Source organism: Parabacteroides chongii (genome assembly GCF_029581355.1).
GTDB lineage: Bacteria > Bacteroidota > Bacteroidia > Bacteroidales > Tannerellaceae > Parabacteroides > Parabacteroides chongii.
The window spans coordinates 4297507-4355177 of the sequence record NZ_CP120849.1 but is presented as its reverse complement, the minus strand read 5'-3'; the positions used below and the strand labels follow the sequence as shown (position 1 = coordinate 4355177).

The 57671-nt window shown below is 47.6% G+C and carries 40 protein-coding genes and 4 pseudogenes (2 of these 44 only partly in view); 16 read left to right on the top strand and 28 right to left on the bottom strand.

The window, feature by feature from the left end; all coding sequences use genetic code 11:
- The 9 genes and pseudogenes from P3L47_RS16300 to P3L47_RS16260 form a co-directional block, all read right to left on the bottom strand.
- Positions 1–2750: the 5' portion of an efflux RND transporter permease subunit gene (locus tag P3L47_RS16300; RefSeq protein WP_005809243.1), read on the bottom strand. The gene continues 364 nt to the left of window position 1, outside the view; 2750 of the gene's 3114 nt are visible here — the first part of the coding sequence; it begins with the start codon at positions 2748–2750; its stop codon lies beyond the left edge, outside the window.
- Positions 2747–3868: an efflux RND transporter periplasmic adaptor subunit gene (locus P3L47_RS16295; RefSeq protein WP_005809248.1), complete on the bottom strand. Its 1122-nt coding sequence runs from the start codon at positions 3866–3868 to the stop codon at positions 2747–2749. Before P3L47_RS16295 ends, P3L47_RS16300 begins: the two co-directional genes overlap by 4 nt.
- Positions 3865–5809, bottom strand: a pseudogene (gene tet(Q) / locus P3L47_RS16290) (tetracycline resistance ribosomal protection protein Tet(Q)). Before tet(Q) ends, P3L47_RS16295 begins: the two are co-directional and overlap by 4 nt.
- Positions 5810–6471: 662 nt before the next feature.
- A pseudogene (locus tag P3L47_RS16285) lies at positions 6472–12285 on the bottom strand (N-6 DNA methylase).
- Positions 12275–12727: a DUF1896 domain-containing protein gene (locus P3L47_RS16280; protein ID WP_095231474.1), complete on the bottom strand. Its 453-nt coding sequence runs from the start codon at positions 12725–12727 to the stop codon at positions 12275–12277. The pseudogene P3L47_RS16285 and the gene P3L47_RS16280 overlap by 11 nt, the downstream one beginning before the upstream one ends.
- Before the next feature lie 164 nt (positions 12728–12891).
- Entirely contained in the window at positions 12892–14982 is a 2091-nt protein-coding gene (locus P3L47_RS16275) for a type IA DNA topoisomerase (RefSeq protein ID WP_004371701.1), read from the bottom strand.
- Between the two features lie 60 nt (positions 14983–15042).
- Complete coding sequence (locus tag P3L47_RS16270) at positions 15043–16602, bottom strand: DUF3945 domain-containing protein (RefSeq protein ID WP_250833513.1); 1560 nt, start codon at positions 16600–16602, stop codon at positions 15043–15045.
- Between the two features lie 20 nt (positions 16603–16622).
- Entirely contained in the window at positions 16623–16973 is a 351-nt protein-coding gene (locus P3L47_RS16265) for a helix-turn-helix domain-containing protein (RefSeq protein ID WP_004291454.1), read from the bottom strand.
- 3 nt (positions 16974–16976) lie between these two features.
- The gene (locus P3L47_RS16260) at positions 16977–17333 is read right to left on the bottom strand and encodes a helix-turn-helix domain-containing protein (protein ID WP_025072716.1); all 357 of its coding nucleotides are present in this window, start codon (positions 17331–17333) and stop codon (positions 16977–16979) included.
- Between the two features lie 202 nt (positions 17334–17535).
- Here P3L47_RS16260 and P3L47_RS16255 point away from each other — a divergent pair, with 202 nt between their 5' ends.
- The 3 genes from P3L47_RS16255 to P3L47_RS16245 are packed head-to-tail and all read left to right on the top strand — an operon-like array spanning position 17536 to position 19240.
- On the top strand, positions 17536–17835 hold the full coding sequence (locus P3L47_RS16255; RefSeq protein ID WP_095231473.1) for a helix-turn-helix domain-containing protein: 300 nt from the start codon (positions 17536–17538) through the stop codon (positions 17833–17835).
- Positions 17836–17865: 30 nt separating this feature from the next.
- Positions 17866–18171, top strand: a complete 306-nt coding sequence (locus P3L47_RS16250; protein ID WP_032538125.1) for a helix-turn-helix domain-containing protein — start codon at positions 17866–17868, stop codon at positions 18169–18171.
- Between the two features lie 55 nt (positions 18172–18226).
- Entirely contained in the window at positions 18227–19240 is a 1014-nt protein-coding gene (locus tag P3L47_RS16245; protein WP_005809274.1) for a DUF2971 domain-containing protein, read from the top strand.
- A gap of 107 nt (positions 19241–19347) precedes the next feature.
- On the opposite strand, the gene P3L47_RS16240 is transcribed toward P3L47_RS16245, so the two are convergent.
- Positions 19348–19710 (bottom strand): hypothetical protein, encoded by a 363-nt coding sequence (locus tag P3L47_RS16240; RefSeq protein ID WP_005809276.1) that lies wholly within the window; start codon positions 19708–19710, stop codon positions 19348–19350.
- 12 nt (positions 19711–19722) lie between these two features.
- Entirely contained in the window at positions 19723–20958 is a 1236-nt protein-coding gene (locus P3L47_RS16235) for a site-specific integrase (protein WP_032542969.1), read from the bottom strand.
- Positions 20959–21314: 356 nt separating this feature from the next.
- Between P3L47_RS16235 and P3L47_RS16230 the strand changes: the two genes are divergently transcribed.
- The 11 genes and pseudogenes from P3L47_RS16230 (at position 21315) to P3L47_RS16180 (ending at position 36658) form a co-directional block, all read left to right on the top strand.
- Entirely contained in the window at positions 21315–22547 is a 1233-nt protein-coding gene (locus P3L47_RS16230; RefSeq protein WP_122359866.1) for a Cof-type HAD-IIB family hydrolase, read from the top strand.
- Positions 22544–23638 (top strand): isochorismate synthase, encoded by a 1095-nt coding sequence (locus tag P3L47_RS16225; RefSeq protein WP_199715336.1) that lies wholly within the window; start codon positions 22544–22546, stop codon positions 23636–23638. The genes P3L47_RS16230 and P3L47_RS16225 overlap by 4 nt, the downstream gene beginning before the upstream one ends.
- Positions 23639–23680: 42 nt before the next feature.
- On the top strand, positions 23681–25348 hold the full coding sequence (gene menD, locus P3L47_RS16220) for a 2-succinyl-5-enolpyruvyl-6-hydroxy-3-cyclohexene-1-carboxylic-acid synthase (protein ID WP_122359865.1): 1668 nt from the start codon (positions 23681–23683) through the stop codon (positions 25346–25348).
- A gap of 1 nt (position 25349) precedes the next feature.
- Positions 25350–26174, top strand: coding sequence for a 1,4-dihydroxy-2-naphthoyl-CoA synthase (menB, locus tag P3L47_RS16215; protein WP_122359864.1), 825 nt, complete (start codon positions 25350–25352; stop codon positions 26172–26174).
- A gap of 86 nt (positions 26175–26260) precedes the next feature.
- Positions 26261–27274: pseudogene (locus tag P3L47_RS16210) on the top strand (o-succinylbenzoate synthase); the annotation flags it as partial.
- Between the two features lie 42 nt (positions 27275–27316).
- Positions 27317–28381, top strand: a complete 1065-nt coding sequence (locus P3L47_RS16205) for an AMP-binding protein (protein ID WP_233576995.1) — start codon at positions 27317–27319, stop codon at positions 28379–28381.
- A 58-nt stretch (positions 28382–28439) separates the two neighbouring features.
- The gene (locus P3L47_RS16200) at positions 28440–29666 is read left to right on the top strand and encodes an AAA family ATPase (RefSeq protein WP_122359862.1); all 1227 of its coding nucleotides are present in this window, start codon (positions 28440–28442) and stop codon (positions 29664–29666) included.
- 9 nt (positions 29667–29675) lie between these two features.
- Positions 29676–30344, top strand: coding sequence for an HNH endonuclease (locus P3L47_RS16195; RefSeq protein ID WP_122359861.1), 669 nt, complete (start codon positions 29676–29678; stop codon positions 30342–30344).
- A complete protein-coding gene (locus tag P3L47_RS16190; protein ID WP_277781478.1) occupies positions 30341–32305 on the top strand; it encodes a DUF3857 domain-containing protein in 1965 nt (654 codons plus the stop codon). Before P3L47_RS16195 ends, P3L47_RS16190 begins: the two co-directional genes overlap by 4 nt.
- Before the next feature lie 6 nt (positions 32306–32311).
- Positions 32312–34021: a DUF3857 domain-containing protein gene (locus tag P3L47_RS16185; RefSeq protein WP_277781477.1), complete on the top strand. Its 1710-nt coding sequence runs from the start codon at positions 32312–32314 to the stop codon at positions 34019–34021.
- A 120-nt stretch (positions 34022–34141) separates the two neighbouring features.
- Positions 34142–36658, top strand: coding sequence for a beta-N-acetylglucosaminidase domain-containing protein (locus P3L47_RS16180; protein WP_122359858.1), 2517 nt, complete (start codon positions 34142–34144; stop codon positions 36656–36658).
- Between the two features lie 54 nt (positions 36659–36712).
- On the opposite strand, the gene P3L47_RS16175 is transcribed toward P3L47_RS16180, so the two are convergent.
- The 8 genes and pseudogenes from P3L47_RS16175 to P3L47_RS16145 form a co-directional block, all read right to left on the bottom strand.
- Positions 36713–37978 carry a 6-bladed beta-propeller gene (locus P3L47_RS16175; RefSeq protein ID WP_277781476.1) on the bottom strand — a complete coding sequence of 422 codons (1266 nt, stop codon included), beginning with the start codon at positions 37976–37978 and terminating at the stop codon, positions 36713–36715.
- Position 37979: 1 nt separating this feature from the next.
- Positions 37980–38222, bottom strand: coding sequence for a TonB-dependent receptor plug domain-containing protein (locus tag P3L47_RS23770; RefSeq protein ID WP_427910573.1), 243 nt, complete (start codon positions 38220–38222; stop codon positions 37980–37982).
- 470 nt (positions 38223–38692) lie between these two features.
- Positions 38693–39086 (bottom strand): annotated as a pseudogene (locus P3L47_RS23765) (M56 family metallopeptidase); the annotation flags it as partial.
- Positions 39022–39558 carry a DUF3226 domain-containing protein gene (locus P3L47_RS16165; protein WP_277781474.1) on the bottom strand — a complete coding sequence of 179 codons (537 nt, stop codon included), beginning with the start codon at positions 39556–39558 and terminating at the stop codon, positions 39022–39024. The pseudogene P3L47_RS23765 and the gene P3L47_RS16165, both read right to left, overlap by 65 nt.
- The gene (locus P3L47_RS16160) at positions 39555–40631 is read right to left on the bottom strand and encodes an AAA family ATPase (protein ID WP_277781473.1); all 1077 of its coding nucleotides are present in this window, start codon (positions 40629–40631) and stop codon (positions 39555–39557) included. The genes P3L47_RS16165 and P3L47_RS16160 overlap by 4 nt, the downstream gene beginning before the upstream one ends.
- Before the next feature lie 145 nt (positions 40632–40776).
- Positions 40777–41436: a PAQR family membrane homeostasis protein TrhA gene (gene trhA, locus P3L47_RS16155; protein ID WP_277781472.1), complete on the bottom strand. Its 660-nt coding sequence runs from the start codon at positions 41434–41436 to the stop codon at positions 40777–40779.
- Positions 41437–41446: 10 nt separating this feature from the next.
- A complete protein-coding gene (locus P3L47_RS16150; RefSeq protein ID WP_277781471.1) occupies positions 41447–41653 on the bottom strand; it encodes a heavy-metal-associated domain-containing protein in 207 nt (68 codons plus the stop codon).
- Positions 41654–41673: 20 nt separating this feature from the next.
- Positions 41674–43884, bottom strand: coding sequence for a heavy metal translocating P-type ATPase (locus P3L47_RS16145; protein ID WP_277781470.1), 2211 nt, complete (start codon positions 43882–43884; stop codon positions 41674–41676).
- Positions 43885–44092: 208 nt separating this feature from the next.
- Here P3L47_RS16145 and P3L47_RS16140 point away from each other — a divergent pair, with 208 nt between their 5' ends.
- On the top strand, positions 44093–44545 hold the full coding sequence (locus tag P3L47_RS16140; RefSeq protein WP_122359848.1) for a NanQ anomerase/TabA/YiaL family protein: 453 nt from the start codon (positions 44093–44095) through the stop codon (positions 44543–44545).
- 77 nt (positions 44546–44622) lie between these two features.
- Here P3L47_RS16140 and P3L47_RS16135 read toward each other — a convergent pair whose 3' ends face one another.
- Together P3L47_RS16135 and hypD are read right to left on the bottom strand one after the other, a co-directional pair.
- Positions 44623–45531: a glycyl-radical enzyme activating protein gene (locus P3L47_RS16135; RefSeq protein WP_277781469.1), complete on the bottom strand. Its 909-nt coding sequence runs from the start codon at positions 45529–45531 to the stop codon at positions 44623–44625.
- A gap of 1 nt (position 45532) precedes the next feature.
- Positions 45533–47971 carry a trans-4-hydroxy-L-proline dehydratase gene (gene hypD, locus P3L47_RS16130; protein WP_277781468.1) on the bottom strand — a complete coding sequence of 813 codons (2439 nt, stop codon included), beginning with the start codon at positions 47969–47971 and terminating at the stop codon, positions 45533–45535.
- 265 nt (positions 47972–48236) lie between these two features.
- Here hypD and P3L47_RS16125 point away from each other — a divergent pair, with 265 nt between their 5' ends.
- Complete coding sequence (locus P3L47_RS16125; RefSeq protein ID WP_277781467.1) at positions 48237–49901, top strand: AMP-binding protein; 1665 nt, start codon at positions 48237–48239, stop codon at positions 49899–49901.
- Positions 49902–49980: 79 nt separating this feature from the next.
- Here P3L47_RS16125 and dapA read toward each other — a convergent pair whose 3' ends face one another.
- The 7 genes from dapA to cysD all read right to left on the bottom strand — a co-directional run.
- Complete coding sequence (gene dapA / locus P3L47_RS16120; RefSeq protein WP_277781466.1) at positions 49981–50874, bottom strand: 4-hydroxy-tetrahydrodipicolinate synthase; 894 nt, start codon at positions 50872–50874, stop codon at positions 49981–49983.
- Between the two features lie 124 nt (positions 50875–50998).
- Positions 50999–51520 carry a DUF6913 domain-containing protein gene (locus tag P3L47_RS16115; RefSeq protein WP_122359841.1) on the bottom strand — a complete coding sequence of 174 codons (522 nt, stop codon included), beginning with the start codon at positions 51518–51520 and terminating at the stop codon, positions 50999–51001.
- Positions 51517–53514, bottom strand: a complete 1998-nt coding sequence (gene ligA, locus P3L47_RS16110) for an NAD-dependent DNA ligase LigA (protein WP_277781465.1) — start codon at positions 53512–53514, stop codon at positions 51517–51519. The genes P3L47_RS16115 and ligA overlap by 4 nt, the downstream gene beginning before the upstream one ends.
- Before the next feature lie 84 nt (positions 53515–53598).
- Positions 53599–54558 (bottom strand): PCMD domain-containing protein, encoded by a 960-nt coding sequence (locus P3L47_RS16105; protein WP_427910518.1) that lies wholly within the window; start codon positions 54556–54558, stop codon positions 53599–53601.
- A 47-nt stretch (positions 54559–54605) separates the two neighbouring features.
- Positions 54606–55709: a cholesterol-responsive sulfotransferase gene (locus P3L47_RS16100; RefSeq protein ID WP_122359838.1), complete on the bottom strand. Its 1104-nt coding sequence runs from the start codon at positions 55707–55709 to the stop codon at positions 54606–54608.
- A 3-nt stretch (positions 55710–55712) separates the two neighbouring features.
- The gene (gene cysN / locus P3L47_RS16095) at positions 55713–57176 is read right to left on the bottom strand and encodes a sulfate adenylyltransferase subunit CysN (RefSeq protein ID WP_122359837.1); all 1464 of its coding nucleotides are present in this window, start codon (positions 57174–57176) and stop codon (positions 55713–55715) included.
- Between the two features lie 9 nt (positions 57177–57185).
- Positions 57186–57671 carry the 3' portion of a sulfate adenylyltransferase subunit CysD gene (cysD, locus tag P3L47_RS16090; protein WP_199715384.1) on the bottom strand. Its footprint extends 426 nt past the window's final position, so only the last 486 of its 912 coding nucleotides appear in the window; its start codon lies beyond the right edge, outside the window; the stop codon is at positions 57186–57188.

Genomic DNA, 57671 nt, shown 5'->3' with positions numbered 1-57671 from the left:
AGCCACGCAAACAGGAAACTGCCCATTAGTCCGCAAGGCACCGACAACAGAACCGCGAAGGGTATGAACACGCTCTCATACAAGGCGCACAGAATCAGATAGACCAGAACCATGCAGAGCAGGAATATAAGCGTGGCATTGTTGGTCGTCTTGCTTTCCTCACGCGAAATGCCGCCAAACTCGTATGTGTAATTTGACGGAAGCACTTCACGTGCCGTCTCGCCGATGGCTTCGAGCACCTGCCCTGAACTGTAACCCTGCGCCGGCGACCCGCTAATCGAGATGGCGTTGAACAGGTTGAAACGGGTGAGGTCTGACGGGCCGTTGGTCTTGGTCAGGCGCACGAACCGGCTCAAAGGCGACATGCCGCCATCGGAGGCGCGCACATACATGTGGTGCAGGGATTCCGCATTCACACGATATTCCGCCGGAGCCTGCATGGTCACATGGTAGAGCTTGGAGAACCGGTTAAAGTCGGAAACATATTGTCCGGTATAATAGCCCGACAATGTGGAAAGCACATCTGCGGGCGACACACCCGACTGCTCACATTTGGCGGCATCGATATCCACCCAGTATTGCGGATAGTCCGTGGCAAAGGAGGAATAGACTTCGCCGATTTCGGGTCGTTGCGACAAGGCTTCGACAAACTTGTCCGCCTCTTCCTTGAAAGCGGCGATGTTTCCGCCCGCCTTGTCCTGCAAATAAAGCTCGAAACCGTTTCCCATGCCGTACCCGGCAATCATCGGAGGCGACATGGCGAACACCGTGGCATCGGGAATATCTGAAGTGGCGGCATAAATCTTTCCGATGACATCATTCACCGACTGCCCCTCTCCCTTACGATCCTCCCAGTCTTTGAGTGTCACGAAATACATCGCCTGCGAGGGACCGGAACCGCTGAAAGAGAAACCGGCTACCGCACCGCTGTATTCAATCTCGCCGATGCTGTCGAGACGGCTGTTGATACGCTCCATCACCTTACTTGTCTGAGCCATGGATGTGCCGGGCTTCGTGTTCATGCTCACCATGACCGTCCCGGTGTCCTCTTCGGGAATAAGTCCCGTCTTTGTGACATTGACCAGCAGCACCAGCAACCCGAAAGAAATGCCTATGATGCTCCACAACAGCCATCGGCGATGGATAATGAACATCACTCCACGTACATAGCGTCGGCTCAGACTGTCGAAGACGGCATTGAACGCTTTACGGAAACGGGCTGCAAAATTGTTCTTAGTGTTGCCCTGCTCATCGATATAGGGTTTCAGCAGCAGCGCGCAAAGTGCCGGTGAGAGTGTGAAGGCATTGACTGCCGAGATTCCCACGGCAACAGCCATCGTGATACCGAACTGCGTGTAGAACGCTCCCGAAGTCCCGCCCATCATGGCTACGGGGAAAAACACTGCCATAAAGATTATGGTAGAGGTCAGGATAGCCGACGAAACGCCTTTCATGGCATCATCAGCCGCGAGAACTGCTGATTGATAGCCCTCATCGAACTTCGCCTGCACCGCTTCCACCACCACAATGGCATCATCGACCACGGTTCCGATGGCAAGCACAAGCGCGAACAGGGTGAGCAGGTTGATGGAGAATCCAATCATGGACATCACGGCAAATGTGCCGATGATGGAAACGAAGATGGATATGGTAGGGATAAGCGTTGACTTGATGTCCTGCAAGAACACATACACCACCACGATGACCAGAAGTATCGCTTCCAATAAGGTGCGGAGGACAGAGTGGATGGAGGCATACAGGAACTTGTTGGTATCGGTAAGCACCACGAATTCCGTCCCTTCGGGCAAGTCCCGGCTAAGGTCGTCAAGCACTTCGTGAATCTCCTTGATGGTGCTTGATGCATTGGACCCGGCTTTCTGGTTGATGAGCATCATAGCTGCCGGATGCCCGTTCACCTCGGAGGAATAGTTGTAGTATTCATCGCCCAGTTCCACATCGGCAACCTCTTTCAACCGAAGCACATTGCCGCCCGGCAGTGACTTGACGACCAGCTCACCGAACTCTTCCGCTCCGGACAAGCGTCCGCGGTATTTCATCGTGTATTCATTGGCGGTAGGATGATTGGCACCGAAGGAGCCGGTGGCGGCCTCGATGTTCTGTCGTGCAAGTACGGCAGAGATGTCATCGGGGATAAGCCCGTATTGCGCCATCTTGTCGGGACGCAGCCAAAGTCGCATGCTGTAGTTGGAACCGAACAACTGTGCCTTTCCCACGCCGCTGATACGTTTCAGCCTCGGCTCGACATTGATTTTCACGTAATTGCTCAGGAAGGTCTGGTCGAAGCGGTCATCGGGCGAATAGAGCGCGAAAGTCATCAGTTCGGCATTCTGCTGCTTTTCAGTGGTGACACCGGTCTTGGTGGCTTCCGCCGGAAGTTGGCTCAGTGCGCCGTTCACGCGGTTCTGCACGTTTACCGCCGCCATGTCCGCGTTGGTTCCCTGTTTGAAATAGATGTTGATGGAAGCATCTCCCGTATTCGATGCCGTGGAAGTCATATAGGTCATGTCTTCCACTCCGTTGATGGCTTCTTCCAGAGGGGTTATCACTGCCTTCTGCACGGTTTCAGCGTTTGCTCCCGGATAAGTTGCGAATACGTTGATGGTCGGAGGTGCGATGTCGGGGTATTGTTCCACCGGCAAGGAAAACATGGAAATCATGCCCAACAGTACAATCACCACCGAGATAACGCCCGAAAACACCGGGCGGTCTATAAAAAATCGCAGGTTCATTTCGTTTCGTTTTTAGGGGTTATGCTCATGCCTTCTCTCACCAGTCCCACGCCTTCGGCGACAATGGTGTCACCGACCGAAAGACCTTCTTTTACGATAAACCGGTTGCCGTCGTTCAGGCGGTCCACCGTGAGATAGGCGGCTTCCGCCTGTCCGTTTTTCAGACGGTAAGCGATAATCTTGTCCTGCAGTTCCACGGTGGCGGTCATGGGAATGGTTACGGCCTCCGTTTTCGGGTTTTGAAGGATGACATTGCCGATGCTGCCACTCAACAGTTCGCGGTCGGGATTGGGAAACAGGGCTTTGATTTGTACCGTTCCGGTAACAGGATCCACCACGCCGCTTACGGTTTCAATACGTCCTTTCGCCTTGTACAGGCTGCCGTCGTTGAGTTGCAGGCCCACTTCCGGCGTCCCGGCTATCATGCTGTCAATCGAGCCATAGCGAGCCGAATATCGCCGTAGCATATTCTCCGAAATGGAGAAATAGGCATACATCTCCGCATTGTCGGACACGACCGTGAAAGGCTGTGCCATATTGGGACCGACAAGCGCACCGATGCGATAGGGCAATGTGCCTACTACTCCGTTGCTCGGGCTTTTGATTTCCGTATAGGAGAGATTGTTGCGTGCATCCGATTCTTGTGCCTTTGCCTGTTCGAGTTCAGCACACGCCACTGCCAGTTGGTTCCGGGCGAGAGAAAGCTCGTAGTCGGATATGACCTTCTCGTCAAACAATGCCTGCTTGCCCCGCAGCTCGATTCTTGCCGTTTCCACTTTTGCCTGTGCCGCGCTGACATTGGCCTGCGCCGTGCGTAATGCCGCCCGATAGGGCACTTGGTCAATTACAGCCAATACTTGACCGGTCTTCACCCGTTCACCCTCTTTCACTTTCAGACGGATAATGCGCCCGGATATTTGCGGCAGGATGTCCACATCCTGCCGTCCGCGTATGGCGGCGGAATAGGACTCGGAGATTTCCACCGGACTTGCCGCGACCTTTATGACCCGATAACTCTGCACCGCATCCTGCTTGCCGTCCGCCTGCCTGCATCCGGTCGGCAGGAACAGCATGAGAGCAAATGCGGCGAAATTCGTGATAATGAATTGCTTGTTCATATTTTCTTCTTGTTTTGTATTAATTCATAAATTGATTTTTGGAACATGAATAAAAGTTTATCTTTTTCGTTCATGCGGATATTATCAGAATAACCGTCTTTTGTTATTTGATACCCACATGGCTTAACCATAAAAATGCCTAAGCCCTTAGTGTACGAACTTACTTCTGAGGCATAGTCTTTACTTGTATTTAATGGAACTTTCCCTTTAATATGACACCACTCATTATTACAACTGATGTCTTCAATCTCAGACATCAGTTTTTGCAAATCTGTAATAGCTTTGGAACTCGCTACTTGGGGTATCTGCAACTCAAAACAGAGCATCGGTTCGAGAATGTCCACACCTGACTGTTGCAAAGCCAGCCTGAAGACATAAGGGGTCAGCTGTCTGAAATCAGCAGGTGTACTTACCGGGCTATAATACTCGGCTTGAGTAAAAGTTACTTTCAGATCTGTCACTTCCCATCCATGTAAACCCAGTTGGCAAGACATACGAATCCCTTCAAAACGGCATTTTGAAAAGAATGGTTCAGATAACCATAGGAGATGTCACTTTCGATTTGCAACCCTGCCCCTAACGTAAGGGTTCAAGAGTCAGCCCTATTGTGGCCCAGTAAGGGTTGGGTGGTACTTCGATCTGAATAATCTTATTGACCTTTTTTATAGGTCGTTCTTTGTAGATAGTCTTGATCTCATCAAAATGGACCTTTACGGAAAATCGTTCTTCCAGCAATGTCTGTATGATTTCCTTTTGGGTCAAACCATATAACGAGATTTCCAATTCATCACTATATGAGTTTATGGAAAAGGACAAAGACGGGTCTTCAATCCACAATGTATTCAGAGCGGATATCACCTTGCTTCTCTCTTCGGGCTTATTTGGCCGGACGGAGGATTTGAGAGCGGGATGCTGATGAGATAATCCTTGAATCAAACAAGGTTTAGCACCTAAATAATCTCCGATTCGAAAATCTTCTATATCTTCTACAATCGCGATATCATTGGCACCCACTTCATCAACATTTATCTCTCTGCCCTGATAAATAGTCTTTAGATTTTTAATCTTGATGAATTTTTCCGAATCGTTGATTCTTACAATGTCTCGAAGTCTCAGACTTCCGTCAATTATTTTTAGAAAACTTCTTTTATGTCCTTTGGGGTCATGCTCTATCTTATAGAGATAAGCTGAAAGTCTGTTTGAGACTGATTCTGGAGGAAGTATAAAAGAAGAGATGGCGTCCAACAACTCATTGATACCGATATTGAACATTGCTGATCCATGTAGTACCGGATAGACTTTGGCTTTTGCCACAAGATCGATTATCGTATTCCAATAATCAGCCGGTGAAATTTCGCTATCCGCCAAATATCGTTCTAATATATTGTCGTCATGGTTGCATACAAATTCTTTGTATTCTTCCTTTATATATGTTTGGGAGCAAATCGGATAAACCAATCCATCGACAACAGTTTGCATAAACAGGACATCTTGAGACAGATTTGTTTTTATATCCAGATACAAACGCTCTAAATTCACACCGTCACGGTCAATTTTATTGATAAATATAATTGTCGGGATTTGCAGTTTTTGTAAAGTATTGAACAGCAACTTTGTTTGCGCTTGTATGCCTTCCTTTGCGGATAAGATGAGGACTGCTCCATCAAGCATTTTGAATGTCCGCTCCACTTCCGCAATAAAATCCATGTGTCCCGGAGTGTCAATGATATTGCATTTCACTCCATTCCAGATAATAGATGTCGTAGAAGCCCGAACAGTAATTCCTCTACGTTTCTCTATATCCATAGAGTCTGTTATGGTGTCACCATTATCCACACGGCCGCACTTTTCCGTTGCTCCACTGGCAAACAGCAGATTCTCGGTTACGGAAGTTTTTCCTGCATCAATGTGAGCAAGAATTCCTAAATTTATAATATTCATTTGGATTAAGCAATAATATACTACAATAGATGCATTGTCGAAACGCACCTTTTAATACCTCCTCGTAGCATGTGAGAACTACAGGATTACTAACTCGTATTAATATGTATATTATTACTGCCGCATAACGATTGCAAAATTACACAAAAAAAATATATCTAACAAAAGTGGGAGGATTTTTTAACTTTTTTTACCATAGACATTTTATTAGGGAAGCGTAGGTTCAACTGGTAAGTACAAATAAGTAGAAATGTTTGAACAACAACGTTTTAGGAAGTTGAAAAAAATCAAGTTTCTCTCTCGGTATAACGTTTATTTTGGCCAATATCTTCTTTAGTTTGGCATTTGAGTATTTCCCATTCGTGTTCTATTTAGCTCCTTATTATGAGTATGTAGCAAGTTGCTTATCAAATTCAGCCTCTTTGAGGGTCAAATATGGTTTTGCAAATGGTGACTGACAAGACATAAACAAGGTCAGCAGGATTTTTTACATAAATGGACATGAATGTATATAACCTAAAATAAGAATAAATTTTAATAAGGGCTGCCCAAAAAGAAAAAAAATGCAGTTGCCATCCTACAGATACTTGCAGAAAGGATAAAATTTACTTTTAGACCTTTTGGGATAGCCCTTATTAATACTTCAGATAAAATTCCTTAGGTTATATTTTCAATCCTTTGGACCGGGTTTCCTCCTTGGCATACAGTCCCGGACGCCCGATTATGACATGGTTGGCAACGATACTATCCGCCGGACTGCGTATCTGCGGCGGTGCATTTTCGGGATATTGCGCCTGCCTGTTCCTCACATCTTCCGCTTCCGGCTTGAGCTGTTGCCCTTCATTCTCCTTTTCTGCGACTTCGGGCGTGGGTGGCGCAAGCTCCAGCTGAATTTTTCGGTCAAGGGCGGCAAGTTCGGACTTCAACTGCTTCAGCTCGTCCTCCTTCTTCCACACCTTACCCGCTATCTCCTGTAACTGCGGTATCTCCATCTCCAGCACCTCGTTCTTCGCCTTGTACTGGTCGATGATGGAGGGTATCCTCTCCATCGCGTTGAGGAAGTTGCGGGCGGCGGCCAACGGGTCAGCCATCGCCAGATGCCCGTTGTTGTAGGTGTACTTGTAGTTCCCCTCGACCACGAAGCGGTTGTCGGTGAACTCCAATCCCTCTTTGAGTATCCTTTCGCTCACCACCTTTATCGGAAAACCGTAAAGTTCACCGACCTGCGTGTACAACCCTCCGGTCGTGGCATTCTTGGCTATCTCCTGCAAACGCTTTCCGATGACCTTCTCATCGGCGGAATCCACTCCGTCCACCTTTATTATATTAAGGCGGTTGCCCTCCTTGTCGGTCTGCACCACCGACAGGAAGCGGTTCCAGTCCTCCGTCATGGCATCTATGAAAGCCGTGTTGTTGCGCAACTCGCCGGTCTTTGACTCCAGCTTGAACTCCGAATCACGCTTGCCCTTGTTGAACGACTTGCGTTCCCCTTCGAGCGATGCGATCCGCTTTTCCAGTTTCGCCTTGTCCAACAGGTCGGTATTGCCGGAGAGCAACGCCATGTATTCCGAGAAATTCATGCCCGATTTTTCGTCCATTGCCCCCTCGTCGATGGTACGCGCACCCATCGCACCGCTTTTGAGCTGGCTTATGAAAGTCTGCTTGCAGTGCAGGAGGTTGAACTTGTAGCTGTCCAGTGACTTCTCCACCGCGTAGATGATTACATCCACGTTGTTCCCGGCGAAATGTTTGGCAATCTCATTACCTGCCCTAACTCCGCGTCCGTCACGCTGTTGCAAGTCGGACGGTCGCCACGGCGTATCGAGATGATGAATTGCCACACACCGTTTCTGTGCGTTCACACCCGTTCCGAGCATGGAGGTGGAGCCGAACAGCACACGCACCGTCCCGGCGTTCATGGCATCTATCACCGCCTTCCGAGCCTTGTCGGTCTTGCACTCCTGAATGAAGCGCACCTCGCTTGGCGGTATGCCGTAGTCCTCCGTCAGTTTGCGCTTGATTTCCGAATAGACGTTCCACCCATCGCCCGGCTGGTAAGTCCCCAAGTCAGAGAAAACGAACTGCGTGCCTTTCTGCGCGTCGTATTTTTGATAATACTCCGCGATTATTTTGGCACAGTGGCTCGCCTTGTTGTCGGGGTGGTCTTCGTAATGCGGGTCTATCATGCGCATGTCGAGTGCCATCTTCCGGGCATAGTCCGTGGCGATAAGCATCTTCGCCTTTTCCTCCGTTTCCGAAAGCGGCAGTCTGCCCAACAGGGTGGCGTCGCCCGTCTTGGCGAATTGCATCAGCTTCTGTATGAAGTCCTCCTGCTCCGGCGTGGGCGGTATGTGGTGCAGTATCTCGTTTTTGTTGGGACGGTCCACGCCCACATCCTCCGCCGTGCGGTAGTCCGTGATTTCATTATAGAAGGCGGCAAGCTCCGGCACTTTGATGAAGTAGCGGAAACGCTCCTTCTGCACCACGTTGTTCGTCACGTTGAACTCAAAATCCGTTGTCTTCTTGGCAAATATCGCCGACCACGCATCAAAACATCGAATGTCCTGCCGTTCCAGCTCCTTCGGGCGCAGGTACTTGAACAGCAGGTACAGCTCAGTCAGCGAGTTGCTGATAGTCGTGCCGGAGAGGAAGGTCGCCCCCAAGTCCTTGCCCGTGCGCTCCTGTATGGTGCGGATAGCAAAGAGCATGTTCAGTGCCTTCTGGCTTCCCTCGCTGTTCCCCAATCCCGCCACACGGTCGTGGCGCGTGTTGAAAGTCAGATTCTTGAACTGGTGCGATTCATCAATGAAAATGTGGTCGATGCCCATCTGCTTGAAGTCCACCACGTCGTCCGTGCGTGACTTTATGGCGTGTTCCACCTTCTCCAATTTCGCTTCAAGGTTATGCTTGCGCTTCTCCAGACCTTTCAGCATCGCCCGCGATACGTTCTTTCCCTGCTGGCGCAGCACTTCGAGGTTTTCCTCCACCGTGTCAAGCTCCGCTTGCAGGATGCGCTGCTGCAACTCCGGCGACTGCGGTATCTTGCCGAACTGGTCGTGCGACATAATGACACAATCGTAGTCGTTGTTCTTGATGTTGTTGAAGAAACGCACGCGGTTGGCGGTCGAAAAGTCTTTCTCCGAAGCGTACAGAATCCTCGCGTTGGGATATGCCGCTTGATAGGTGGCGGCAATCTCCGCAACATTGGCTTTCAGCCCGATAATCATCGGCTTGTGCGCCAAGTTCAGACGCTTCATTTCATGCGCGGCGATGCACATTATCAGCGTCTTGCCGGTTCCAACCTCGTGGTCACAAATTCCGCCGCCGTTCTGTTTCAGCATCCAGACGCAATCCATCTGCGAGGGATAGACGCTCCTGATGCCCCGGCTTGCCAGCCCTTTCAGATTGAGGTCGGGAAAAGTCTGATGCGAGCCGTCATACTTCGGGCGCACGAAACAGTTGAACTTGCGGTTATACATCGTCGTCAGCCGCTCCTTGAACTGTGGCGACTGCTCTTCGAGCCATTCGGAGAAGCCGTTTCGTATCTCGTCAATCTTGGCGTTGGCGAGTTGTATTCCCTCGCTGTCGCGCATCTTGATGTCGTTGCCATGCTCGTCCTTGCCGATGGACTTCATCATGTCAGGGCAGGTGTTGTGCAGGGCGTGTTTTAGGAGGTGCATACCGTCATAGTTCCGGTAATACCCCTTCACCAGAAACTCGTCCGTGATTTTCATGGTGCGGTAGCCGCACACCACCGAAAACTCGTCCATGCTTGCGGAATAGGCGATTTTCACCTCCGTGTCGAACAGCCGGCTCATGTAGGCGGCATAGACACCCGTCGGAATCCAGCGTTCCCCGAAATTGAAGTCCAGATCCTCGAAGGCGATGCGCTGCGGCTCGGCATCTTTCAGAGCCTCCAACGCCTGCTTCACCTCCGGCATACGCTCATTTTCGGGATTGTCACCCATCCATGCCTCTATGCGTTCCGCTTTCTCTATGACATTTCCGGCGATGAAACGGTCTTTGATTTCGTAACCGGTCACGAGCGGATTGTAGTAGATGCGCCCTTGCAGGGCAGTGAGCAAATCCTCCGCCGTGCTGTCGGTTATCTCCCGCATATAGTCGAGATTGACCGTACCATATTTGTTGAGCGACGCAGACAGGGCTTCTTCGGGAGAGCCTACGTTGGCATGGCTCTCCACCGCGAAGGAAACAGGATGCTCGAAGATGTCCGCCTTGACGAACTTTCCGTTTTCCATCCGTTCCAGCGAAAGGATGTCGCGCCCGCCCGCATCCATCATCACTAACTTCACGTTCTGCTTGGCGTTGAGGTTGCCGTAGCGCATGACAAACTCATCGTAACAGGTATTCAGATGCTCTCGCCACGGAACATTTGCCTCGCGCCGGAGCGATTCATAACGGTACAGACGCTCGTAGGCGTCACGCAGCGACACATACAACAACGCCTTTTCCTTCGGTATCCTTTCAGGTCGAGCGGCTGGAATGTCGCCCCGTATGGCGTGATGTCTTTCAGGTAGCCGATGTTATGACGCCCCCGGTCAGCCACCAGCGACCCTTCGCGCAGGTGCATCTCCGGCGTGCGGTGGTAGGCACGCGGAGAAAGGTCCACGACTTCCTCCTTCGGCTTTTCCGCTTCGATGTCGGGGAAAAGGAAAGTCCCCACCGCTTCCGATGGGGTATCTGTAACGGCAGGTGCGGCGACTGCCTCCGGCTGTGTTTCCTCCTGTCGTGGCTGCTCACGGGAAGTTTCCGGCACGGCTTTCACTTCCGTCTTTTCCGCCACTTGTTTCTCGTTATGCTGCCTTGCCAGTTCCCGAAGTTCTTTCCTACGCTCCGGCGTCAAACCCATCATCATTTCATAGAAACCGTTGATGGGAGGATTGGTATCCCAGTCCAGTGTGGCATAGATGTCGTCCGGGTCGGCAGGCTTGGCGGTGTTCTCCGCTTTCACCTCCTTATTCTCCATTGCGGGTTTTGCAGTTGGAGCTGTCGGTGTAACCGTGACTTTCGGTTTGGGCGGAGTGGACTTTGCCGTAACTGCCTTTTCACCGTCTTTTTTCTTTTGGAGGTTTTCGGTTGGCTGACCTCTTCCGTCATCCCCGAGAGGTCAAGCAGGGTGAGCTGCACGCCTGCGGAATATTGCGGGCGCGGTTCTATCTCCGGCTTTTCATCTGCGGGTTGCGGCTTTTCTGTCGGAGTTTCCACCGTCTGCGCCGAGGATACTGTTTCCAATTTTATGGCAGGACGCTCTACTTTATTTTGAACGGCAACTTTTTCTTCCGTTCCTGCCTGCCGGATTGAACCCGAATACAAGCGCATGGCAAGCCTGTAATGGAAATCCTCGTCGAGCATACGGCGCAAATCCCCGGCGATGCCTGCTGCCTTGCCCTCGTGCAGATAAACCATAGCGGGCTTCCCGTAGGGGTCTGTGTCAAGTTTCGCCATCGTATGCACGATGCGTTCCGGGTGGTGGATGAAATAGGCGTTGTCGGTCAGGGCGGTTTTCGTGTCCGTCTGTATCACGGTCATCAGCCGCTCGTCCTGCGACATTTCCTTCTTGCTGAGGTTCTTTTGCAGGACAATCAGGTCACTGCCCACCTCCGTGCCCGCGTTGTCCGTGAACAGGTTGTTGGGCAGGCGTATCGCGGATACCAGATTGGCCTGACTGAACAGCTCGTTACGCACGGAGGTCTTGGTGCTATTCAATACCCCTTGCGAGGTGATGAACGCCACGATACCGCCGTCACGCACGGCATCCAGTCCTTTGAGAAAGAAATAGTTGTGGATGGTTTTCTGGGCGGAGCGTCTGCCGAAAGAGTCGCTCCGCTGAAACTCCGCGCCGAACACGGCAATGTCACCGAACGGAATGTTGGACACCGCCAAGTCGAAATAATTGTTGAACGGTCTTTCGATTTTCTCAAAACCGCAGGTGCGCATTTTCCGTCGGGATAGAGATGCCTCAAGATTGTACCCGTGAGCAGATCCTTCTCGAAAGCCATCACATCCGCATTGGGGCTGTGCCGCAGCATGGAATCCACGAACACGCCGACACCTGCCGACGGTTCGAGCATACGGGCGGGGCGGACGCTGTAATCTGCCAGCACGTCCGCGATGGTGTCGGTTATCTCTTTGGGGGTGTAGAAAGCGGTCAGCACGGACGCTTTCAGCGAATCCACAAACCGCTTGTACTCTGTTTCGTCCTTGCTGTTCTCACGGATAAGCCTGTGCAGCTCCACCGTCGGGGCGAACAGTTCGAGGTCGGATTTCGCCCACCGGACGGCATCCGTCAGTTCCTTTGCAGGGTTGAGGATACATTTCAGACCGCCGAAACCGCAGTACCTTTGAAGTATGGCACGCTCTTCGGTTGTCGCTGTCCTATTTTCCCTGTCAAGGATGAATGCCGTCCGTATCGCCTCGATGTTGTCCCGCAGTTTCTGTTTGCGGTTAAACGCCATATTCGTCTAAGTAAAGGACGGTTGCTCCCGTCAGCTCCGTGTAGAGCAGGTCGTAATCGGAAGACAGGGCGAAGTTGTCGTCCGAAAGGTCATAGACGGAGAACACGTTGCCGACAAGCGGCAGGAGTTTATGGATAAAGGCTTCTTGTTTCTCTTCCGGCACTTCGTTGGCAAACTCGTTCTCCACGACTTCGTGGAGCATGGCGTACCGGGAATAGTGCAACCCGCGCAGCAGTGTTTCCATCGCCAGTTCCTGCGCACCGTCGGTGGGATAGCCTTCAATCCGCGCCTTTTCATACGTTTCGGCGGCACGATCGGCGCGTTCCCGTATGAAAGCGGTGTCGGTAGCCTGTTCAAACTTGTTCGTGCGGAGGTAGTCCATCAGGTACAGACCGTAATAGGAAAAGTCGGACTGCCCTTCGTTGTTCTTCTTGTTGTTCATTACTTTGGAGTTTAGTGGATTGATATTTAACGGGATAATCGGTTGGAAAAAAGGAAGAAAAAGGCACTCGGTATCCCTCCGAGTGCCGCCACTAAATCCAAAGTATGAGTGTAATCCGGTATCGAAGAACAATTCATTACTCTGAACAAGTGGCAAAGTTAATACTATTTCTTCCGTCCTGAAAATTTCTTGCCCTTTTTAGCCTCCGGGAACACGAACGTCGTGTTATATTCCCCGTCAAAGGCGACGACGGCATCGAAGCTCTTGCCCTGTTTGCTCTTGAAGCCTTTGAGCAGCTGGGTATGCCCTTCGGTGAGCAGGTCTTTGATTTCATCGTCGGACAGGGTGCGTCCCGCTTTCAGCCGGAACACGGGAAGCCCGCACTCCGTGTTGTCGCAGCGTACCACCTTGCCGTAGAACCGCATCCTGCCCGTGCCGCACTTGGGACACGCGCAACCGGAATCGCGGCTGCCGAAGAGTTTGTCGCATGAGAGCAGTTCGGAGGTAATCTCCCGCGTGTACGCCTCTATCTTTTTGCGGAAGGTATCGGCGGACAGCTCCCCACGCTCGATGCGTGCCAGTTCCTTCTCCCATTCGCCTGTCATGGCGACATCGGCGATGCGCATCGTCTTCACCACGGAATTGAGTGCAAGCCCCTTTTCGGTGGGGACAAGCAATTTCTTGCAGCGTTCCATGTAACCGCGCTTGAAGAGCGTTTCGATGATGGAGGCGCGTGTGGCGGGAGTACCGATGCCGCAGTCCTTCATCGCCTGCCGCAGTGCGTCATCCTCGATTTCCTTGCCCGCCGTTTCCATTGCGGACAGCAGGGTGGCTTCGGTATGTAGCGGCTTGGGCTTAGTCTTCCCTTCTGTGATGGAAGAGGCTTTCAGTGTCAGCGTGTCGCCTTCCTGCCAGCCGGGAATGGTGGTTTCCTCCTTGTTTTCCTCGCCATAGACAGCACGCCATCCGGCTTGCCTGATGACGCTGCCTTTCACGGTAAACTCCACTCCGGCACATTCCGCCATGACAGCGGTCACGTCCTTGACGCATTTTTCAGAGAATGCCTCGACCATGCGCCCGGCAATCATCTGATAGATGGTATTGTCCTCTTTGGAGAGGAAGAGCGGTTTCTCACCCGTGACGAGTAGGGCATGGTGGTCTGTCACCTTGCCGCCGTCTACGCTGCGGCGTGTCGGGATGGCTTTTGCCCGCACCTTGTCTTTCCATTCGTGCTGTGTGCCGATGAAAGCGAGCAGTTTGGGAATTTCGGCAAACACGTCTTCGGGGATGTAGCGGCTACCCGTTCTCGGATAGGTTATCAGCTTCTTCTCGTAGAGCTTCTGCGCGATTTCAAGCGTCTGCTCCGCCGTGAAGCCGTGCTTGGCGTTGGCTTCTTTCTGAAGCGTGGTCAGGTCGTACAGCAACGGGGTATCCTCCGTTTTCTCCTTGCGCTCGGCTTTCGTTACCGTTGCGAAGCCTGCCGCCTTTACCTTATTATATAGCTCCGTTGCCGGTTCTTTCGACTTCCATTTTTCAGAGGATGAGAATTTCACGACCTTGCCGTCGCAACCGTCCGTTGCGATATGGAGTTGCCAGAAGGCTTCGGGCGTGAAGCGGCGGTTCTCCCAGTAGCGTTCACATACCATAGCCAACGTTGGTGTCTGCACCCGCCCCACGGAGTATGTGCCGTGTCCGGCGGCGATGGAGAGAGCCTGCGTGCCGTTGATGCCCACGAGCCAGTCGGATTCGCTTCGCGCTTTGGCGGCGAGGTATAGGTTGTCATACTTGCCGCCGTCTTCGAGGTTGCGCAATCCCTCGCGGATAGCCTTGTCGGTGAGCGAGCTTATCCACAGGCGCACGAAAGGAGTGGTACTGCCCGTGTAGTGGTAGAGGTAGCGGAAGATAAGTTCACCCTCGCGTCCGGCATCGGTTGCCACGATGATTTGGTCGCTGGTGCCGAACAGCCTTTTGATTGTTTTTATCTGCGACACCACGCCGCTATCGGGCTTGTAGCCTTTCTCCGTCCTGACCTGACGGGGGACGAGCGTGAAGGTGTCGGGGATAATCGGGAGGTTGTCACGGACGAAACCGCGCACGCCGTAGCCATCGGGCATGGCGAGCTGGACAAGGTGTCCGAATGCCCATGTCACGGCATAGCCGCCTCCCTCGAAATATCCTTCCTCTCTCTTTGTCGCGCCCACGATGCGGGCGATTTCACGTGCCACGGAGGGCTTTTCTGCAATGATTGTCTTCATGTCTTCTTCTTTTTTGTTGATACTTTGGATTTTATTTTGGATTCAGTGGCGGACATCGGTCTATACTTTCATGCCCTTGCCCGTTTTCTTCTGCGGCTTGTCCTGCTGCTGTTGCTGGCGGGCGTCCTTCGGAGTGGTCTGACCTTTCTGCAAAGGCTCTTTCAGGTTCTTTGTCGCCTCGTTGGTCTTGCCCTCGTTGTTCACCGCCACCTGCGTGCGGCTCTCGTTGGACGGGGCGACCTGCTGCCCGATGTCGGGATTTGTTTCGTAGCGGTACGGGCGACCCTTCTCCGGGTTGAACTTGATATACATCGTGGCATGGAAGCCCTGCTTGTCGGTCACGTTCTCCAGTTTCACGGCTTTGCCCGCCACATAGTCGGCTTTCTGCTTGTCGGTGAAGTTCACGTCGCTCCATTTGCTGATGGGGCGGATGCTGCCGTCCTCGTTCGTCCACGTGTTGCGGCGTTGCTCCTTCTTGGTCTGTGTGGCATTTTCCCCGCCTTGCGCCTGACTTTTCGACGTGTCGCCTTTGGTTTCCTGCGTCTGTACGGTACGGGGCGACCTTCCGGTTCCCGGCACGAACTCCACGCCGCGCTGCTCCACGTTCACTTGCAGAGTGGTGACGAACTTCCTGCCGTCGTTGCGCTCGATGAGCTTGTCGCGCACGGGCAGTCCGGCGCGGAGCATATCCTGCTCCTGCTTGGTGATTTCCGTCTTGCCGATGCGCTCCGGGATGCGTACCTTGCTCGCCGGAATGTCCGTGATCTCATTCGTCTTGCGGTCGATGCTGATGTAGGAGGGGATAATCTCGCCCGTTTCCTTCTCCACGATGTCCACGACCCTGCCGAGGTTGCCCGTCTCGCGCAGGTTCTTCCGGTCGTCGTCGGAGAATTTGTGTTCCTTGTATTCATCCAGTTTCTGCTCCTTGCGGATGAAGTGCGGCACGAGGCTGATGTTTCCCTCGCCGTCCTTCTTGAAGGAAAGGCGGGCGTCCAGCTCGAATGCTTCGCCGCCGAAGGTGGGCTTGACCTTCACCAAGTCGGACTTGCCGTAGTGGAGCATCTTCGTAAGGTCGCCGGACTTTTCAAGGTCGTCACGCTTCACGCCCCATCTGTCCTCCAGCTCCTGCCAGTTGATTTTGCTCTCGTCGATGGGCTGGTAGCCCCGTTTGCCCTGCGTCTGTTCGGGATCTTCCTGTTGTTCTTTTTGTTGCTCCATGTTTTCCTGTTTTTGAGGTTCTTGTTTTTCGGTTGCCAGTTCTTCCTGCACCTTTTTCTCGTAGTCGGAGGTGTCCACCTTGTGAGGGGCAAGCAGCTCCTTGTTCGCTTCGGGGTCTTTCAGCAGTTGCTTCATCACCTCCAAGAGATTTTCGGCTTGGTCTGCCGCGATGCGGTAAAAACCGAAGCGGCTGGGTTCCTTGCACTGCCGGAAGAAGTTCTTGAAGAAGTTGTCCAGCACGTCGCCGTGTCGGTCGAATTGCAGGAAACTCTGCGCGTTTTCCGCTTTCGCGGGGGTGCGCTTGGGTGTGCCGTCCGCGTTCAGCCCGGCAACCACGCTGATCTCGCCCGTCTTCTCGTCACGGACCACCAGCACGTCCTTTTCGTCTTTTTTCTTTGCCATCTGAAAAATGTTTTAATGGGTTATTTATGAAAGAAATTATGGATACGAGCCTTGTAGAAGGCTATATCTTCCTTTTTGAAGTCCTTGATATGGTTGGAAAGGAATGTCAGCACGTCCTCCTCGCTGTAATAGGTTTTCTTGCCCAGTGTCTTGTAGGGCAATGCGCCGACACTGCGGTAGCGTTGCAGGGTGCGCTTGCTTATCTGAAGCAGCATGCACAAGTCCTGATTGTCGAAAAGGCGGATGCTTTCCGTGATAGTAGGCTGTTTCCCCTCAGCCTTCATCGCCAGCAGCAGTTCGTCCTGACGGTCGAGCCGTTCCATCAACTTCTGCATCCAGCCTTCGAAGTTGTTTCGTGTGAGCAGTTCCATGACCTATGTCCTCCTTCCTTTGGGGTTGCCGCCCGTGCGCAACGTGTGGTTGCGTTTCAGTTCCTGCGGTGTCGCCGCGTCCTCGTTGACGGTACTCTCATCAAGCAGGCGGTCGATTTCCGACTGCCGGTAGCGGCATTTGCCGCGAAGCACGACATAGCCGATGCGTTGCTCGCTGCGCATACGCTGGAGGGTGCGGGTACTCACGTTAAGCAGGTGCGCCGCCTCGCGTGTGGTGAGCAACCTGTCGGGCGATGCCGCTCTCTTGTCACCGGAGACGGCACGGACGTGTGCCGCAATCTCCGCTATCTGTTCCGTCAATGACCGGAAGACGGAACTTTCCATTGTTATCACTTTCATATTCAGTCCTTTCTTTTTGTATCTGCGGCAAAATTCGGCAATAAACAAAAGGGGCTTTAACAACTCACTACGTGACTCACGTAAGATTTTTACGGAAGATGGCTCCGTAACCCGGTCAAACGGCGCAACAGGCAGCCTTTCAGTGGAAAACGGCACGTGTCCGGGAGTGTATCGTTACCTTTGCGGGCAAACCGATAATTGCATGAATATGGAAATAGTATCAATTGAGAAAAAGACTTTCGAGATGATGGTGGCGACATTCGGCGCACTCTCGGAGAAGGTCGCCGCACTGAGGCGCAAAAGCGACACGGGGCGCATGGAAAGATGGCTCACGGGCGAGGAGGTCTGCGGGCAGTTGAGAATAAGCCCGCGCACGTTGCAGACGTTGCGCGACAAGCGGCTTATCGGCTACTCGCAGATAAACCGCAGGTTCTATTACAAGCCGGAAGAAGTTAGGAGGCTGATTCCGCTTATCGGTACGCTCTATCCCGGCGGCAGGTAATCTTATTATTCACCCACTGAATCCAAAGTTATGATGAACGAGAACAACGATGTTTTTACACTGGAGGACGAGCCGCTTGCCACCGTGGTGCAGAATATGCGCAAAGGCTCTAAATGGCTCTCTGCATTTTTGGAAAACTACCGTCCACCGCTGGACGGGGAACGTTACCTGACGGACAGGGAGGTGGCGGAGTTGCTCCGTGTGAGCCGCCGTACCTTGCAGGAATACCGTAACAACAGAGTGTTGCCCTTTATCCTTTTAGGCGGGAAGGTGCTTTACCCCGAATCGGGATTGCGTGAACTGCTGGAGGCGAATTACCGCAAACCGATGGAGTAATGTCCTGACATTCCGGAATAAAATGCGTACCTTTGTGGTTAAAACGAATACCATTATGCTTCGGAGTGAATTTGCAAAATTGTTAGAATCCACAATAATTCCTGAAGGAATTGAGCAAGAGGACATAAAATCCCGAATCTATCCTATAAGTGCAGCATTGATGTCAATGTTGCCACAAAAACTGTATAGATATAGGAGTTGTTCAACATTAAACCTTGATGCTTTTGACAAGGATCTGGTTTATGCTGTTACTGCTGATAAGTTTAATGACCCCTATGACACTCTTGTTTATTATAGTTTGGATAATATTCAAGAGCAAATGAGAGCTTGTTGTACAGAAGAATTTCTTGAACAATTCAAACAGATACTTGAAACTAAAGATTTCGAATTTCCTCCAAGTGTAATCCAATTTTTCGGAAGAAACAATTTGACAGGTTTAAAAAAACAGGTAATATCGTGTAACGGCATAAATCCATTGACATTAGCTCTTTTTAGTGTTGTAATGGAAAACATATTGAAAGAAATCCTATTAAAAATGGGGGATACATTAAAGGTCGTATCTACAATAGCATGTTTAAGTGAAAGCATAGATTCTGTTATAATGTGGAGTCACTATGCCCAAAATCATGAAGGGTTTGCATTGGAATATGATTTAAGGTTCTTATTAGAACAAGGAGAAATGAATTGTTGTATCTTGCCTGTTATATATGATAATAACCGCTTTGATGCAAATAGTTTTATTCAATGGTATATAGCAAAGAGCTTGGGGCTGGATGTTAAAAATATAGATTCACTATCGCATTTGAAAATGGCTATTCACAAATCCACACAGTGGGAATATGAAAATGAATGGCGTATTATTCATTCAGAGAAACAACCTGCCGCACATTCTCGTGCAACAAGCCTGAAAATTGTTCCTAAAGCAATCTATTATGGAGAGAGAATTTCAAACATCCACAAGAAAACTTTGCATTATATAGCACAAGAAAAAGGAATTGCGGAATATGATATGTACATTGATTGTGGCTCGTTAAAGTATGAGATGTTATATAAGCCATCTCAATTTTGATACCTCATATTCTTTAGCACATAATTTGTATATTCAAAATTGACTATTTTAAAGTTAAAACGGACAGCTTGATGGTTGTCCGTTTTTAATTGATTTTCATCGTCTTTTCAGCAGTAACCGCCTTTTCCGCTATGTACGAATAACATGTAGGCGGTATGCTTGTCTTTTGCAAGTGCCTTGTCCATCAGCCAGCGGCGGAAAAGATGGGCATGGTATGTGCTCAGCCGAAAGGTGACGGGGATGATTATCTCAAGCGAGTAAACATCCGCATACAGACCGTTTTCAAGTTGGATGTAGCGGCATGCCTCGTAGTCGTTCAGCACGTCCGTTTTGAGGATGGCTTTGATGGCGGCGTTCACTGCCGGGACACCCGTGTGGAACAGTCTGGCGATTTCTCCGGCGGTCATCCATACATCGTTACCGGTTACGCTGACCGCCTTGTCCTCAATGATGATTATGTCACGTTTCATGGCTTCTCTGTTTTAGATGGTACGACCTGCAAATTCTTCGATTTGGTTCAATCTCGCGGCAAGGTTCTCCATGTCTTGATTGAGCTTCTCTTTGGTTATTTTCGCGTATATCTGCGTTGTCTTTATGCTTTTGTGTCCCAGCATGGAACTGACCGTTTCGATGGGTACGCCGTTGGAGAGGAACACCGTCGTGGCGGCCGTGTGGCGGCTTTGATGCCATGTAATATGCTTGGTGATACCGCAACGCTTGGCGACGGCACGGATTCCGGCAAGGCACGTGTTATAGTGGGGTACGGGGAATATCCTGCCGTCCCCACACAGCCCACGGTATTTGTCGATGATGCGCTTCGCTATGTCGAGCATACGGATGTTGGACACCACACCCGTCTTCTGGCGGTTGATGTTTATCCACTCGTGTTCGTCAAAGTAGGTGCGGATATTCTCTTCCGTCAGGTTGCGCATATCGGCGAACGACAAGCCCGTGAAGGCGCAGAACAGGTATAAATCACGATACAGTTCTTGCTTCGCATTCTTCAGCTTACCTTCCATCAGCAGGCGGATTTCATCTTTCGTCAGAAAGCTGCGGGTCGTTTCCTCCTTCTTGATTTCATACTCGCGGAACGGGTCGCGCGTGAGCCACTCATTGTTGATGGCGATGAACACCATCGTCCGAAGCGGGCAGACATACAGCCACACGGTGTTGGTGCAGCAGTGTTTGTCCGTGCGCAGGAACATTTCAAAATCGGAAATGAAAGCGGGGGTAAGCTCTTTCAGGGCGATGTCCTTCACGTGGTAGCGGATGGTGAGGAACTCTTGCAGGTGCTTGTAAACGATCTTGTATTTGTCAAACGTGCCTTTGGCTTTCATGCCTGCCTCCACCTGCTTGGCATAGTCCTCGTTGTGTTGCCGGAACACCTGCAATAGCGTGTGGTAGCGGTGTTCCAGTCCAAGAAAGGCGTTTTTCACCTTTTCCGCAGTGACGAAGTTGTCACGCTCCATGATTTCCTGATAGTGCTTGTTGATGCGTACGCGCATCTTGTCGAGCATACGGTTCGTTTCGAGTGCAGCCGTGCTTCTGCCCGTGACACGTCCTCCTTTGGTGTCCCACAGCTTAGGATCGACGGTCAGTTTGCAGCTGAACTGTGTTTGGCTGCCGTCCACCGTGATACGTCCCATGACGGGTACTGTCCCGTCCTTTTTCACTACCTGACGTTTGAGGTAGTAGATAACTGAAAATGTACTCTTCATCGTCCTTAATTTTTTTAGGTTCAAAATTAGTCGGTGAAGAATCCTTCGTCGGTACGCAAAACACGGAGGAACGACGCAATCTTTTTCCGTAACTGGATTTGTCGCGTGAGTTGTTAGTAACTCACTATATCACAACGCCTTGTTTTGCCATTCGTGCCAATTTCGTCACCTATATGGTGTGGTTACGAACAAGTAACGTTGCGACGTCTTGACTTGGCTTCGGCAAGGATTGTGGTGGCGTTGGAGATAATCGGCTGCTTAAATGAAACCTCTGTAAATCAATTCTATTACTTCATTCTTCTGTATTCCACTTTTTTGTAGTATCTTTGTCATCTAAACAAAAAAAACAGCAAGCCATGAAGTACAAATTATTAGTTTTAGACGTAGACGGGACATTGCTCAATAGTAATAAAGAGATAACTGCCCGTACCCAGGCTGCTTTACTGAAAGTACAGCAGATGGGAATACATATTGTATTGGCATCCGGCAGACCGACCAACGGAGTCATGCCGCTGGCTAAGGCTCTGGAACTGGATCACTACGGTGGTTTCATTCTTTCATATAACGGTGGACAGATCATCAATGTACAAACAGGTGAATTGCTTTTTGAAAAACGTATCAATCCGGAAATGCTGCCCTATCTGGACAAGAAAGCAAAGAAAAACGATTTTGCCATTTTCACTTACCATAAAGATTATATCCTGACCGACAAACCCGACAACAAGCATGTGAAGGAAGAAGCAGCCCTGAACAATATGCGTGTGATCGGTGTCGATAATTTCCCGGAGGCTGTCGACTTCAGTCCCTGCAAATGTGTCCTCGCCAGTGACAACGAAGAGGAATTGGTTGGTTTGGAAAATCATTGGAAGAAACGGTTGGATGGCGTACTGGACGTATTCCGGTCGGAAGATTATTACCTGGAAGTGGTTCCCCAGTTCATCAACAAAGGAAACACCTTGGGCGTATTGATGGAAAAGCTGAAAATAACGACCGAACAGGTTGTTGCCATCGGCGACGGTATTGCCGACGTTCCGATGTTGCAGCTTGCAGGCACCAGTGTTGCGATGGGTAACGCCCGCGATTCAGTGAAGAGCTGTACGGATTTTACCACCTTGGCTAACGACATGGACGGTGTGGCAGTAGCTGTGGAGACTGCGATCCTGGCAGCCATCAAACCGACAGAGGTTCCTTTGGACCAGCTGAATATGCGTGCCAAACATGCATTGATGGGTAACCTGGGTATTCAATATACCTATGCCTCCGAGGATCGTGTGGAAGCAACGATGCCAGTCGACGAACGTACACGCCAGCCTTTCGGTATCTTGCATGGTGGTGCCACGTTGGCTCTGGCTGAAACCGTTGCCGGATTGGGTTCCATGATCCTGGCAAAACCGGACGAGATCGTTGTCGGCATGCAGGTCAGCGGCAACCACATGTCGTCGGCCCATGAAGGAGATACCGTTCGTGCCGTAGGGACTATTATCCACAAAGGCCGTTCTTCACATGTATGGAACGTGGATGTGTTTACCTCTACCGACAAACTGGTATCTTCCATACGTGTAGTGAATAGTATATTAAAAAAGAAATGATTTCAGAGGAAACAAATAAGTACCAAATTATTGATACACTGATCAGGCAGGGGCGGAGTTTTGCAATTTATCGGATTCCGGGAGAAGATTCTCCCAAGTTCGTCATGCAAGCTTCCGGTTCTGCCTGCCTTTTATATGATATCGAAGACCTGAACGAACAGCAGGGTTTCGTCATAGCTCCCTTTCGGGTAAGCCGGGACTGTCCGATCGTACTGATCCGGCGCGATTATTCCGAGTTACCGGAGAGCTGTCCGAATGACTCCATTCGAATGGATTTAGAGTTTCATCCGAATGAAACTGAAATTTCATCCGAAAGAAAGACAAAAGACAACTATACCGATTGTTTCGGTTCCTTTATCAAACCTTTGCAGGAAAAAACGCTCGATAAACTAGTCCTTTCACGCAGTCTGACACTCGACAGGAAAGCCGGCTTCTCTCCTGCCAAAGCGTTTTACAAAGCTTGCGAACAGTACATCCGCTCGTATGTCTATCTCTGTCATACTCCTCAAACAGGAACATGGTTGGGAGGAACACCCGAAATTATTCTCTCCGGAGAGCAAGGCGAATGGCATACAGTTGCCCTTGCCGGAACACAGCCTTTGCAAAACGGAGAGATGCCGACCTATTGGGATGAAAAAAACATACGTGAACAACAGTTGGTGTCTACTTACATTCACGACCAGCTGACTTCGCTGGGTATCGACTCAACCATGGAAGGTCCTTATTCGGCACGTGCCGGCGCATTATGCCATCTGAAAAGTGATTTCAGATTCAAGCTCGACAGTAATAGCAAATTAGGCAGTCTGCTCAGTCTGTTACACCCTACTCCTGCAGTTTGCGGACTTCCTAAAGAAGATGCTTACCGCTTTATCCTGGAGCACGAAGGATACGACCGGCGTTACTATTCCGGTTTCATCGGCTGGCTGAATCCGGAAGGCAGAACCAATTTATATGTCAACCTTCGTTGCATGAATATCAAAGAAGATACATTCACGCTTTATGCCGGAGGGGGATTATTGTCTTCTTCCATGCTTAACGATGAATGGCAGGAGACCGAAGACAAATTGCAAACCATGCGGGCATTGTTGTAGAATTATGTACTTTTGTGAGTAAACAGAATAGATTAATAAGATATGTATACCGATAAGAAAAATATTCTTCAGTTGGTGGCTCTGCTCAAAGAGCATAATATAAATAAAATCGTATTATGTCCGGGTAGCCGTAACTCTCCGATAGTACACACATTGGCAAACCATCCGTTCTTCACCTGCTATCCTGTAACAGACGAACGAAGTGCGGGATTCTTTGCGATGGGGCTCGCATTGCATGGCGGAAAACCTGCTGCCGTCTGTTGCACTTCCGGTACAGCCCTGTTGAATATCCATCCGGCAGTAGCGGAAGCTTACTATCAGCATGTTCCCCTTGTCGTGATATCGGCAGACCGTCCGGGTGCATGGATCGGACAAATGGATGGGCAGACATTACCGCAACCGGGTGTGTTCGGCTCACTGGTCAAGAAGTCCGTCAACCTGCCGGAAATACATACTGACGAAGATGAATGGTATTGCAACCGGCTTGTCAACGAGGCATTACTGGAACTGAATCATCATGGTAAAGGCCCGGTACATATTAATATACCCATCTCAGAACCACTGTTCCGGTTTACGACTGCCGAACTGCCGGAAGTACGTGTCATTACCCGTTATCAGGGATTGAACGTATACGACCGGGAATACAATACGCTGATCGAACGCCTGAACAAATACAACAAACGAATGATCATTGTCGGTCAGATGAGTCTGATCTATCTTTTTGAAAAGAAGATATCCAAACTGCTCTACAAACATTTTACCTGGCTGACTGAACATACCAGCAATAAAACAATTCCCGGCATTCCGGTTAAGAATTTCGATGCAGCACTCTATGCTTTGCCTGAAGAGACACTGGATAAGATGGTTCCCGAGCTGGTTATTACCTATGGAGGTCATATCGTTTCCAAGCGTTTGAAGAAATTCCTTCGGGAAAATCCTCCAAAAGAACACTGGCATGTATCTGCGGATGGCGAAGTAGCCGACTTGTATGGTTCCATGACAACCGTGATAGAGATGGACCCGTTCGAATTTTTGGAAAAAATCGCTTATCTCCTGGAAAATAAACCGACTGAGTTTCCCCGGGTTTGGGAAAACAATACGAAAGAGCTTCCGCAACCGGAATTTGCTTACTCAGAAATGGCAGCGATCGGTGAGTTGATCAAATCATTGCCTACCCCGTCCGCTTTACATTTGGGTAACAGTTCGACGGTGCGTTACGCACAGTTATACAATTTGCCCGAAGAGGTGGAAGTCTGCTGTAACCGGGGAACAAGCGGCATAGAAGGTTCCTTGTCTACCGCTATCGGTTATGCGGTTGCATCCGACAAGCTGAACTTTGTCGTAATCGGCGACCTGAGTTTCTTTTATGACATGAATGCGCTTTGGAACAGTAACTTCGGTTGCAATCTGCGTATCCTGCTGCTGAACAATGGCGGAGGTGAGATATTCCAGGCTCTTCCCGGACTGTCTATGTCTGACAAGACCCACCGTTTTGTCACAGCAACGCATAAGACATCGGCACAAGGCTGGGCAACCGAACGGGGATTCCTTTACCAGGGCGTACGGAATATGGAAGAGCTGGAAGAAGCGATGAAAGTCTTTACCGACCCTAATCCGGTGAATCAGCCGATCCTGATGGAGGTTTTCACCGATAAAGACGAAGATGTTCGCCTGCTGAAAGAGTATTATCATCAACTAAAGCAAAAATAATATGTCAACAAAAAGAGAATGGACAACTATAAAAGAATACGAAGATATTCTTTTCGACTTCTATAAAGGCATTGCCCGCATCACCATCAACCGCGAACGCTATCGTAATGCCTTCACTCCCACTACAACAACCGAAATGAGCGACGCGCTTTATATCTGCCGCGAACGCCAAGATATAAATGTAATCGTCCTGACAGGAGCCGGCGATACCGCATTCTGTGCCGGAGGGGATATGAATGTAAAAGGTCATGGCGGTTATATCGGTAAAGACGGTGTGGCACGTCTGAATGTTCTCGATGTACAAAAACAAATCCGTTCAATGCCGAAGCCGGTTATTGCTGCGGTGAATGGTTTTGCCATCGGTGGCGGTCATGTATTGCATGTGGTGTGCGACTTGACAATTGCATCCGAGAATGCTATCTTCGGACAGACGGGTCCCCGTGTAGGCAGTTTCGATGCAGGCTTCGGCTCTTCTTACCTGGCACGCATTGTCGGACAGAAGAAAGCCCGCGAAATCTGGTTCCTCTGCCGTAAGTATAACGCCCAGGAAGCACTCGATATGGGCCTCGTCAATAAAGTTGTTCCTTTGGATAAACTGGAAGACGAATACGTCGAATGGTCTGAAACCATGATGATGCACAGCCCGCTCGCCCTCCGTATGATCAAAGCAGGCCTGAACGCCGAACTGGACGGACAAGCCGGTATCCAGGAACTGGCGGGCGATGCCACCATGCTCTACTACATGACCGAAGAAGCCCAGGAAGGCGGCAAGGCATTCCTGGAAAAGCGCCGTCCCCGGTTTGAGGATTATCCAAAGTTCCCGTAATCAGTTGACAGTTGGCAAGTGACAGTTGACAGTTAAATAACCGGAAACTGCACCTGTCAACTGTCAACTATCAACTGTCAACTACTATGTCTTATCATATACAAATTATACCGAAAGTACTACATTTCAAACAACCAGCCGGAACATCGAGAGGAACTTACACCACGCGCAAAAGCTGGTATCTGTACCTTACCTCTGATGAGGCTCCCGGGCGAGTCGGTATAGGGGAATGTGCTCCACTGCCAAAATTAAGTTGCGACGACCTGCCGGACTATGAACTAATATTGACAGACATCTGCCGACAAACGGAACAGACCGGAATGCCCGATACGGAGGCGCTCCGTCCCTATCCATCTATCCTTTTCGGACTGGAGACAGCTTTCCGTCATTTCCGGACAGGCAACTTTTCTCTTTGGGATACTCCTTTTTCACGTGGCGAAACAGGTATCCCCATCAACGGCCTGATTTGGATGGGCGACTATAAAAAGATGCTGGAGCAGATAGAGATGAAGATGCAGACCGGCTTCCGTTGCATCAAACTGAAAATCGGAGCTATCAACTTTGAGGAAGAATTAGCTTTACTGAAACACATCCGTGCCCATTTCTCTGCCAAAGAGATAGAATTACGGGTAGATGCGAACGGTGCATTCTCACCGACCGATGCACTGGAGAAATTGCAGCGACTGTCTGAACTCGACCTGCATTCCATCGAACAACCCATCCGTGCCGGACAATGGGAAGAGATGGCACGCCTTGCTGCACAGACACCGCTTCCTATCGCATTGGATGAGGAACTGATCGGCTGCAACACCGTACAGGGGAAAAAAGAACTTTTATCAGCTATCCGACCGCAATATATTATACTGAAACCCTCTCTGCACGGCGGTATAAGCGGAGGTCAGGAATGGATTGAAGAAGCAGAAAAACAACATATCGGTTGGTGGATCACTTCAGCGCTGGAATCCAATATCGGACTGAATGCAATAGCACAATGGTGTGCCACATTCGACAATCCACTGCCGCAAGGACTAGGAACAGGGGCTTTGTTTACAGATAATGTAGAGATGCCTTTATCCATTCGGAAAGATTGTTTATGGTACAACGATAAGTTCCTAACAGACCGTAGTAAACAGAAGTTACATTTGGAAAACGAAATTATTTGCCATGCGGATAATATACAGCAATTACGGTCCGGGCTTCCGGACAACGCACCACAAATACAGCGCGACCTCTATGACTTCCTATCAGACTGGTTTAGCGAATCTCCATACATAACCGTACATACATCCGGCTCCACCGGTACACCTAAAGAGTTTACCGTCCGCAAAGAGCAAATGATGCAAAGTGCCATCCTCACCTGCTCTTTTCTCCAGCTAAAGAAAGGCGATACCGCCTTGTTGTGTATGCCTTTACAATATATAGCCGGAAAGATGGTCGTCGTACGTGCACTTGTTGCCGGATTGAATCTCATTCTGCGCACACCGTCCGGCCATCCGCTGGCAGATGTCGATGTTCCGCTCCGCTTCACAGCCATGATCCCGTTGCAGGTATTCAACACGCTCCAAGTTCCGGAAGAAAGAGAACGCCTTTGCCGGACAGAAATAGTAATCGTCGGAGGCGGAGCTATCAATAAAGAGCTGGAAGACGAAATACGCCAACTACCGAATAAGATCTATTCCACCTACGGAATGACAGAAACCTTGTCGCACATCGCCCTCCGCAAACTAAACGGTCTGGATGCTTCATCGGCATATACACCTTTTTCATCTGTAAAACTATGTTTATCGCCCGAAAAAACACTGGTTATCCAAGCACCGCTGGTTTGTGATGACACCTTGGCAACAAACGACCTGGCAGAGATACATCCGGACGGAACTTTTACCATCCTGGGAAGAAAAGACAACACCATCAACACCGGAGGAATAAAAGTACAAATAGAATCGATAGAAGAAACTCTTCGTTCAATAATTTCCGTTACCTTTGCAATAACGGCTATTCCACATCCGGGATTAGGAGAAGCAATTGTGCTATTGGTAGAAAAAACAACAGACGCGGACAGCCTTCCTGACAGGATCGTCCCCCTTCTGCCCAAATACCAACAGCCTAAATACATCAGGCAGGTAGATGCCATCCCACTTACCGGAAGTGGTAAAACAGACCGGAAAGCCTGTCGGATACTGGCAATGAAATCTATTGACAATAGATAGAGTTTCGATGAAATAAAATAATAACTTTGTAATCTGAACACATAAAATTACACGTATCATGGATTATTTCCTGACAAACATCAAAGTCAATAAAGTCTTTCATTTAGAAAACTTCAATATCCCTATTGATGAGAAAGAAAAAAAACATCTTATTATTACCGGGAAAAATGGTAGTGGAAAAACGATTCTATTAAATGCTATATTAGATTATTTAGAAGCTCTGAATTCTAACGATATTTTACATATTGACGCGTGGAAAAAAGAAAAAATAAGCCTTGAGCATCAAATATCAGATACAATCAATAAACCAGAAAATCGAAATACTTCGATGCTCAAATCTGCTTTAAACACAACTAACAGAGTTCTTGATAAGTATACAAAAGCAGAACTGACATTCAATAACATTTATAATATAAAATCAGCTTATGATAATCACGAGTTAGTTATAACATTCTACGAAGCTGAACGTATAAGTGAAATGATAGAGCCACTAAGTCCAGTTAAACCAGATTTACGCCCAATAAATAACATTAAAGAAAAAAAGGTAAGTGAATTCCTCAAATTTCTTGTTGATTACAAAATCCAGGAAGCTTTAGCCCGCAACGAACAACAAATAGAAGATGCAGATAAGATAAATCAATGGTTTATTGAGTTCGAGAAACTATTACAAAGTATATTTGAAGATAAATCATTAAAGCTTATATTCAATTATAAAGATTACAGTTTTAAAATTCAAACAGTAGGGAAAGAGTTTAAATTCACGGAACTATCTGCCGGTTATTCTGCTGTTATCGATATAGTAACTGATTTAATCCTAAAAATGCAAACGCCTGACATATTAACACGTACATATGAAAAGCAGGGCATTGTATTAATTGATGAGATAGAAACACACCTTCATTTAGGGTTACAACGGATTATATTGCCATTACTGACACATATATTCCCTAATATTCAATTTATCGTAACCACTCATTCTCCATTTATTCTAAACTCTTTACCTAATGCCGTTGCATTCGATCTGGAGCGAAAGGAATCAATCGGTGATCTGACAGATTATTCATATGAAGCATTGGCAGAAGGATATTTTGGTGTCCGCTCAGACTCCAGTTACCTGCAAATCAAACTGGATACTCTGAAATCATTAGTGCAAAAGACAGAACTTACTATTTCTGATAAAATAGAACTGGAAGAACTGGTAAACGAATTTGAACAAATCTCAGATGTAGTTGCACCCGCCATCAAAAGCGAGTACTATGATATAAAACGTAATTTATCTAAATAGCAATTTCAGATGATAAGAATCAGGAAAAGCAATATTGTCCCCAATTCCTTACAGAAAGATGGTTGTATGCGATATAACCAAGAAGATGTAAAAAAACAACTTTTAGAAGATCAGCATGATAAGTGTTATATATGTGAACGCAGATTAGTTACTGATTTTCAAATAGAACACTTTAAATCACAAGGAAACTATCCACATCTAAAAGCCGAATGGACAAATTTGTTATTAAGCTGCAACTACTGCAATAATAAAAAATCTAATAAATATGATGATCTACTCAATCCTTTGGAGAACCCAATAGAGGAGTTTATTATACATACCAACGATTTCCCTCATAAAAAAGTCCTATTCCTGTCTAACCGTAATGATATAGAAACTAATAAGACAATAAAACTATTATCACTCATATTCAATGGGGCAGGCATTAGCCGCAAAAGAATGGAAGAGAATTTCTACGAATACTATTTATCACGGCTCAATTCATTTAAAAAGCTGATAGATAAATTCCTTTCAAATCCTTCAGATGATTATCGGACAGCCATCATCGAACGTCTCCAAATAAACAGAGAATTCCTGGGATTTAAATATAGAATTATAAAAACAAACCCTATATTAAACCGTGAATTTGGGGAGTATATTAAATGGAATAATACTAATAAACAAAATAACAATCTATGAAACATTTGAATGTTATATTATTATCACTTCTCACTTTTACCTCTGCCTACGGACAGAGTGGAGAAAGTTGCCGGTTCGCACCGGACCCGATGCTTCAGAAGCCGGAAGTTTATGCCGGATTTGATTGCGTCAATTTGCTGGACAGTACATCCGTAACCGTACAACCGACCGGTTCAGGCTCTTTTTCTGTCTGCAAAACCATCAAGATCCAGACTCCCCGCGGAGCAGTCGCCAATCGCATCATCAAATATGATTACGATCCGCTGACGGCTTTTGCACAGTTCAAGAGAGCAACCGTTTACCGTGCCAACGGCGACGTGATCAACCTGGATGTTACGCAAGCCTGCGACTATGCAGCACCGGCACGCGCCATCTATTGGGGAGCCCGTCAGATCATGCTTGAAGTAGGCCAGTTGAATCCGGGCGACATCCTGGACTATGAAATCGACAAGAAAGGTTTCACCTACGCATTATTGGCAGACGGCGGCGATGACGAATCCCGTTTCATCCCTCCTATGCGCGGACAATTCTATGACATCGTTCCTTTCTGGGTAACGGAACCGACTGTGCGCAAAGTATACAAAGTATCCATCCCGATGGAGAAAGAAATGCAGTTCCAGTTCTATCAGGGTGACTGTGCTTCTTCCATGCGTTACGAAGACGGACGCAAGGCATACACATTCTCTACAAACGACATCATGCCGACCAAGCAGGAACCCAATATGGTAAACCTGTTCGATGCCGCTCCGAAATTGATGATGTCATCCACTCCGAAATGGCAGGATAAATCACTATGGTTCAATAAGGTTAACGAAGATTACGGAAGCTTTGCTCCACTACCTGAAGCCCAGAAAAAAGTAGACGAGTTGATCAAAGGCAAGAAAACCGAAATGGAAAAGATAGCTGTCCTCACCCACTGGGTCGCCGATAATATCCGTTATTCCGGTATCTCTATGGGGAAAGGCGAAGGCTATACGCTCCATAATACCAAAATGAATTATACCGACCGTTGCGGTGTTTGTAAAGACATTGCCGGAACACTGATCTCCTTCCTGCGTATGGCAGGCTTCGAAGCTTACCCGGCCATGACAATGGCAGGCAGCCGCGTGGAAAGTATCCCGGCAGACCATTTCAACCATTGCGTCGCTGTCGTTAAGTTATCCAACGGTACCTATATGCCGCTCGATCCGACCTGGGTTCCTTTCTGTCGCGAATTGTGGAGCAGCGCCGAACAACAGCAAAACTATCTGCCGGGTGTTCCCGAAGGTTCAGACCTTTGCCTGACTCCGGTTTCCGCTCCGGAAAACCATTACGTACGCATTCATGCAAACAACAAACTGGATGCAAAAGGCACATTGACCGGGCAGTTCACCATCACAGCCGAAGGCCAGTCGGACAGTAATATCCGCGGAATGTTTACCCGTGGCTGGCAGTCACAATGGAAAAACATGCTGGAAAGCCAGCTGCTGAATGTTTCTCCTAAAGCCCGCCTGATCAGCGTCGATTATGGTAAAGATCCGAAAGACTATCAGGCTGCCCCTATCAAAATCACGTTCCGCTACGAAATTCCGGAATATGCGATTGCAGGAAAAGAAGAGCTGGCATTCAAACCGCTGGTCATGAACAACCTCTATAACCAGGTAAAAAGCTACCTGCGTATCAACACCGACCTCGCCGAACGTCAGTATGGCTTTAAAGACGCTTGTTCACGCCTGGTTGAACTGGACGAAACGATCCAGCTTCCGAAAGGATATACACTGCTGAATGAAGTTAAAAACGAAAACAAGCAAAGCGACGCTGCCGACTTCGAAGGCTCATTAAGCCAGCAAGGCGACAAAGTGACACTTCATCAAAAACTCGCTTTAAAGAAACGTGTATACGAAGCAAGCGACTGGGATGGTTTCCGTTCAGCCGTCAATGCACATAAAGGGTTCGGAGATTATTTAATTATTAAAAAGTAAAAGACGATGACTAAGATAGTAAATAAATTTGCACTGCTTCTCTGTCTGCTTGCCCTTACAGCGTCTCTGTTTGCTGCACCGGAAGCCGAATACAGAAAGTTATCGAAAGCATATATTTTGAATGCGGACGGAAGCCAGGAGTTCCGTTACAACATGGAACTTACCCTTTTCACTCACACCGCCATGAACGGTACATACGGAGAAAGTTTCATTGTATACAATCCCCAATATCAGGAATTGAAGATCAATGCATCCTACACCAAACAGAAAGACGGCAACATCGTGAAAACACCGGATAATGCCTTTGTTGAAGTATTACCCCGCACGGCAGCCGACGCTCCGGCCTACAATCATCTGAAAGAAATGGTTGTCGTCCATACCGGCCTGGAGCTGGGTGCAACGATCTATCTGGATTATACCCTGACTTCCAAACCGGGCTATCTGCCGGAACTGGATATCTACGACGAACTTTTACAGACTTCGCCGGTAAAAGAATATACGGTCAGCCTGTCTGTACCGGAAAACAAACCGCTGGCTTACACATTACAGAATATCAATTCCAAACCGACTGTAGCAACAGAAGGCGGAATGAAAACGGTAACCTGGAAACTGAATAACCTGCCGGCTTCTTCCCGTGATATGTTTGTATCCGCTGCCAATGGAGATATCCCTTTCCTGACAGCCTCTACTTACGCATCCAACAAAGAAGCCCTGAACGGACTATTCGCCCAGTTCACCCCAGCTACCAACGTACAGCTGAATGCCATCGCCGAAAATCTGACAGCCGGTAAAAAGAACGATACGGAAAAGTTACAGGCAATCCTTCAGCACGTAGTTGAAAACGTAGGTTACAGCCAGGTTCCTCTGCGCGATGCCGGATTCAAGATCCGTTCGATCAACGACCTGTTCTATTCCGCTTACGGAACGGAAGCAGAGAAAACAAACCTGCTGAACGGCTTGCTGAATGCTGTCGGCATCCAGGCAGAAACAGCGGCTTCTTACCGTGTGAACGCCGATCCCGCCAGTCTCGGACTAAATGCAATAAAAGAATTGGTCGTTATAGCCCATGCAGACGGCAAACAATACATCATGTCTCCGACATCCGGCAAAATGGCAGCAGCCGGCTGGAACAACCAAACACCGGTTATCAGTCTGACCAACGCAGGAACTCCGGTTACGATCCCTACGCCGGATGCCCGTATAAATTATGAAGTATCCGTTTCCGTTTCACCGGAAAAAGCTGAATCGCAGGTGAAAGCCACGATCGGTGATGCCTATCTGCCTTATTATGGCGACAACATCGCCGCTTATGCAGGAAAGGAAACATCTTCACAAACATTGAAAGCGAACAACGGCTATGTAATGGTCACATTACCGGATGCTCCGGTCAGCCTGGCACACAGCAGTTATTGCCATATGAACACGGCACGCAAGGAAAACCTGCTATTGCCCTGTAAAGCGAACGAACATTACGCCTATACGGTGACAATACCGGCAGGAATGAAACTAGCCACTCCGGAATCTGTCAAAACAATCGAGAACGGAGCCGGAAAAGTAGTTATCTCCATCCGGCAAAACGGTGATAAGACAGAAGTTGAACGCAGCCTGCAACTGAACAAGCAATTATATTCGCCTGCAGAATTTAGCAACTTGCGCAACCTGCTGACAGAATGGGGAAATCAGTCGAATAAAATACTATTACTGTCAGTCGACTAAATAAATACAAACGATATTTATTCAAGGATGGAACAACGGAAATAGGTCGTTCCATCCTTGTTTTTTTATTGAATAATGATAACTTTACAGTCAAATATTAATCACTTAAACCGTTGATCTATGCAAATACTATCAAATCTACTCCTGACACTTCTTGTATGTTGTATTCCGGGAATAAATTATGCCCAAAGTCTCTCTTTGGAGTTATATCCCCAACCGCAACATATTGTCATTTCCAACCAGCAATATATACCATCCCACGGATATACATTGCAAGGTATCAGCAATCCGGATGCCGATGCGGTGAAGATATTGAAGAAAGCATTGCCTTTCGCCCAATCCGGTAAATCACAGCCGCTGGAAATCAAAAAGCTAAAAGCAAAGACTCCCGAAATGGAGCGTTCCGGTGCTTACATTCTGGAGATCTCCAAGAAAAAGATCACAATCGAGATCGTAGACGACCGTTCCCTGTTCTATGCCGCCCAAACATTGAAGCAGCTGGTCAGCTATAATGAAGCAGGGAAACGCATGCTTCCCCTGTGTACCATTACAGACTATCCCGATGTGCTTCACCGGGGAAGCGTCGAAGGCTTTTACGGAACCCCCTGGAGCCATGCCGACCGTATCAGCCAGCTTCGTTTCTACGGAGAGTTCAAGATGAACACCTATATTTACGGTCCGAAAGACGATCCTTTCCACAGTGCCAGCTGGCGCGAACCCTATCCTGCCGAACAGGCTAATCAGATCAGGGAACTGACAGCCGAGGCAGCCCGTAATAAAGTCGATTTCGTATGGGCGATCCATCCGGGACAGGATATCCGGTGGAATGCAACCGACAGCAGCAATGTCATTGCCAAATTCGAACAGATGTACAATTTAGGCGTACGTGCCTTTGCCGTTTTCTTCGATGACATTTCCGGTGAAGGAACCAATGCAGCCAAACAAGCCGGCCTGATGAATTACATTCAAAAGGAATTTGTAGAAAAGAAAAACGATGTCCAGCCGCTGATCATGTGCCCGACCGAATATAACCGTTCGTGGGCGCGTACCGATTACCTGGATATCCTCGGCGAACAACTTCTTCCGACAATTCAGGTCATGTGGACCGGAAACCGTGTGGTAGACGATATCACACTCGAAGGTCTCGAATGGGTAAACAAACGTATCCGGCGTCCTGCCTATATCTGGTGGAACTTCCCGGTAAGCGACTACTGCCGCGACCATTTATTGATGGGTCCGGCTTACGGACTGGATACACAGGCTTCGAACGTCCTGTCCGGCTTCGTTGCCAACCCGATGGAACATGCGGAAGCATCTAAAGTAGCTTTGTTCGGTGTCGCCATGTATAGCTGGAATATCCATAACTACGACCCGCAACTGGCGTGGGAAAAAGCTTGCGAATATTTGATGCCGAAAGCCGCCATCGCGTTCAAAACGTTCTGCGAAAACAACAGCGATCCGGGTCCTAACGGTCATTTATACCGCAGGGAAGAATCGACCCGCTATCAGGCATTGTCCGACCGTTTCCTCGCCGGTTATCGTAACGGACACTTCGGCGAAAGGGATGCCAACCAGCTCGGAGCCTTGTTTGCCCAGATACAGGCAGCCCCGGAACTGATCTATAACCAGGGAGACAACAAAGAACTGATCAAAGAGATCAATCCCTGGCTGATGCAATTCGAACTGCTCGGCAGATGTGGTACCAATGCATTGCGTATGGCGCACGCCTGGTATGAGAAAGATCGTCAGAACACCTGGCAACGCTTCCTTGCCGTTTCGGCCGTTATGGACAGTATGAAATTAATCAACCGTTCATTCAACCAAAATCCATATCAGAAGGGCGTTAAAGTCAGTACCCGGGTACTTATGCCGCTTATCGAAAACATATACCGGCAGACCAGCCGTAACCTGCTCTCAACAGCAGAAACCCCTTCCGACGAGATCAGGGTAAGTACGGCTTCTACCATTACGAATGTCGGCCAACTGAAAAACCAACCGTGGTCGGAAGATGACAATCTGATCGCATACGTTCCTATGCTCGAAGTTGTCAAAGTAGAACCTGACCAGTATATCGGCCTGGGTTGGGAAATTCAGAAAGAAGCTGAATCTTTCACTTTCAACCTGCCGCAGAGTAATGTGGAAGGACGTATATTCGAATGGTCGGCAGACGGTAAAACCTGGAATCCCCTTTCCGATATTCCGGCAGACCGGACCAAATTCACTGCCGGCAACGTCGATCCGAAAGCCCATTTTATCCGGATGCGCAACAATTCCGGCAAACAGATGGAATTGAAAGTAGCTTCTTTCTCGGTAAAGACAAAGGAAATACCCGAGATCAACGAAGAACTGATGATGTACGATCTCAACCTGAATTCATACAAAACATTGAAACCGGGCGAGCAAGTAAACGTGAAATGTGAGGGCGTAGACCAATATATCGAGTTCTATCTGTCAGGCGACAACGATAGTATGGTTTCCATTTCCGGTGAAGACAAGGAAGGCGAAAACAATATGCTGTACTGTGGATATGCAGGCTACGTAAGGCTGAACAAGATATCATTTGACGATATACAGACACTCACGATCACTCCGGCTGGTAAAAGTCCGATCCTAATCCACCAGATCGTAAGAGAATGACCCATTGAACAGAAAACAAAAAGAGCCGTAAATTCGATGATTTACGGCTCTTTTTTATTTCATCAGGACAACTACCGGATTATCTTCCTCTCCTATCCGCTTCAACGCTTTTACTTGCTGCGGAATATCTTTATCTCCGTTCTCTTCAAACCAGGCAGCCACGTCACCCGCCGGAATCAAACCGGCATATTCTCCGGACTGTGAAACCGACATAGGTTGCAGGGGCAGGTAATTCGTCAGATCGTCATTCAGACCATCGGCATACAAACCGACCTTAACCTCCCCGGTAGACTTCGTTACTACGGCTGTATACAGCACCGGTTCATGGAACAATCCCTTAATGAAACGGATCACCATCCGGTCCTCACTGTCGAGTATCTGCGTGATCAGAACGGCATTGTCTTTATTTTTCATAAAACGTTCGGAGAAATTCCAGTGATATTTCCCCAAGTCAAGAACACTTGCCGGCACCAACGCCCTGTCCTTCACCTGATAGATCGTATCGTTATACGCTTCCACAAAATAAAGTTCTTTATCCTGCCGCCATAAACGGGTATTGGCATTGATAATAATGTTACCGGTTTCCGGTTCCTTATAATCAAGAACAAGCACTCCTTCATAGGTCGTAGGTCCATAGAATTGGGCACCAGTCTCACCCTTTAAAACAGCTATAGACGCTATATTAGACGGATCAAGCGACTGGCTTTCGACTGCCATTCTTGTAGCACATGAATCTATCGCCATATTATCCTTAAAGAAAAGCAGACTGTTCTCCCCTTTCCCAAACAAAACGGATTTATACAGAACAAACGTTCCGTCATTCTGACAACCAAAAGAAGCTGATGAAGCTCCCTGCACTTCAAAAGGAATCTTGATCTTCTCCTTGAATGTCCCATTCTGATCGTAACAAACCAGGTCTTTATTCCAACCGTTGAAATAAATCATTCCGGTTTCATTATCTCCCCAGCAGAAAACACTTCTATAGCCTTCCGGATCGTTTCCTATATGCCCGACCTGTTTGATAAATTTACCGGTTTCCTTGTCAAACATCAGGCATTGGTCCTGACTGGTTGAAACCAATATCCTGTCTTTAATAACCTGCACATAAGGTCCCTTCCCGATCAGGCTGCTGTCGGTTGTTTCCAAGGGAACATACCGTACCTGCTTGAAACAATCGGACGCATTCAACTCCGTCCGGGCATCGATCGCTGTCCCCAGCGGAATCACACGCAACCCTCCGTCCGTCGTCTTACTCTCATTGCATGCTGCCAGAAAAAGGCAGGAAACCACGGTCAACTGATATAAATATGTCTTTACCATCTTACTTCCCTTTTAATGCATTCTTTGTTGTTATATAAATAACTCCGTTTCGGGCTTTTTCCCCATGCATTTTTTTGGCGGACTCATCTTTCATTACAGAGATCGATTCAATAATATTAGGATTTATTTTTTGAATTGCATCTTCATCTGTCTGTTCCACACCATCGACGAAAACAAGCGGATTTCCTGATCCTTGGCTATTTCTGATACGAAGATTTACATTTCCAGGCAAATTTCCTTCCATGGCCCCATGACCCACTACCTTTACTTCATTCTCTTTCACTTTTCCGGAATCGAGACCTTTCTTTGTTACCACCGAAATAACGCCCTGCTTATCCGTAGCATTATATTTCGCTAAAAGTTCTTTGCTCCGATCCTTCGGACTCACCGAAAAACTGAAGATATCATCCGGAGAGACAGCATCCAACTGCTCGTAGGTCGCAACTTCATAATCTATCAGAATCAGGTTGCGGGACATTTCAACTTTTGTCTTAATCTTCTTCATACGGTCTTCAGCCCCTTTAGAAAAGTCGTCCAGCTGTTTCTGCATGGATTCCAGCGGATCCTCAGTCTCTTTCTTTTCCACCGGAGAGACTTCGATCTTGATACTCTTCGTATCCTGAGGAACCGAAGTATCCACCTTCGATGTCACTTTTACAACCGGTTTGACTACCGGCTTTTCTTCCGGTACCGGAGCAGCCTCCACAACGGATTCTGCTTTTTTAGGCTCAATAACTTCCTTTACCGGAACAATTTCGCTAATTTTGGCACTTGAAATCTTTTCCAGTTCGCGAGAGATTTCAGGACGGGCAAAAGCAACTACTGCAACCGCAGTCAGCGGAAGTACATACAGATACTTCAGCCGTGCCCAGGGATTCGATTTTCGTTTTAACATCATAGTAATTCGTTTTTTTAGTTTACTGTGATTAAAGCTGTTGGCCATAGAAATGAAGCGCTGTGAACCAACAGCTTTTTTTATTAATAATAATTGATATCTCTTTGCATCGACACCGTGATTGATCACGCTCTCATCGGCTTCGTATTCATGAATATTCTGTAACTCCTGTTTGAGCAGCCAAACAGCCGGATTGAACCACTGAAGTATCACGCGATTCCAAATAAGCATAAATTTTAGATTTTCTGTTAGGTGTTATATATTTGGAATCTCCATTCTCTTCTTTATGACCCGAAACACACATTTCATATCCTTCAAAACATTCAAGCAAACAAGCATGTTCCTCATTAACTATATGTTCCAATAGTAACTCAAAATCACCATCATCCTTATTGTTAGGGAATAGGAATAAGTCGGCTGATAATGATAATTCCTCCAGTTTATCAAGCAAATATTTCATTCTTACAGCATAGCCACCTCCATTCTCATCACTATCAGCATCGAAAACAACCAGGTTTTTACCACCACGTTCACTGTTTTCCTTAAATTGCTGATCCAGTAAATGTAATTTAGTGTATCCTCCCGCAGAAATAATCTCCCAGGCTCCCTCATCTTTTTCTGATAAAAACCGGAGGTATTTTTCCAAAAATTGCTTATCCCTTCCTTCTACAAAAATTCGAATCATCTTATTTCGATTTCCTGGTTGATAACATATTGAAATTTCTCATAAGGATATTTATATGCTTTGAGTTCATCAGTCAGCATATGTCGTAGAGAATAGCACATTATATCATTTTGTGAATCAGCATATCCGTCTTCAGATAAAACTTTATTCAAAGATTGCAACGATTCAATGTTATGCGTAGTAGCAAAAACCTGTACATTCAACAAGTCTGCAGTTTTAATTATAGCCTTCCATAAAGAGGATAAAGAAGAAAAATGCAATCCATTATCAATCTCATCAATAAAAACCGCACCATCCTTACAGGCATAAAGAGCTGTAACTATTGCCAACAATTTCCTAATACCATCACCTAACATATTTATAGGAATCAATCTGTCCAACCCTATATCTACATTTATCTGAGATTTCAAAACAGTTATAGATTTTATCCTGGGTTCTATATGCTGTAATATTTCCACGATCACTTTTTCCTGTTTCTCCTCTATAATACGCGTCAATTGTTCAACAGCAATATTAAACGCATATTTGGAACTGATATACGCTGTTGACAGGGTTTCTTTATATTCCTTAGGAAACTTGATTTCTAATTTTTCTTCGTTCTTCTTATTTAATCTTATCGTTGCACTATCGCTTTTCTTTTCACCATGCGAATCTATGTATCCAAAATTCATAGTCAACCCTGTACTGATATCCGCTTCCTTATTAGAAAGGGTAAGACTGGATATATCATTTTTAGAAAGTACAATTTTAGATTGTGAAACAACCGGACTTATTTTTAGTTCTCTGATAATCTTATCATTAATATTGCCACATATGTAAATATGATTGCTTGTTTGCATATTATAAAAATTCAAAGCAATATCATCTTCAGTAAAACTGTTATAATCTCTGAATTGATTTATTCTCATATTGAGAATAGGATTGGAAAAGCCTGATAATAAAAATATGGCATCAAGCACAGTAGACTTGCCACAATTATTTTTTCCGACAAGCAAATTGACCTGCTTCAAGTCAGGGAGAAGCAAATGTTTTATGCCTCTAAAATTATTTATCTCAACTTCGTTAAAAACCATATTGGACTATTATTGGACTACATAGGATACAAAAGTAACGATTTACCACAATATACAGCTTGCTTATTAAAGATTATTTTATCAATGTATCCGGCTTCCTCCACAGAATCCCTGGAATGGAAGAGAGTTCCTTGAACATCTTTTTTTATCTTACCAACAAATAGACAGAGATGAAATGGCAGACACTGCCGCCTAATACAAATAAATGCCAGAGAGGGTGCATGTACTTATATTTATCGAAGAAGTAAAAAATACATCCCACTGTATAGAATAGTCCTCCGCCGATCAGCCAGTACAGGACATCCATCGAAGAGGTCTGCCGGCAAACATCCAGTAAAGGTTTGAAAGCGATAATGACTACCCAGCCCATTGCCAGGTAACAGGCCGTTTTCAGATGATCCGTTTTCTTCATCTTCCGGAAACTCAGGAAGATCCCTATTGCAGCAGCAATCCAGACGATCGCAAACAACGACCATCCCCAGTAACCGACCTGACGGAGGGCTACCAATGTGAAAGGAGTATACGTCCCGGCAATATGCAGATAAATAGCGCTATGATCGAAGCGACGAAGCAGCCTTTTACGCCGTGCGTTCGCAGAAGCATGATAAAAAGTCGAAGTGACGTAAGAAGATGTCATGCTAAGGGCATACACAATCGAACTGCCCACAGCCCAGGGATTTCCGCTGCGGATGGAAGCCACTACTAACAGAATAAGGGCTACCATTCCGAAAATCATCCCTGCGCCATGGGTCAGTACATTGGCTACTTCTTCGCCATACGTTTGTCTTTGTTTGGTTCTGACCATTACCTACCGGTTACAGTTGTTCGGCTTTAAAACCGGCTTCCGTAACAGCAGCAACGATCGTATCTGCCGGAACATCGGCTGTCACTTCCAACACCTTATCCGGTGATTTCAGATCGATAGACCATTCATTGTCTTTCAGTACGTTATTCAGTTTTGCACCAATGGCAGTCACACAGCCGCCACATTTTGCATTTGTTTTAAATTTCATTGTCGACATAATTCTTTCTGTTTATAATGTTACTTCATAAATTTCAGTCTCAAACTGTTAAGCACCACAGACACGGAGCTGAATGCCATCGCCGCACTCGCCAGCATCGGGTTCAGCAGCAATCCGTTTACCGGGAACAAAACACCCGCTGCCAAAGGTATGCCTATCAGGTTATAGATAAACGCCCAAAACAAGTTCTGATGGATCAGCCGCACGGTACGTTTCGACAATTTGATCGCTTCGGGCAATAACAACAAGTCGGAGGTTATCAGCGTGACCATCGCCACATCCATGGCAATATCCGTCCCTTTCCCCATTGCAATGCTGACATCCGCACGGGCGAGTGCCTGCGAGTCGTTAATACCGTCGCCCACCATGGCAACTGTCTTTCCGAGCTTCTGGAGAGCGATAATATATTCCTCTTTATCGTTCGGCATCACTTCCGCTTTAAAATGACCGATACCTAACGTATTTGCCACCCTTTCAGCCGTCTTCACTCCGTCGCCCGTCAGCAAATGAACCTCTATTCCCATCTCCGTCAATTTGCTGACAGCCTCTGCCGATGTCGGTTTGATACGGTCTGAAATAGCCAAAACAGCCAGCAGGCGATCGCCTTCGCCATAATAAACGATGCTTATACCTTCATCCTGCCATTTGCCGATCTGCTCCATGGTTTCGTCGGGGATGCGGGCACCGAACATTTCCAGCAGCCCCTGACTTCCGACCCAATACACGGTACCTCCCGCTTCCATACGGATTCCGCGCCCGGTAAGACTTTCGAAATTCTCTGCTTCAGTGCTCGATGCACCCGAATCTTCCAGCCAACGGATAATGGCGGATGCCAGCGGATGTTCCGACTTCAGTTCTGCCGTATAGAGAATATCCAGATAGCAGACATTCGATTCGGTCAGCCAACAGGAATCGACCACTACCGGAACTCCTTCCGTCAACGTTCCTGTCTTATCCAATACGATCGTGTCGACTTTGCAAAGGGTTTCCAATGCGTAGGCATCTTTTATCAGGATATGCCGTTCGGCCCCCTTCCCCATTCCGACCATCAGAGCGGTAGGAGTTGCCAGCCCCAAGGCACACGGACAGGCAATGACCAATACCGAAACAGCCGAAAGGAGTGCATAAGAGAAATAGCTGCCGCCGCCAATCACCATCCAGCAGATGAATGTGATCACGGAAAGCAACACGACCACCGGTACAAATATACCGCTTATTTTATCAACTATACGCTGCACAGGTGCTTTACTTCCTTGGGCTGCCTGTACCATCTGAACGATTTGTGCCAGGATCGTATCATTTCCCACTCCGGTAGCTTCCATAGTAAAAGCTCCTTTCTGGTTGATTGTTCCTGCCAGTACCCGATCGCCCGCCGTTTTCTCTACCGGGATCGGCTCGCCGCTCAGCATGCTTTCATCGACCGATGAGGAGCCTTGCAGCAAAACACCGTCCACCGGGATCTTCTCGCCGGGGCGGACACTCACCACATTCCCTGTCTTCAAAGAAGAGATGGGGACTTCTTCCTCTTTGCCGTCCGTCACCAGGCGTGCCGTCTTCGGCTGTAATCCCATCAGGCTTTTGATCGCGGAAGAGGTGCTGTTCTTTGCCCGTTCCTCCATCAGTTTACCCAACAAGACGAAAGCAATAATTACTCCCGATGCCTCATAATACACATGCGGCTCCAATCCCCTTTCGATCCAGAACTGCGGATATACAGTATTAAAGAAACTGAAAATAAAAGCAATGGATGTACTCAGGGCAACCAGCGTATCCATATTCGCCTTTCCCTGGATCGCATGGCGTGCACCGCTCACATAGAATGTCCTGCCGAAGAGCAGCATAATCGCCAGGGCAAGCACCATCATGATCCAGTTGGCATACGACATATGCATGAACACCATACCCAGCAACGCCAGCGGTACGGACAGCACCCATGCCCCGATCGTATTCCGTTTCAGTTTCTTATAATGCTTACGTGCCATCTCCTCCTGCTCGGCAAGCGGGTCTTCCGACTCTATGATCAGATCATACCCTGCCGCCTGTACGGCTTCCTGTATTTTTTGCAAACTGATAACGGACGGACGGAATCTGACGGATAAAGTATTAGCCGCGAAATTGACAGTCGCATCTTCTACTCCGGGAAGTACACTGACAGTGCTTTCCACGTTATTGGCACAAACCGCACAACTCATCTCCAGGACGGGCAGTACCTTACTTTCTATATCTTTCATTATTGTGTATCTATTTATACCGATTCTATATTGTAGAACAAAGATACGAATAAATCAGTTGCAACAAAGTTGCGGATTTTCATTATTTCTCATTAAGATATGTACAAATTTAATAGTTTTATTTGGTATCTTTGTTCTATTATTTAACAATCGGATACCCGATCTTTGTCAGACTAATTAACGGATAAATTTATAAATAAATACAGTTATGATACTTGACTCCTTGAATAACACAGAAAAGGTAGAGCGCTTACACCCTCTTTTCAAAAAAGCATTTGATTACATAAAAGAAACTGATTTTTCTAAAGTGGAAGACGGCAAATATGAACTGGACGGTTCCCGTCTGTTCATCAATGTGGCCAGCCTGACCGGTAAGGATAAAAAGGATGCCGCTATCGAAACACACAAGAAATATATCGATATCCAGCTGCCTCTGCTGGGTGTGGAAAAGATCGGCTGGAAGCCCGGTTGCGAACTGCAGGAAGAATCGATTCCTTACGACGAAGCGAAGGATATCGCTTTCTATGTAGACCGCCCCACCGCTTACACGAAAATCTATCCGGGACAATTCGCCGTTTATTTTCCGGAAGACGGCCACGCCCCCGGTATCGGTGAAGGGAATATCCGCAAAGTGATCGTAAAAGTACAGGTAGAAGAATAAAACATTGCCAGATACGACAGAGCCGGTATCTTCCTTAAAGATTGAATCATCTTTACCGGGAAAATACCGGTTTGCTTTTACCCTCCGGTTACCACTTCTATTCCATACCGGTTAAACAGCTCCGTGCACCGCTGCACGGTTTCTTCAGAAGGTGTCGCCATCGGATATCGGTCCGGGTTGTACACCGTACCTAATTTCTCATGCTTATTCTTTCCTATATCATGATATAGCAGAATATTCACTGTGCGGTGCTTCCAGGGTAAAGAAGAAAGAAAGGCGGCAGATCGTACTATATTCTCTTCATCGGCATTGATGCCTTCGATCAGCGGAATACGGATACGGAACTCATGTCCGACTTCTGCTATCATACGTAAGTTTGACAGAATCAATTCGTTAGGTACCCCACAGTAAAGTTTATGTTTAATCGTATCCATCTGTTTGAGATCTACCAGAAACAGTTCGGAATGTTCCATGACCTCCCGCACGATTTCCGGTCGGGCAAACAAGGTCGTATCGACGGCACGGTGAATCCCGAGTTCCCCGCAACGCCTGAGCAATTCCAGCAACATCTCCGGATGCTGCAACGGTTCACCGCCGCAGAAAGTAACGCCTCCCTCCGACCGGTCCATAAAAACCGTTTCTTTTTCAATCTCTTTCATCAGGTAATCGATAGAGCATTCCGTTCCGGATATCTCCATCGCCCTTACCGGACAGACCTCTGCACATATACCGCACAGATCACAGAGGGACGGATCGGTCACAATCCCGCCGGCTGTCCATGTCAACGCCTTTTGCGGACAGGCTTCCACGCAGGTCCGGCATCCTATACATTTCTTTCGGGTATACAGTTTCTGTTTCCGGTTGGATAATCCCTCCGGATTATGGCACCACACACAGGAGAGCGGGCATCCTTTCATGAAAAGAGTCGTCCGGATGCCCGGCCCGTCATTTATCGCATAGCGCTTTATATCGAATATCAGAGCCATTTTAGAAACCATCCTGCTCCGTACGGGCAATCACATCTGCCTGCAGGTCTGCATTCATATCATTAAAGTAATCGCTGTAACCGGCTACACGTACCAGCAGGTCCCGATAATCTTCCGGACATTTTTGGGCAGCGTACAACGTCTCCGTATCCACGATATTAAACTGGATATGATGTCCGCCCAAAGCGAAATAGCTACGGATCAGGGAGGCCAGCTTCGAAATATCTTCTTCCCGCTTCAGGAGGCTCGGCAGGAAACGTTGGTTCAACAAGGTTCCACCGCTTTTTACCTGATCCAGCTTACCCAGGGATTTGACAACGGCAGAGGGACCGTGTGTATCGGCTCCATGCGATGGAGATGTTCCGTCAGAGATCGCTTTCTCCGCCAAACGTCCGTTCGGGGTCGCTCCCATCACTTTGCCGAAATAGACATGACAGGTGGTCGACAGCATATTCAAGTGAAAACATTCTCCCTTCGTATTCGGCTTGCCTTCAATAGTGTCGTACAGGTCGTCGAAAACTTTAACAGCGATAGAGTCGGCATACTCGTCATCGTTACCGAAGAAAGGTGTACGGTTCAGGATCGTCTGACGCATCACTTCCGCACCGGCAAAATTGTTCGCCATCGCTTTCAGCAGCTCGTCCATAGAAAAACGTTTGTCCTCAAATACATGTTTCTTTAAGGAAGAAAGACTGTCGGTGATCGTACCCAAACCGGTACACTGTATGTAAGTCGTATTATAACGCGGGCCGCTGTTGTAATAGTCGCGTCCTTTGACTATGCAATCGTCAATAAACAGGGACAGGAAGGTGGCCGGAGCGTATTTGGCAAACATCCGGTCGATATAATTGCTGACACGCATCTTCATATCCACAAAATACCGGAGCTGTTTCAAAAAGGCGGCATACAGCTCATCATAACTTGCAAAGTCACGCGGATCGCCGGTTTCCAGTCCGACTTTACGACCCGAAACCGGATCGAGACCATTATTCAACGTCACTTCCAGTATCTTCGGTACATTCAGATATCCCGTCAGCACATAAGCCTCTTTACCGAAAGCGCCGACCTCGATGCAACCACTGCAACCGCCCTCCCGGGCATCGTGCAACGATTTACCCTGGCGCATCAGTTCCTGGATATACACATCCGGATTGAATACGGAAGGATATCCATGTCCCTGCCGGATCACCTTGCAGCCGGCACGCAGAAAACGTTCCGGCGTACGGGAACTGATATGAATGGCACTGCCCGGTTGCAGGATGTGCAGTTCTTCAATCGTCTCCAGCATGATATAAGAGACTTCGCTCACTCCGTCGCTACCGTCGGCTTTCACGCCTCCGATATTCAGGTTGGTAAAATCGTTGTATGTTCCGCTTTCCTTCGCGGTTATGCCGACTTTCGGGGGAGCCGTATGGTTATTTACTTTGATAAAGAAGCAGGACATCAGCTCTTTCGCTTCCGCACGGGTAAGCGTTCCGGCAGCTATTTCCTTTTCATAGAAAGGAGCCAGATGCTGGTCGAAATGTCCCGGATTCATGGCATCCCAGCCGTTCAGTTCGGTAATGGTTCCAAGGTGGACAAACCAATACATCTGTATAGCTTCCCAGTAAGTACGCGGGGCATGCGCCGGAACCCAGCGGCAGACCTCTGCGATTTTACGCAATTCAGCCGCCCGTGCCGGGTCTTCCTCCGTTATCGACATCTCGTCGGCAAGGTCGGCATGACGCTCGGCAAACAGGATAGCGGCATCGCAGGAGATAGACATGGCGGTCAGTTCTTCCTGTTTGTCCGTTGCTTCCGGATCGTTCATGAAATCCAGAGCGGCCAGTTCACGGGCAATCCGCTCCTTCAGGTCCAGCAAACCATATCGATAAACTTTGCCGTCGAGTGCTGTATGCCCCGGAGCCCGTTGCTCCATAAACTCAGTGAACATGCCTGCCTCATAAGCATCTTTCCACTCTTTTGGAACATGGCTGAAGATACGTTCACGCTGTGTACGGTCTTTCCAATAAGGGATGACCTCACGTTCATACGTATCGATATCTTCCTGGCTGATGGTATAACGTTGCAATTCACGGGTATTCAATACATGCAAGTCTTCTACACTATGGCAGGTGAGTTCAGGAAAAGTGGGTACTGCTTTCGGTGCCGGACCGCGCTCACCCACGATCAATTCGTCCTTACCTATATAGATGGTCTTATGCTTGCATATTTCCAGAAAGTTCAATGCTCTCAGGACCGGAATAGGATACTTGCCGTAGTTTTCTTTATAGAAACGGGTTTCGATCAGTGCCCGTTCGATAGACAAAGAGGGTTCGGCTTCAAACGAAAGCCGGCGTAACCGTTTGATACGGTCGTTCATTCCATAGGCATTAGCTTCCACTGCAGGAGCAAAGTTTGATGCACTCTTCGGTGCACGCTGAGCTGTTATCATACTCATTTCGGATGGTTTATTTATTTAACACAAAAAGAATGGACCGCACCACAGGCGGCAATACCCGGGAGAGAAAGAACTGTTTAAAGATAGAACATCAAACAATTGAAAAGTTTTCTGTAACCTTTTATAACCATATTATTTACATCGTGTTACATCTGTCTCGCAAACATAAATACTTTTAAAGAATAAACAAAATTATTGCATGTGTATTTTTACTATATTTGCAACAATCAATTTGTTTTCATGGTTATTCAATAAACATATTTTCATGGAAAATCGTTTCTTAGGACTTATCGAGAACAGCATCAAGGAACATTGGGACCTTCCCGCTTTCTCTGATTATAATGGACACACGTACCATTATAAAGATGTGGCCCGCCGTATAGAAAAATTTCATATAATACTCGAACATGCAGGGATCAAGAAGGGAGACAAAGTGGCTTTGGTGGGGCGTAACTCGTCCAACTGGGCGATCTGCTTCTTCGGCATCCTGGCGTATGGAGCCGTAGCCGTCCCGATCCTGCACGAATTCAAACCGGACAACATCCATCATATCGTCAATCACTCGGGAGCCAAAGCCGTCCTGGCAGGAGCAAATAACTGGGAGAATATGAACGAACAGATGATGCCCGATGTGAAACTGTTCATGATGCTGGATAATTTCTCCATCATCAAAAGTAAGAACAAGGATGTACGCGTGGTACGCGACAGGATCAATGAATATTTCGGAAAGAAATATCCCCGTTCGTTTACTTCTGCTGATGTGAAATATCATACAGAACAACCGGAAGAACTGGCTGTATTGAATTATACCTCCGGGACCACCAGCTTCTCCAAAGGGGTTATGATCCCTTTCCGTAGTTTGTGGAGCAATACACAGTTTGCGTATGACAACCTGCCGTTTATCCATCCGGGAGACAGTGTGGTCTGCATGCTGCCGATGGCGCATATGTACGGCCTGGCTTTCGAGATACTGAACTGCGTAAACAAAGGTTGCCATGTGCACTTCCTGACACGTACGCCCAGCCCGAAGATCATTGCCGAGGCTTTCGCCCGTGTGAAACCGGCATTGATACTTGCCGTACCGCTTATCATTGAGAAAATCGTCAAGAACAAGATATTCCCGGAACTGGAAAAGCCTCTAATCAAGTTATTGCTGAAAGTTCCATATCTCGACCAGAAAGTACTCGACACGATTGCCAAGAAGCTGAACGATTCCTTCGGGGGTAAATTCGGTGAAGTGGTTATCGGCGGAGCTGCATTGAATAAAGAGGTGGAAGAGTTCCTGCGTTCGATCAAATTCCGTTATACCGTAGGGTATGGAATGACGGAATGCGGTCCGTTGGTTGCTTACGAGCAATGGGATACTTTCAAGAAAGGTTCCGTCGGACGGATCGTCGACCGGATGGAAGTACGTATCGATTCTGCCGACCCTGCTAAAGAAGTCGGCGAGATCCTTGTCCGAGGCATGAATGTCATGTTGGGATATTATAAGAATCCGGAAGCGACCAAAGCGGTTATGATGCGCGACGGATGGATGCGGACAGGCGATCTCGGAACGATTGACTCCGATGGCTTCCTATATATTCGCGGACGTAGCAAGACGATGATACTCGGTCCGAACGGACAGAACATTTACCCGGAAGAGATTGAAGACCGCTTGAATAATATGTTGTATGTTGCCGAGTCACTGATCATCTCCCAGGGAGGTAAACTGGTAGCCCTGATCTATCCGGACTGGGAGCAGGTCGACAAGGCAGGTATCCAGCATTCTGAAATAGAAAAACTGATGCAGCAAAACGTCGACCTGCTGAATGCAGAAATGCCTTCCTACAGCAAGGTCTCCTGCTTTAAACTGTATCAGGAAGAATTTGAAAAGACACCCAAACGCAGTATCAAACGATATTTGTATCAGCCTGCAGAAGAAAATTAATATTACCTCCAGATGGTATAACGAAAAGCGGTGACACCGGATTCAGTATCGATGTCACCGCTTTTCGTTATTTAAATGATCAGCATTTGATGCTCAACTGGCGCAACACATCACGGATCTTCTCGAAAGTCGTGATACGTGTCGGCACCAATGGCAAACGCAATTTGTTTTCAATGAATCCCATGGCATTCAACATACTCTTCGCTCCTGCCGGATTACCATCCACAAACAACAGCTCGAACAATTCGGTGAAACCATGATGAATTTTACGGGCATTGTCGTAATCGCCAGCCAAAGCCAGACGTACCATACGGCTGAATTCACGTGGGAAAGCATTACCGATAACAGAAATAACACCGATAGCCCCCAATGTGATCAACGGGAAGGTGATGCCATCGTCACCTGAAATAACATTAAAGTTTGCAGGCTTATTCTTGATGATATCGTCCATCTGCGTGATATTTCCGGAAGCTTCTTTCACCGCAACTACATTCTTGAATTCACGTGCAATACGAAGTGTTGTTGCAGCACTCATATTGACGCCCGTTCTTCCCGGTACGTTATATAATACGATCGGAAGTTTGGTTGCTTCGGCAATCGCCTTATAATGCTGGTAGATACCTTCCTGTGAAGGTTTATTATAATAAGGCACGACAGACAAAATCGCGTCGATACCATCGAAGTTATCGTTCTTTAATTTATCAACGATCGTACGGGTACAGTTTCCGCCCACGCCTAAAACAATGGGGATACGTCCATTTACCTTCGTCACAATAAGATCGACAATTTTCTTTTTTTCTTCTTCAGTGAGGGTTGGAGTTTCTGCGGTAGTTCCTAATACTACCAAATAATCTGTTCCGTTCTGCAACTGGTAATCAACCAGTTTGCCTAACGCATCATAATCCACACTTTCGTCTTCTTTAAAGGGAGTGATCAAAGCCACACCCATTCCTTTCAAATTTATGTCTGCCATAATTTTTAATTGACAATTGATAATTGACAATTGATAATTGGAAAGAAAGGACATATCTTCATTGTCAATTGTCCATTGTTCATTGTCAATTATCAATTGGCACTGCAAAAATAACGAAATTATATCATTTGGAGCGGATTGTTTGCAAATAAAATAAGATATGTCCGAATATATGCTTTATATCAGCGTTTTCTGTCACAGAAATAGTGAGATCGTACAAATCGAGCTCACTACTCCTTGCCCCGACTTTAAAAGTACCGGGATGCTTCAGCAATAAGTATTGCATGACATAATTACCTCCACGTGTAAGGTCGATAAGTATATCGGCGTCACAGGCACAGAACTTTTTCAGTATAGCATCCTGGGGTATATACCACATATCCAAATCCGTCTTAGCGTGTACAACCATGTAGGACGGATTCACTTCAGGAACCGTATCGCCGGATACATACGTACAAACATTGATATTCTTATGCATCATACGCAATGTTTCAAGACAAGGCTCGACGACGCTGCTATCCCCGGCATCGAACAAAACCAGAATATGGCGGGCATCCTTCAAAGTGCAGAAATGACTCTGACGCTTCCCGGCCTGTCCAGCCAGTTCCTTTACTTTTTTACGGATAAAATGGTTCGTCAATCTCATTCTGCCAACATATTTAAGAATTCATCCTCGTTGATAATCTTTACTCCCAGCTTAGCTGCCTTTTCCAGTTTCGCCGGCCCCATATTATCCCCGGCAAGGATATAATCCGTTTTACCGGAAACAGAACCACTGTTCTTTCCGCCATGCTGTTCGATCATAGCTTTATATTCGTCGCGCGAATGCTGAGAGAAGGTTCCACTGATCACGATCGTCAGTCCCTTCAATTTGTCAGAACGGTTCGCCAAGACTTCTTCCGCCACAGCCATCTGTAATCCGGCCACTTGCAGGCGGGCAACCAATATACGATTGTCTTCATCGGCAAAATAATCGACCACACTGCGTGCGATACGTTCACCGATCTCGTCCACCTCCGTCAGTGCCTCCAACGAAGCATCCTTCAATTGCTCCATCGAATGAAAAGCCGAAGCCAGACGTTTAGCCACCGTCTCACCGACATAACGAATGCCCAATCCGAACAATACACGTTCAAAAGGAACCTGTTTGGATTCTTCCAGGCTTGCCATCAAATTACGGGCACTCTTCTCCGCCCAACGTTCCAGGCTCAACAGGTCTTCCGTCTTCAGTGTATACAAGTCTGCAACATTCCTGACCAGACCTGCTTCAAACAAGTCCTCTACTGTCTCGGGGCCCATATTTATATTCATCGCCCGACGAGTAACGAAATGTTCGATACGCCCTTTTATCTGTGGAGGACAGCCGGATTCGTTCGGACAGTAGTGCGCCGCTTCCCCTTCGGGGCGATACAAAAGCGTACCGCATTCCGGACAAGTCTTGATGAAAGTGACCTTCGCACCCAGTAACATCGAACGGGAATCGACATCGACCCCCACGATCTTCGGGATGATCTCCCCTCCTTTTTCCACATATACATTATCGCCCAGATGCAAATCCAGTCCTTCTATGATATCCGCATTATGCAAAGAAGCTCGTTTCACGGTCGTTCCGGCAAGCAATACAGGCTCCAGATTGGCAACCGGCGTAACCGCCCCTGTTCGTCCTACCTGGAAAGAGACAAAATTCAGACGGGTTACCGCCCGCTCCGCCTGGAATTTATAAGCGATCGCCCAGCGCGGACTCTTAGCTGTGAAGCCCAGGTTCTTCTGCTGGCGAAGTGAGTTTACTTTCAGTACGATACCGTCCGTTGCTACCGGCAGGTTCTTCCGTTCCACATCCCAATAAGCGATATAGTCGAAGATATCCTGCAAGCTGTTACATTTACGGATCACATCCGGTATTTTGAATCCCCAGGTACGGGCAATCTGCAAGTTCTCATAATGCCCGTCGGCAGGGAGGTTCTCACCCAGCAAATAATAGAAATAGGCATCCAGCTTACGTGAAGCCACGATAGCCGGATTCTGCTGTTTCAATGTACCGGAAGCGGCATTACGCGGGTTGGCGAAGAGTGGTTCTTCCTGTTCTTCACGCTCCTTATTCAGGCGGTCGAACTCCGCCCACGGAAGTAATATCTCTCCGCGGAGTTCAAAGTTAGCCGGATAATTTTCCCCGCGTAACTTCAAAGGGACCGAACGGATCGTCTTTACATTTGCCGTCACATCATCCCCCCGGGTTCCGTCGCCACGGGTAACGGCACGAACCAGGCGTCCGTCTTCATAGATCAGAGAGATGGAAGTACCGTCATATTTCAGTTCGGCAACAATCTCAAAAGGCTCGTTCAAAGCACGTTCTGTCCGCTCATAGAAATCACGTATCTCTTCTTCAGAATAGGTGTTCCCCAAAGAAAGCATCGGATATTGGTGTACGACCTGCTCGAATTCTTTCGACAAGTCGCTTCCTACCCGTTGCGTAGGTGAATGCGGATCGGCAAATTCAGGATGGGCTTCCTCCAATGCCTGTAATTCTTTCATCTTCTCATCAAACTCACGGTCTGATATAGTCGGTGCGGAAAGTACATAATAATTGTAATTATGTTGCTCCAGCTCATCACGAAGTGCTTTAATCTTTGCCTCAATCATTTCAATTGACAATTGATAATTGACAATTGACAATGGAAGTACTGACAAATAATTGTCAATTGTCCATTATCAATTGTCAATTTGTTAATATATTAGTTTTACATTATCAATCCAAAACGTATTACCCGGAGAACCGATATAGGCACCACCGTGGCTGGAAGTGAACTGCAGAACCATATGAGTAGGTTCTTCATCTTCTTCCGCCCAGCCGATCTCCTGAATCGGGACACTTTTCCCCTGGCTGTTCATCGTATAACGTTCTTCAACCTGTATGCGCATGTACGGTTCGAAATCAGGATGGGAAGAGATATTTCCATACATGATCGGATAAGTGGCATCGTTCACCCAGCCGTCTGTCGATGAGATATAACGCTGCACCATGGTTCCGACACGTTTGGCATATACATTTCCTTCCTTATCTTCCCAGCGTTTCTGCAAAAACAGAATGGCTGCAATAGAATCCTGCCCTGCCACTTTCGACTTACGGCTGAATCCCGTACTACGGATACGATCCTTTTCCGGTGCCGACTTGACCTTGTAGTCAAAACGGATCGCTTTCGGCTTTTTCGTAAAAGGAACGCCGCTGTTCAACATGCTCTGCGGATTCTTTGTCCCTTTGATCGGCTCATGCACCGTACCAAGAAAAACAGAACCGGCTGCAACGACTTCGATATCGACCAGGCCGAACACTTTCACACTTTCCATACGTGTCTCCAAACGAGCACACCAGCCGTCGTCCCTCTTTTCAGGGAAAACAGAAGTGTTCGTCTTTACAACTCCGGCTACTTTCGCCATCACATTGGAGTTTGCCCAAGGTGAGCCTCCCTTGTTATGATAAGCGATATTACCGACGATCGTATCTGTCGGTCCCAGTTCGTAAAGGTGTTTTTTGTTACCTCCGATGATCCCGGATTCCTGGATCTCACGGACAACCCATTGATCCATATCGCCAAACGCAAAAGGGACTACCTTTTCTTGTCCGGCCATCGTGGATAGCTGACTGCCCGCAAACAAAAATAATAATATATTCTTTATAGGACTCATACCGTTACCTTCTTTTTAATTGTCAATTGTTAATTATCAATTGACAATTATAATGAATACCCCCACTCTTTCAGAGCCATTCCCCAGTTCTCTTCCACGATCTTCACCGTACGGTCGTCGTATTTGTACTGGTTCTTCTTATATCCCTTCTTCTTACCCAGATATTTTCCGATTTCGTCCTTAGACGCTTCAAAACCCGGCAGGTTTAATTTACGGTAAATATCTTCGGTCATGGCATAAGCATCCTGTTCGAAATCCTCGAATTTGACTTCTACCAGGTTACCTTCAGGGATCAGCCCTTTCTGTTCTTCAAATTTGTAGAACAAGCGGCGGTATACTTCGATAAGATTGCTTTCAATCTGTTCATTAGTGATATCCTGCAAACGAAGCGGCTGTATCGTATTTGTAAAGAAACTGCGTGTACTTTCAAATACGGTATAAGGATTGCGCTTCAAATAAATAAATTTGGCATTCGGAAACATCTCCAGCAACGTCTTTACACGTCCGGTATGCGGCGGGTTCTTACTCAGGAACTGTGAACCGTGCGTATTCCAAAGCGAGATCTTGACAAGTTTCAGGAATGTTTCCTTGAATATTTTCAATTCTTCTTCCGTAGCATTGTCAAACAAGAGGTAGCGGTCGCAATACTCCAGCATATGCTTTGGGAAAAACCAAAAATTATAATACGTATACGGCATCATATTCGCCAGAGCAAACTCCTCTTCCTGCGGAAGGTCGACCTTCAACTCCATATTGTCGGTCGGGCGTTTGTCGGGCATCAAGAATGACATATTCTTCTTGAAGAAAGGTTGCCCCCAAAGCATCAGATTTGGAAATACCGTCTGATAGGTGGTATTGTAGCCGAAATGCTTGTCACACGAAAATACGTTGTGTACAAATGTCGTACCGCTACGCCAATGGCCCAGGATGAATACCGGGTCCATTTCCAGCGGCTTGTCCGCGATCTTACGATAACGGGCATCTTCAAAAGGTTGCAGTAAACTAAGCAGACGGCATACCGATTTTGTCAGATAATACTTGTTGCGAAAACCTTTGTCGATCGTTTTATCGGCTGTCACAGCCTTGAACGTTTTCCAGTCCGCACCAACCAGCGTATTGATTGGCAATTTATCAAATTCCAGCAACCCCATACATTATTTCTTTTCAGTTATACATTTCACAGGAACACCCTGGCGCTCCAATTCTTTACATATCGTACGAATCGCACCGTAATGCTCTTCACCTATTCCGAGTTCAGGCAGGTTCAGCACTGCCAGTGCATCTTCCGTTACCATATCTTTCGCATCCACCCGGTCGATGATCATTCCGACAGCCGACGTGTTATTGGTGATCGGGTCGATCAGGATGAATGCACCTGTCTGTTTATTCTTTTGGTAAGGGTCGAAGAACAAGGGTTTTCCGGTAGTGAATACAACGCGGGCAATCTCATTCAGTTTCATCGGCAAATTGTCAATTGTCAATTGTCCATTATCAATTGATAACTGCTCCATCGTATTGACATTTACCTTATAACGGATACTGTCTACACGCGCACGCGTCAGGTTTGTCGTATGTTTGATATAAAACTGTTTGGACATATCCATCGCTTCTTCATCCATCCATACGAGCATGGCTTCGAAGTTACGGTCTTCCATCGGCAGATTGTCCGGATGTACCAGCATCTCGCCGCGGGACACGTCTATCTCGTCTTCCAGGGTAATGGTCACGCACTGGGGCGGGAATGCATAATCCAGTTCTCCGTCATATGTCACAATGCTTTTTACTTTGGAGGTCTTGCGTGAAGGCAAAGCCATTACCGTATCACCTTTACGGATGATGCCGCTGGATACTTTACCACAGAAGCCACGGAAGTCCAAGTTCGGGCGCAATACGTACTGCACCGGATAACGGAAATCCTCAAAGTTGCGATCCTGGTCGATAGGCACTGTTTCCAGGAAATCCAGCAAGGAAGGACCATCGTACCACGGGGTACGGTCGCTCTTGTCCACGACATTATCACCGTCCAAAGCGGAAAGCGGGATATAAGTGATATCTGGAATATTCAGTGAAGAGACAAATTCTTTATAATCGGATACGATCTTATCGAATATCTGTTTGTCGAAATCAACCAGGTCCATTTTGTTTACTGCCAGCACGACATGCTTGATACCCAACAGCGACACCAGGTATGTATGGCGACGTGTCTGTGTGATCACACCGGTACGGGCATCCACCAGGATAATAGCCAGGTTGGCAGTCGAACCGCCGGTGATCATGTTGCGGGTATATTGTTCATGTCCCGGAGTATCGGCAATGATAAACTTACGGTTGTTTGTACTGAAATAACGGTAAGCCACATCGATCGTGATACCCTGTTCGCGTTCCGCTTTCAGACCATCCAGCAATAAAGCATAATCGATATGATCGCCGGCATTTCCCATACGTTTGCTGTCACGTTCAAGTGCATCCAGCTGATCTTCGTACAACTTTTTACTGTCAAACAGCAGACGTCCGATCAAAGTCGATTTACCGTCGTCTACCGAACCTGCCGTCAGGAAACGAAGCAAATCCTTCTGCTCGTCCCTGTCCAGGAATTCTTTTATATTTAATGTTGCCATAATTTCAAATTAAAAATATCCTTCTCTTTTCTTTTGTTCCATGCTGGCATCCTGGTCGAAGTCGATCACACGGGTCGTGCGTTCGCTCTTAGTGGTTGTCATCATCTCTTCCACGATCTTCTCAATCGTATCGGCTTCGCTATCCACAGCACCTGTCAGCGGCCAGCAGCCCAATGTACGGAAACGTACCATACGCATCTTGATCTGATCGCGATACTGTTCCGGCAGACGGTCGTCGTCAGCCATAATCAGATTGCCGTCAAGCTCGACGATAGGACGTTCTTTTGCATAATACAACGGAACGATCGGAATATTTTCGAGACGGATATATTGCCAGATATCCAGTTCGGTCCAGTTGGAAAGCGGGAATACGCGGATACTTTCCCCTTTATGTACGCGGGCGTTGTAGATATCCCACAACTCCGGACGCTGATTCTTAGGGTCCCACTGGTGGAACTTGTCACGGAAAGAGTAGATACGTTCTTTCGCACGGCT

Coding starts and splice junctions, on each gene's coding strand:
- P3L47_RS16245 (WP_005809274.1), top strand. CDS start 18,227: ATGCTTCGGAGTGAATTTGCAAAATTGTTAGAATCCACAATAATTCCT.
- P3L47_RS16240 (WP_005809276.1), bottom strand. CDS start 19,710: ATGAAACGTGACATAATCATCATTGAGGACAAGGCGGTCAGCGTAACC.
- P3L47_RS16115 (WP_122359841.1), bottom strand. CDS start 51,520: ATGAGATTGACGAACCATTTTATCCGTAAAAAAGTAAAGGAACTGGCT.
- P3L47_RS16235 (WP_032542969.1), bottom strand. CDS start 20,958: ATGAAGAGTACATTTTCAGTTATCTACTACCTCAAACGTCAGGTAGTG.
- P3L47_RS16280 (WP_095231474.1), bottom strand. CDS start 12,727: ATGAACAACAAGAAGAACAACGAAGGGCAGTCCGACTTTTCCTATTAC.
- dapA (WP_277781466.1), bottom strand. CDS start 50,874: ATGGCAGACATAAATTTGAAAGGAATGGGTGTGGCTTTGATCACTCCC.
- hypD (WP_277781468.1), bottom strand. CDS start 47,971: ATGAGTATGATAACAGCTCAGCGTGCACCGAAGAGTGCATCAAACTTT.
- P3L47_RS16265 (WP_004291454.1), bottom strand. CDS start 16,973: ATGGAACTGCTCACACGAAACAACTTCGAAGGCTGGATGCAGAAGTTG.
- P3L47_RS16145 (WP_277781470.1), bottom strand. CDS start 43,884: ATGAAAGATATAGAAAGTAAGGTACTGCCCGTCCTGGAGATGAGTTGT.
- menD (WP_122359865.1), top strand. CDS start 23,681: ATGTATACCGATAAGAAAAATATTCTTCAGTTGGTGGCTCTGCTCAAA.
- cysN (WP_122359837.1), bottom strand. CDS start 57,176: ATGGCAACATTAAATATAAAAGAATTCCTGGACAGGGACGAGCAGAAG.
- ligA (WP_277781465.1), bottom strand. CDS start 53,514: ATGATTGAGGCAAAGATTAAAGCACTTCGTGATGAGCTGGAGCAACAT.
- P3L47_RS16125 (WP_277781467.1), top strand. CDS start 48,237: ATGGAAAATCGTTTCTTAGGACTTATCGAGAACAGCATCAAGGAACAT.
- P3L47_RS16140 (WP_122359848.1), top strand. CDS start 44,093: ATGATACTTGACTCCTTGAATAACACAGAAAAGGTAGAGCGCTTACAC.
- P3L47_RS16270 (WP_250833513.1), bottom strand. CDS start 16,602: ATGGCAAAGAAAAAAGACGAAAAGGACGTGCTGGTGGTCCGTGACGAG.
- menB (WP_122359864.1), top strand. CDS start 25,350: ATGTCAACAAAAAGAGAATGGACAACTATAAAAGAATACGAAGATATT.
- P3L47_RS16295 (WP_005809248.1), bottom strand. CDS start 3,868: ATGAACAAGCAATTCATTATCACGAATTTCGCCGCATTTGCTCTCATG.
- P3L47_RS16165 (WP_277781474.1), bottom strand. CDS start 39,558: ATGATTCGAATTTTTGTAGAAGGAAGGGATAAGCAATTTTTGGAAAAA.
- P3L47_RS16195 (WP_122359861.1), top strand. CDS start 29,676: ATGATAAGAATCAGGAAAAGCAATATTGTCCCCAATTCCTTACAGAAA.
- P3L47_RS16100 (WP_122359838.1), bottom strand. CDS start 55,709: ATGGGGTTGCTGGAATTTGATAAATTGCCAATCAATACGCTGGTTGGT.
- P3L47_RS16250 (WP_032538125.1), top strand. CDS start 17,866: ATGATGAACGAGAACAACGATGTTTTTACACTGGAGGACGAGCCGCTT.
- P3L47_RS16275 (WP_004371701.1), bottom strand. CDS start 14,982: ATGAAGACAATCATTGCAGAAAAGCCCTCCGTGGCACGTGAAATCGCC.
- P3L47_RS16185 (WP_277781477.1), top strand. CDS start 32,312: ATGACTAAGATAGTAAATAAATTTGCACTGCTTCTCTGTCTGCTTGCC.
- P3L47_RS16175 (WP_277781476.1), bottom strand. CDS start 37,978: ATGGTAAAGACATATTTATATCAGTTGACCGTGGTTTCCTGCCTTTTT.
- P3L47_RS23770 (WP_427910573.1), bottom strand. CDS start 38,222: ATGGAAGGAAATTTGCCTGGAAATGTAAATCTTCGTATCAGAAATAGC.
- P3L47_RS16260 (WP_025072716.1), bottom strand. CDS start 17,333: ATGAAAGTGATAACAATGGAAAGTTCCGTCTTCCGGTCATTGACGGAA.
- P3L47_RS16230 (WP_122359866.1), top strand. CDS start 21,315: ATGAAGTACAAATTATTAGTTTTAGACGTAGACGGGACATTGCTCAAT.
- P3L47_RS16135 (WP_277781469.1), bottom strand. CDS start 45,531: ATGGCTCTGATATTCGATATAAAGCGCTATGCGATAAATGACGGGCCG.
- P3L47_RS16225 (WP_199715336.1), top strand. CDS start 22,544: ATGATTTCAGAGGAAACAAATAAGTACCAAATTATTGATACACTGATC.
- P3L47_RS16160 (WP_277781473.1), bottom strand. CDS start 40,631: ATGGTTTTTAACGAAGTTGAGATAAATAATTTTAGAGGCATAAAACAT.
- P3L47_RS16180 (WP_122359858.1), top strand. CDS start 34,142: ATGCAAATACTATCAAATCTACTCCTGACACTTCTTGTATGTTGTATT.
- P3L47_RS16150 (WP_277781471.1), bottom strand. CDS start 41,653: ATGTCGACAATGAAATTTAAAACAAATGCAAAATGTGGCGGCTGTGTG.
- P3L47_RS16255 (WP_095231473.1), top strand. CDS start 17,536: ATGAATATGGAAATAGTATCAATTGAGAAAAAGACTTTCGAGATGATG.
- P3L47_RS16105 (WP_427910518.1), bottom strand. CDS start 54,558: ATGAGTCCTATAAAGAATATATTATTATTTTTGTTTGCGGGCAGTCAG.
- trhA (WP_277781472.1), bottom strand. CDS start 41,436: ATGGTCAGAACCAAACAAAGACAAACGTATGGCGAAGAAGTAGCCAAT.
- P3L47_RS16190 (WP_277781478.1), top strand. CDS start 30,341: ATGAAACATTTGAATGTTATATTATTATCACTTCTCACTTTTACCTCT.
- P3L47_RS16200 (WP_122359862.1), top strand. CDS start 28,440: ATGGATTATTTCCTGACAAACATCAAAGTCAATAAAGTCTTTCATTTA.